54 protein-coding genes (2 of these 54 running past the window's edge) are annotated in these 55,538 nt (G+C 73.2%); 32 read left to right on the top strand and 22 right to left on the bottom strand.

Features of this window, described 5'->3' with window-relative positions:
• The 5 genes from ACX6XY_RS02320 to ACX6XY_RS02300 form a co-directional block, all read left to right on the top strand.
• Positions 1-105: the end of a hypothetical protein gene (locus ACX6XY_RS02320; protein WP_460325706.1), read on the top strand. 1,506 nt of this gene lie to the left of the window's left edge; 105 of the gene's 1,611 nt are visible here — the last part of the coding sequence; the start codon falls outside the window, past its left edge; it ends in the stop codon at positions 103-105.
• A gap of 127 nt (positions 106-232) precedes the next feature.
• Positions 233-400, top strand: coding sequence for a hypothetical protein (locus ACX6XY_RS02315; protein ID WP_460325784.1), 168 nt, complete (start codon positions 233-235; stop codon positions 398-400).
• Between the two features lie 127 nt (positions 401-527).
• Positions 528-2,843, top strand: coding sequence for a molybdopterin cofactor-binding domain-containing protein (locus tag ACX6XY_RS02310; RefSeq protein WP_460325704.1), 2,316 nt, complete (start codon positions 528-530; stop codon positions 2,841-2,843).
• Positions 2,844-2,855: 12 nt separating this feature from the next.
• Positions 2,856-3,332, top strand: coding sequence for a (2Fe-2S)-binding protein (locus ACX6XY_RS02305; protein ID WP_460325702.1), 477 nt, complete (start codon positions 2,856-2,858; stop codon positions 3,330-3,332).
• A 96-nt stretch (positions 3,333-3,428) separates the two neighbouring features.
• Entirely contained in the window at positions 3,429-4,154 is a 726-nt protein-coding gene (locus tag ACX6XY_RS02300; protein WP_460325700.1) for a lysophospholipid acyltransferase family protein, read from the top strand.
• Positions 4,155-4,234: 80 nt separating this feature from the next.
• On the opposite strand, the gene ACX6XY_RS02295 is transcribed toward ACX6XY_RS02300, so the two are convergent.
• The 7 genes from ACX6XY_RS02295 to ACX6XY_RS02265 form a co-directional block, all read right to left on the bottom strand.
• The gene (locus ACX6XY_RS02295; protein ID WP_460325698.1) at positions 4,235-5,029 is read right to left on the bottom strand and encodes an urease accessory protein UreD; all 795 of its coding nucleotides are present in this window, start codon (positions 5,027-5,029) and stop codon (positions 4,235-4,237) included.
• Complete coding sequence (ureG, locus tag ACX6XY_RS02290) at positions 5,026-5,712, bottom strand: urease accessory protein UreG (protein WP_460325696.1); 687 nt, start codon at positions 5,710-5,712, stop codon at positions 5,026-5,028. Before ureG ends, ACX6XY_RS02295 begins: the two co-directional genes overlap by 4 nt.
• Before the next feature lie 118 nt (positions 5,713-5,830).
• Positions 5,831-6,505 (bottom strand): urease accessory protein UreF, encoded by a 675-nt coding sequence (locus ACX6XY_RS02285; RefSeq protein WP_460325694.1) that lies wholly within the window; start codon positions 6,503-6,505, stop codon positions 5,831-5,833.
• Between the two features lie 37 nt (positions 6,506-6,542).
• Positions 6,543-8,264: an urease subunit alpha gene (locus tag ACX6XY_RS02280; RefSeq protein ID WP_460325692.1), complete on the bottom strand. Its 1,722-nt coding sequence runs from the start codon at positions 8,262-8,264 to the stop codon at positions 6,543-6,545.
• Positions 8,257-8,568, bottom strand: coding sequence for an urease subunit beta (locus ACX6XY_RS02275; RefSeq protein ID WP_460325780.1), 312 nt, complete (start codon positions 8,566-8,568; stop codon positions 8,257-8,259). The genes ACX6XY_RS02280 and ACX6XY_RS02275 overlap by 8 nt, the downstream gene beginning before the upstream one ends.
• 111 nt (positions 8,569-8,679) lie before the next feature.
• Complete coding sequence (locus ACX6XY_RS02270) at positions 8,680-8,982, bottom strand: urease subunit gamma (RefSeq protein WP_460325690.1); 303 nt, start codon at positions 8,980-8,982, stop codon at positions 8,680-8,682.
• Between the two features lie 82 nt (positions 8,983-9,064).
• The gene (locus ACX6XY_RS02265) at positions 9,065-9,691 is read right to left on the bottom strand and encodes a TetR/AcrR family transcriptional regulator (RefSeq protein WP_460325688.1); all 627 of its coding nucleotides are present in this window, start codon (positions 9,689-9,691) and stop codon (positions 9,065-9,067) included.
• A gap of 117 nt (positions 9,692-9,808) precedes the next feature.
• On the opposite strand from ACX6XY_RS02265, the gene ACX6XY_RS02260 reads away from it, so the two are divergent.
• Positions 9,809-10,816 (top strand): ABC transporter permease, encoded by a 1,008-nt coding sequence (locus ACX6XY_RS02260; protein WP_460325686.1) that lies wholly within the window; start codon positions 9,809-9,811, stop codon positions 10,814-10,816.
• A 67-nt stretch (positions 10,817-10,883) separates the two neighbouring features.
• On the opposite strand, the gene ACX6XY_RS02255 is transcribed toward ACX6XY_RS02260, so the two are convergent.
• A complete protein-coding gene (locus tag ACX6XY_RS02255) occupies positions 10,884-11,165 on the bottom strand; it encodes a type II toxin-antitoxin system Phd/YefM family antitoxin (protein WP_460325684.1) in 282 nt (93 codons plus the stop codon).
• A gap of 134 nt (positions 11,166-11,299) precedes the next feature.
• Between ACX6XY_RS02255 and ACX6XY_RS02250 the strand changes: the two genes are divergently transcribed.
• From ACX6XY_RS02250 to ACX6XY_RS02240, 3 genes are all read left to right on the top strand, one after another.
• A complete protein-coding gene (locus ACX6XY_RS02250) occupies positions 11,300-11,938 on the top strand; it encodes an ATP-dependent Clp protease proteolytic subunit (RefSeq protein WP_460325682.1) in 639 nt (212 codons plus the stop codon).
• A 7-nt stretch (positions 11,939-11,945) separates the two neighbouring features.
• Positions 11,946-12,272 (top strand): hypothetical protein, encoded by a 327-nt coding sequence (locus ACX6XY_RS02245; RefSeq protein ID WP_460325680.1) that lies wholly within the window; start codon positions 11,946-11,948, stop codon positions 12,270-12,272.
• 356 nt (positions 12,273-12,628) lie between these two features.
• Positions 12,629-13,117 (top strand): C40 family peptidase, encoded by a 489-nt coding sequence (locus ACX6XY_RS02240; RefSeq protein ID WP_460325678.1) that lies wholly within the window; start codon positions 12,629-12,631, stop codon positions 13,115-13,117.
• A 52-nt stretch (positions 13,118-13,169) separates the two neighbouring features.
• Here the strand turns inward: ACX6XY_RS02240 and ACX6XY_RS02235 are convergent, their stop codons facing one another.
• Entirely contained in the window at positions 13,170-13,808 is a 639-nt protein-coding gene (locus ACX6XY_RS02235) for a LysE family translocator (RefSeq protein ID WP_460325676.1), read from the bottom strand.
• A gap of 73 nt (positions 13,809-13,881) precedes the next feature.
• Here ACX6XY_RS02235 and ACX6XY_RS02230 point away from each other — a divergent pair, with 73 nt between their 5' ends.
• Positions 13,882-14,793, top strand: a complete 912-nt coding sequence (locus ACX6XY_RS02230; RefSeq protein WP_460325674.1) for a LysR family transcriptional regulator — start codon at positions 13,882-13,884, stop codon at positions 14,791-14,793.
• An 87-nt stretch (positions 14,794-14,880) separates the two neighbouring features.
• Here ACX6XY_RS02230 and ACX6XY_RS02225 read toward each other — a convergent pair whose 3' ends face one another.
• Together ACX6XY_RS02225 and ACX6XY_RS02220 are read right to left on the bottom strand one after the other, a co-directional pair.
• The gene (locus ACX6XY_RS02225) at positions 14,881-15,312 is read right to left on the bottom strand and encodes an ATP-binding protein (protein ID WP_460325672.1); all 432 of its coding nucleotides are present in this window, start codon (positions 15,310-15,312) and stop codon (positions 14,881-14,883) included.
• A gap of 228 nt (positions 15,313-15,540) precedes the next feature.
• Entirely contained in the window at positions 15,541-16,710 is a 1,170-nt protein-coding gene (locus ACX6XY_RS02220) for an 8-amino-7-oxononanoate synthase (protein ID WP_460325670.1), read from the bottom strand.
• A 166-nt stretch (positions 16,711-16,876) separates the two neighbouring features.
• Here ACX6XY_RS02220 and bioB point away from each other — a divergent pair, with 166 nt between their 5' ends.
• From bioB to bioD, 3 genes are read left to right on the top strand one after another with little or no spacing between them, the layout of a single operon-like run.
• Positions 16,877-18,058 carry a biotin synthase BioB gene (gene bioB / locus ACX6XY_RS02215; protein ID WP_460325668.1) on the top strand — a complete coding sequence of 394 codons (1,182 nt, stop codon included), beginning with the start codon at positions 16,877-16,879 and terminating at the stop codon, positions 18,056-18,058.
• The gene (locus tag ACX6XY_RS02210; protein WP_460325666.1) at positions 18,051-19,328 is read left to right on the top strand and encodes an adenosylmethionine--8-amino-7-oxononanoate transaminase; all 1,278 of its coding nucleotides are present in this window, start codon (positions 18,051-18,053) and stop codon (positions 19,326-19,328) included. The genes bioB and ACX6XY_RS02210 overlap by 8 nt, the downstream gene beginning before the upstream one ends.
• A 51-nt stretch (positions 19,329-19,379) precedes the next feature.
• Positions 19,380-20,105 (top strand): dethiobiotin synthase, encoded by a 726-nt coding sequence (gene bioD, locus ACX6XY_RS02205; protein WP_460325664.1) that lies wholly within the window; start codon positions 19,380-19,382, stop codon positions 20,103-20,105.
• Between the two features lie 75 nt (positions 20,106-20,180).
• Here bioD and ACX6XY_RS02200 read toward each other — a convergent pair whose 3' ends face one another.
• Complete coding sequence (locus ACX6XY_RS02200; protein WP_460325662.1) at positions 20,181-20,624, bottom strand: hypothetical protein; 444 nt, start codon at positions 20,622-20,624, stop codon at positions 20,181-20,183.
• Positions 20,625-20,849: 225 nt separating this feature from the next.
• Here ACX6XY_RS02200 and ACX6XY_RS02195 point away from each other — a divergent pair, with 225 nt between their 5' ends.
• From ACX6XY_RS02195 to ACX6XY_RS02185, 3 genes are all read left to right on the top strand, one after another.
• Complete coding sequence (locus ACX6XY_RS02195) at positions 20,850-21,521, top strand: class I SAM-dependent methyltransferase (RefSeq protein WP_460325660.1); 672 nt, start codon at positions 20,850-20,852, stop codon at positions 21,519-21,521.
• 180 nt (positions 21,522-21,701) lie between these two features.
• Positions 21,702-22,541, top strand: coding sequence for an ABC transporter ATP-binding protein (locus ACX6XY_RS02190; RefSeq protein ID WP_460325658.1), 840 nt, complete (start codon positions 21,702-21,704; stop codon positions 22,539-22,541).
• Between the two features lie 5 nt (positions 22,542-22,546).
• A complete protein-coding gene (locus ACX6XY_RS02185; protein ID WP_460325656.1) occupies positions 22,547-25,111 on the top strand; it encodes an ABC transporter permease in 2,565 nt (854 codons plus the stop codon).
• Positions 25,112-25,171: 60 nt separating this feature from the next.
• On the opposite strand, the gene ACX6XY_RS02180 is transcribed toward ACX6XY_RS02185, so the two are convergent.
• Positions 25,172-25,582 (bottom strand): Fur family transcriptional regulator, encoded by a 411-nt coding sequence (locus tag ACX6XY_RS02180; protein ID WP_460325654.1) that lies wholly within the window; start codon positions 25,580-25,582, stop codon positions 25,172-25,174.
• A 297-nt stretch (positions 25,583-25,879) separates the two neighbouring features.
• On the opposite strand from ACX6XY_RS02180, the gene katG reads away from it, so the two are divergent.
• From katG to ACX6XY_RS02145, 7 genes are all read left to right on the top strand, one after another.
• Positions 25,880-28,111, top strand: coding sequence for a catalase/peroxidase HPI (katG, locus tag ACX6XY_RS02175; protein ID WP_460325652.1), 2,232 nt, complete (start codon positions 25,880-25,882; stop codon positions 28,109-28,111).
• A 109-nt stretch (positions 28,112-28,220) separates the two neighbouring features.
• The gene (locus ACX6XY_RS02170; protein WP_460325650.1) at positions 28,221-28,682 is read left to right on the top strand and encodes a GNAT family N-acetyltransferase; all 462 of its coding nucleotides are present in this window, start codon (positions 28,221-28,223) and stop codon (positions 28,680-28,682) included.
• Positions 28,683-28,874: 192 nt separating this feature from the next.
• Positions 28,875-30,215 (top strand): hemolysin family protein, encoded by a 1,341-nt coding sequence (locus tag ACX6XY_RS02165; RefSeq protein ID WP_460325648.1) that lies wholly within the window; start codon positions 28,875-28,877, stop codon positions 30,213-30,215.
• Positions 30,212-31,225, top strand: coding sequence for a hemolysin family protein (locus ACX6XY_RS02160; RefSeq protein WP_460325646.1), 1,014 nt, complete (start codon positions 30,212-30,214; stop codon positions 31,223-31,225). The genes ACX6XY_RS02165 and ACX6XY_RS02160 overlap by 4 nt, the downstream gene beginning before the upstream one ends.
• A 109-nt stretch (positions 31,226-31,334) precedes the next feature.
• Positions 31,335-32,120, top strand: coding sequence for an SGNH/GDSL hydrolase family protein (locus ACX6XY_RS02155; RefSeq protein WP_460325644.1), 786 nt, complete (start codon positions 31,335-31,337; stop codon positions 32,118-32,120).
• 111 nt (positions 32,121-32,231) lie between these two features.
• The gene (gene purB, locus ACX6XY_RS02150) at positions 32,232-33,674 is read left to right on the top strand and encodes an adenylosuccinate lyase (protein ID WP_460325642.1); all 1,443 of its coding nucleotides are present in this window, start codon (positions 32,232-32,234) and stop codon (positions 33,672-33,674) included.
• A gap of 106 nt (positions 33,675-33,780) precedes the next feature.
• Positions 33,781-34,938 carry an ROK family protein gene (locus tag ACX6XY_RS02145; RefSeq protein ID WP_460325640.1) on the top strand — a complete coding sequence of 386 codons (1,158 nt, stop codon included), beginning with the start codon at positions 33,781-33,783 and terminating at the stop codon, positions 34,936-34,938.
• Between the two features lie 31 nt (positions 34,939-34,969).
• On the opposite strand, the gene ACX6XY_RS02140 is transcribed toward ACX6XY_RS02145, so the two are convergent.
• Together ACX6XY_RS02140 and ACX6XY_RS02135 are read right to left on the bottom strand one after the other, a co-directional pair.
• On the bottom strand, positions 34,970-35,728 hold the full coding sequence (locus ACX6XY_RS02140) for a GntR family transcriptional regulator (RefSeq protein ID WP_460325638.1): 759 nt from the start codon (positions 35,726-35,728) through the stop codon (positions 34,970-34,972).
• Between the two features lie 218 nt (positions 35,729-35,946).
• On the bottom strand, positions 35,947-36,831 hold the full coding sequence (locus tag ACX6XY_RS02135; RefSeq protein WP_460325636.1) for an RNA polymerase sigma-70 factor: 885 nt from the start codon (positions 36,829-36,831) through the stop codon (positions 35,947-35,949).
• An 82-nt stretch (positions 36,832-36,913) separates the two neighbouring features.
• Between ACX6XY_RS02135 and ACX6XY_RS02130 the strand changes: the two genes are divergently transcribed.
• Positions 36,914-37,753, top strand: a complete 840-nt coding sequence (locus tag ACX6XY_RS02130; RefSeq protein WP_460325634.1) for an alpha/beta fold hydrolase — start codon at positions 36,914-36,916, stop codon at positions 37,751-37,753.
• Positions 37,754-37,770: 17 nt separating this feature from the next.
• Here the strand turns inward: ACX6XY_RS02130 and ACX6XY_RS02125 are convergent, their stop codons facing one another.
• Positions 37,771-38,181: a VOC family protein gene (locus tag ACX6XY_RS02125; protein ID WP_460325632.1), complete on the bottom strand. Its 411-nt coding sequence runs from the start codon at positions 38,179-38,181 to the stop codon at positions 37,771-37,773.
• A gap of 352 nt (positions 38,182-38,533) precedes the next feature.
• Here ACX6XY_RS02125 and ACX6XY_RS02120 point away from each other — a divergent pair, with 352 nt between their 5' ends.
• From ACX6XY_RS02120 to ACX6XY_RS02110, 3 genes are all read left to right on the top strand, one after another.
• Entirely contained in the window at positions 38,534-40,171 is a 1,638-nt protein-coding gene (locus tag ACX6XY_RS02120) for an alkaline phosphatase D family protein (RefSeq protein ID WP_460325630.1), read from the top strand.
• A 127-nt stretch (positions 40,172-40,298) separates the two neighbouring features.
• Positions 40,299-41,762: a GNAT family N-acetyltransferase gene (locus ACX6XY_RS02115; RefSeq protein ID WP_460325628.1), complete on the top strand. Its 1,464-nt coding sequence runs from the start codon at positions 40,299-40,301 to the stop codon at positions 41,760-41,762.
• Between the two features lie 32 nt (positions 41,763-41,794).
• Positions 41,795-43,546, top strand: coding sequence for a DUF885 domain-containing protein (locus ACX6XY_RS02110; protein WP_460325626.1), 1,752 nt, complete (start codon positions 41,795-41,797; stop codon positions 43,544-43,546).
• A gap of 72 nt (positions 43,547-43,618) precedes the next feature.
• On the opposite strand, the gene ACX6XY_RS02105 is transcribed toward ACX6XY_RS02110, so the two are convergent.
• Positions 43,619-44,104 (bottom strand): rhodanese-like domain-containing protein, encoded by a 486-nt coding sequence (locus tag ACX6XY_RS02105; RefSeq protein WP_460325624.1) that lies wholly within the window; start codon positions 44,102-44,104, stop codon positions 43,619-43,621.
• 94 nt (positions 44,105-44,198) lie between these two features.
• On the opposite strand from ACX6XY_RS02105, the gene ACX6XY_RS02100 reads away from it, so the two are divergent.
• A complete protein-coding gene (locus ACX6XY_RS02100; RefSeq protein WP_460325622.1) occupies positions 44,199-44,660 on the top strand; it encodes an Lrp/AsnC family transcriptional regulator in 462 nt (153 codons plus the stop codon).
• Between the two features lie 34 nt (positions 44,661-44,694).
• On the opposite strand, the gene ACX6XY_RS02095 is transcribed toward ACX6XY_RS02100, so the two are convergent.
• The 5 genes from ACX6XY_RS02095 to ACX6XY_RS02075 form a co-directional block, all read right to left on the bottom strand.
• Positions 44,695-47,694 (bottom strand): AAA family ATPase, encoded by a 3,000-nt coding sequence (locus ACX6XY_RS02095; RefSeq protein ID WP_460325620.1) that lies wholly within the window; start codon positions 47,692-47,694, stop codon positions 44,695-44,697.
• Positions 47,691-48,866, bottom strand: a complete 1,176-nt coding sequence (locus tag ACX6XY_RS02090) for an exonuclease SbcCD subunit D (protein WP_460325618.1) — start codon at positions 48,864-48,866, stop codon at positions 47,691-47,693. The genes ACX6XY_RS02095 and ACX6XY_RS02090 overlap by 4 nt, the downstream gene beginning before the upstream one ends.
• Positions 48,867-49,046: 180 nt before the next feature.
• Positions 49,047-49,667 (bottom strand): YigZ family protein, encoded by a 621-nt coding sequence (locus ACX6XY_RS02085; RefSeq protein ID WP_460325616.1) that lies wholly within the window; start codon positions 49,665-49,667, stop codon positions 49,047-49,049.
• A gap of 37 nt (positions 49,668-49,704) precedes the next feature.
• Positions 49,705-50,637 carry an SMP-30/gluconolactonase/LRE family protein gene (locus ACX6XY_RS02080; RefSeq protein ID WP_460325614.1) on the bottom strand — a complete coding sequence of 311 codons (933 nt, stop codon included), beginning with the start codon at positions 50,635-50,637 and terminating at the stop codon, positions 49,705-49,707.
• Positions 50,634-51,404: an IclR family transcriptional regulator gene (locus ACX6XY_RS02075; protein ID WP_460325612.1), complete on the bottom strand. Its 771-nt coding sequence runs from the start codon at positions 51,402-51,404 to the stop codon at positions 50,634-50,636. Before ACX6XY_RS02075 ends, ACX6XY_RS02080 begins: the two co-directional genes overlap by 4 nt.
• Before the next feature lie 222 nt (positions 51,405-51,626).
• Here ACX6XY_RS02075 and ACX6XY_RS02070 point away from each other — a divergent pair, with 222 nt between their 5' ends.
• The 4 genes from ACX6XY_RS02070 to chvE all read left to right on the top strand — a co-directional run.
• A complete protein-coding gene (locus ACX6XY_RS02070) occupies positions 51,627-52,781 on the top strand; it encodes a mandelate racemase/muconate lactonizing enzyme family protein (RefSeq protein ID WP_460325610.1) in 1,155 nt (384 codons plus the stop codon).
• A complete protein-coding gene (locus tag ACX6XY_RS02065; protein WP_460325608.1) occupies positions 52,778-53,788 on the top strand; it encodes a zinc-dependent alcohol dehydrogenase in 1,011 nt (336 codons plus the stop codon). Before ACX6XY_RS02070 ends, ACX6XY_RS02065 begins: the two co-directional genes overlap by 4 nt.
• 225 nt (positions 53,789-54,013) lie before the next feature.
• The gene (locus ACX6XY_RS02060; RefSeq protein ID WP_460325606.1) at positions 54,014-55,021 is read left to right on the top strand and encodes a hypothetical protein; all 1,008 of its coding nucleotides are present in this window, start codon (positions 54,014-54,016) and stop codon (positions 55,019-55,021) included.
• Positions 55,018-55,538: the 5' portion of a multiple monosaccharide ABC transporter substrate-binding protein gene (gene chvE, locus ACX6XY_RS02055; RefSeq protein ID WP_460325604.1), read on the top strand. Its footprint extends 607 nt past the window's final position; the window shows 521 of its 1,128 coding nt (coding positions 1-521); its start codon is at positions 55,018-55,020; its stop codon lies off the right edge, out of view. Before ACX6XY_RS02060 ends, chvE begins: the two co-directional genes overlap by 4 nt.

Genomic DNA, 55,538 nt, shown 5'->3' with positions numbered 1-55,538 from the left:
GGCGTACGCAAGATCGCCAACGGCCGTGACATCCGGCCGGGCTACCGGTACACCACCTGCACGGTGATCGTCAGGACCGGTTCACTGGGGTCGCTTGACCTGTAGGGCGACGGAGCGCCCCGCCCAGCTGGGCGCCGGTTCGGTGAGGCCGTCCAGCCGGGCGCGGATCCCGTCCGGGAACGGCGCCGCGCGGCCCGCCTGCTGGTCCACGTGCAGGGACAGCAGTTCGGTCGTGGTCGGGCGCGCCCTGGGTGATGAGACCCGTTCCCTGCGCCAGCTCGCGGCCGACCATGAGACGCCGCGAGGAATCAACGAACGCATCCGCACCACGTGGTTCGGCACGGCCGGCTCCGATGCGCTGAAGGAGGCGCTCGACGCGCTGCTATCCGGCCTCGGGTAGGCGAGAGTGACGCACCAACCGCCCTGAGTGGCAGGCTGATTGTCCCGCGCCGGGGGCGGTGACGGCTCTACACTGTCGTCGCCCTGGCAGGACTCCGACCGGCCACCACAGGAGCTGAGCCGCACGCATGGACACGACGAACAGCTCGCCGGACTTCGACGGACCCGATCCGGGAAGGCGTCGGTTCCTCGGTTACGTACTGGCGGCGCCACTTCTGGTGACCGCCGCCGAACTCGTCCGCGCGCCCCAGGCCAGGGCCCAGGCTCCCGCCGACGGCATCCCCTCCCCCGACATCACGGATCTGGTCGACCTCAACGACGTGATGACCGCGGCGACCCTGCCGACCGCCGGGCTCATCACCGTCCAGGTCAACACCGACGGCACCGTGTCCTTCGCCCTGCCCCGCGCCGAGGTCGGGCAGGGCATCACCACCTCCACGGCCATGCTCATCGCCGAGGAGATGGACGTACCGCTCGACCGGGTGCGCGTCACGCTGGCCGACGCACGCCCCGAGCTGGTGTTCAACCAGCTCACGGGCGGGTCCAACACCACCATCGCGACCTACACGCCGGTACGGGTGGCCGCCGCGATCGCGCGCGGACGGCTGCTCGACGCCGCGGCGGCGGAGCTCGGCGCGGCCGTCGGCGCGCTGAAGGTCGAGGCGGGCGTCGTCACCGCGCCCGGAGGCGCGAGCATCGGCATCGGCGCGCTCGCCGAGAGAGCCGCGGGCGTACGCGACGAGCGGGTCGCCGCGGACCTCAAGCCGTCCGGGGAGTTCACCGTCATCGGCACCCCGCAGCGCCGTATCGACGCGCTCGAAGCGGTCACGGGACGCAAGAAGTTCGCGATGGACCTCGCCATACCGGACGCGGCGCCGACGATGGTGTGCCGCCCGCCGACCCTCAACGGCGAGGTCGGCTCGGTGACCAACGCCGATACGGTACGGGCGATGCCGGGCGTGACCGACGTCGCCGTCGTCTCCACGGGCGTCGCGGTGCGGGCCCGCACCTTCGGGCAGTGCATCGACGCCGTCCGCGCCCTGACGGTGTCGTGGAAGCCGGGCACCGCCGAAGGCAAGTCCGACGCCTCCGTGCTCAGGGAGCTGGCGTCCGCCGAAGTTCCCCTGGGGCTCCCGCCGTTGACGCCAAGCGTGGAGGAACGTTTCACCTTTCATTTCCGCAGCAACAGCGCCCTGGAGCCGAACTCCGCGATAGCCGACGTACGGCCCGACCGCGCCGAGATCTGGTCGAGCCTCAAAGCACCGATCGTCGCGAAGAAGACCATCGCGGCCAAGCTGGGGCTGCCGTCGAGCGCGGTCACGGTACATGTCACCGAAGGCGGCGGCTCGTTCGGCCGCAGACTGTTCCACGACGGGGCGCTGGAAGCCGCCGAGATCTCCCAGAAGATCGGCAAGCCGGTCAAGCTCATGTGGCACCGCGCCGACGACTCGCGTCAGGGACGCACCCACCCCATGGCCACGTCCCGCGTGCGCATCGCCTACCTCGGCGGCACGGTCCTCTCGTACCAGCAGCGGCACACCAGCGTGGCCACCGACCTCGGCCATGGCTTCGGCGAGATGTTCACCGCGATGGCCGCCAAACTGCCGGTGGCCGGTCTGGGGTTCTCGGAGACCTTCTTCCAGCTCTCCCAGAACATGCCGTACGACTTCGGCGTGCACAGCCGGATCCTCAACGAGACCGACGAGAGCTTCAACACCGGCAGCATGCGCAACGTCTACTCCCCCGACGCCACCTGCGCCCGCGAACTGGTCGTCGACAAGCTGGCGGCCGCGATGGGCAAGGACCCCTACCGGCTACGGCGCGACTTCCTCAAGGACGACCGGTCCAAGGCGGTCCTGGACAAGGTCGCGCAGGCCGGGCGATGGGGCCGGGAGATGCCCGCGGGGACGGCGCAGGGCATCGCGTTCCACGGCGAGTACCACTCCGCCAGCGCGGTCCTCGTGGAGATCGACTGCCGCCCCGAGACCGTCAACCGCCCCATCCGCAACGCGGTGTCCGGGCCCCGCGTCACCAAGGTCGTCCTCGCCGTGGACGCCGGACTCACCGTCAACCCCCGCGGCCTCGAAGCGCAGATGACGGGCTGCGTCATGGACGGCATCGCCCTGGCCCTGACCTCCAGCCTGCACCTGCGCGACGGTCACTTCCTGGAGGCCAGCTGGGACGACTACTTCTACACACGGCAGTGGAACACCCCGCCCGAGCTGCGGATCATCGTGATGCCGGACTCCGGCGACACGCCAGGTGGCGCGGGGGAGCTGGGCGTCGCCGCGTCGATGGCCGCGGTCGCCTGCGCCTACGGGCGGGCCACCGGGACCGTCCCCACCGCCTTCCCGATCAACCACGGCACACTCTCCTTCGAGCCCAAACCGACCGTCCCGCCCGTCCCCGAGTCCCCGGCCGACGGCCTCGACCACGCCTACTGACAAGGAGCCCTCGTGCCCCAGCACACCTTCCGCCTCAACGGCGAACAGGTCACGGTCGACGCCGCCGACGACGAACGACTGCTCTGGGTCCTGCGCGACATCCTCGGTGTCACCGGCCCCAAGTACGGCTGCGGCATCAACGTCTGCAAGGCCTGCACCAGTCACGTCAACGGCAAGGCGGTGAACCCCTGCGCGATCCCGGTGGGGAAACTGGGGCCGACCGACGAGGTCACCACGATCGAGGGCCTCCCGGCCACGGCGGGAGCGGACCTGCACCCGATGCAGGAGGCATGGCTCGACCAGGACGTCGCCCAGTGCGGCTACTGCCAGCCGGGCCAGATCATGGCCGCCGTCGCCCTGGTCCGCAAGGTCAGGAAGGAAGGCCGGGACATCACCGACGCCGACCTCGACACCATCCGCAACATCTGCCGCTGCGGCACCTACCCCCGTATCCGTGAGGCGATCAAGGCGGCCGCCGAGAAAATGTGAGCGTGCGGCAGGTTCCGCGCTGCCGTGCCCCTGAGTTGGGCACGCCGGCGCTATGCCGTGCGGCGCCGAGGCCCATCCGGTACAGTGGGGAAACTCATGTTCTATTACGTGCTCAAATACGTGCTGCTGGGGCCGTTGCTGCGGCTGCTGTTCCGGCCTCGGATCGAGGGCCTCGAGCATGTGCCGGAGTCCGGCGCGGCGATCATCGCGGGCAATCACCTGTCATTCTCCGACCACTTCCTGATGCCTGCGGTCATCAAGCGGCGTATCACCTTCCTCGCGAAGGCCGAGTACTTCACGGGCCCCGGCCTCAAGGGACGGCTCGTCGCGGCGTTCTTCCGCAGCGCGGGCCAGATCCCGGTGGACCGCTCCGGCAAGGACGCGGGCCAGGCCGCGATCCGCGAGGGGCTCGGGGTGCTGAGCAAGGGCGAACTGCTCGGGATCTACCCGGAGGGCACCCGCTCGCACGACGGGCGACTCTACAAGGGCAAGGTCGGGGTAGCCGCGATGGCGGTCAAGGCGGGCGTTCCGGTGGTGCCGTGCGCGATGATCGGGACATTCGAGGCGCAGCCGCCAGGGCAGATCGTCCCCACGTTCAAGCGGGTGACGATCCGCTTCGGCCAGCCGCTGGACTTCACCCGGTTCGCCGGCATGGAGAACGAGAAGGCGGCGCTGCGCGCCGTGACCGACGAGATCATGTACGCGATCCTCGGGCTGTCCGGGCAGGAGTACGTGGACCGCTACGCCGCCCAAGTGAAGGCCGAGGAGCAGGCGGAGCAGGCCAAGCAGCCAAAGAAGTTCCCGCGAATGCCGCTGAGTTGACAGCCCTCCCGTGAACCCGCCGCTGGGCCCGGCCCAGGGTGCGGATCAGCGGGGGGACCGCCCGGCAGCCCGGCCTCTCGTCACGTCAGCCTGTGCAGGGCGTCGTCGAGGATTCGGCGTAGCCGCAGGGCGTCGGGCGCTACGGCGGTGACCAGCGCCGCGGGTCCGGTGAGCGGGGTGAGGGACGCGTGCTCTCCCAGGGTGCGCGGCTCGGGCGGCCGAGCGGCGAACTGAGGGTGCACGACGACGAGTTGCCCAGTGGCTCGGTGGCCGCCCAGGACCGCCGGGCCGTCCCAGCCGCCCGGTGCGCCGGGTCCGCAGGCCAGTTCCTGGTCGAGCAGGGTGCGGCCCGCGTAGCACAGCGTCAGCCGGGTCGTCAGCCTTCCCGGAGGCTCCCCCGACCGGCCGAGCACCTGCTCCTCGCGCAGCAGCAGCCGGGCGTCCGGGGCGAGTTCGGCGTGGGTGGTGACCCGCAGGTCGCTGCCGCGGGCCGAGATGAGCTGTTCGGGCAGCCAGTCGAGTGCGGCGCCCGCGCCCACCGTGAGCCGTACGGCGTAGTGGGCGGGCTCCGGCCGCTGCCCCGGCAGGGCGATCGTGGCGGCCGCGGAGCCGACCCGCAGCCGCGCCCCGGCGTGCGCCTCGGCCTCGACGGCGAGGCGGTCGCCTCCCAGCGGGGCGCTCATCGCGCCGACGAGCGTGACACGGGCCTCGCCCCCGGCGGCGCGGGTGCGCCGCACGGCGAGCGGCCCCTCGCCGTCGAGTACGGGCAGCGCGGTGCCGCCCCGCCCGTCCGCCCGCGCGACGATCCGCGCCGTGGCACGGACCCCCGCCGCCGAGGCCGGGGGGCCGGGGGCGTAGGCCGCCGTGGCGGTCATGCGGCGGTCCAGGCGGCGAGGCGTTCGCGCACCCAGGCGGCGACGGCTCCGACGCCGTCGTCGGAGCGCAGGGACTGGAAGACGACGGGGAGTTCGGCGCGCTGCTCCTCGGCGTCGCGGGCCATGCGCGCCAGGTCGGAGCCGACGTACGGGGCGAGGTCGGTCTTGTTGACGACCAGGAGGTCGGCGGTGGTCACACCGGGGCCGCCCTTGCGGGGGATGTCGTCGCCGCCCGCGACGTCGATCACGAAGATCTGGGCGTCGACCAGGCCCCTGGAGAAGGTGGCGGTGAGGTTGTCGCCGCCGGACTCGACGAGGATCAGGTCGAGCGGGCCGACCTCGTCCTCCAGGTCCTCCACGGCTTCGAGGTTGGCCGAGATGTCGTCGCGGATGGCGGTGTGCGGGCAGGCCCCGGTCTCCACCGCGGTGATCCGCTCGGGCGGCAGCACCGCCTCGCGCAGCAGGAAGGCCGCGTCCTCGCGGGTGTAGATGTCGTTGGTGACGACGGCCAGCGAGACCGTGTCACGCAGGGCCCGGCACAGGGCCGCCACGGTCGCGGTCTTGCCGGAGCCGACCGGACCGCCGAGGCCGATCCGCAGCGCGCGCCGGGCGCCGTCGCGGCGCAGGGCGTCGGCGCTGTGGGTGTGCCGTTCGGGGTAGACGGTGGCGTGGTCGAGGTGCATGGTGCGGCTCCAGGGGGCTGCGGGTGGTGCGGGGTCGTGGCGTGGCGTGTTGTGTCGTTGCGTCGGCGGGGTGTCGTCGTGGCGTGGCGTCGTTGTCCGTCGAGGGTCGGTGCGGCGCTCAGGACGCGAAGAGGCGTACGGGCCAGGCGCCGTGCGCCTCCGCGCTGATCTCCAGCAGCGGCGCGGAGGCGGCGGGCAGCGCGTCGACGCCGTCGTCGAGGGCGCGCCGGGCGGCGTCGGTCGCCTGGTCGGCGACGCGGTCGGCCTCGGGCGCGAGCCGGGCCAGTACCGCGGTGGCGTCGAAGGGGTCCAGGCTGAGCAGCCGTACGGTCGCGGTCGCCGGGCCGCTGAGGTTCTCGTACGCGGCGCAGTACGCGGCGTCCACGGGCCCGAGCCCCGCGGCGCGCGCGGCGAGTCCGAGCACCACGGGCTGGTGCGCGCCGCGCGGCCTGGCCTCGGCGAGCGCGTCGAGCGCGGCCGACGGCCAGGTGGCGCGGGCCGCCCGTGTCAGCTGGCGGCCGAGCCTGCGGGACGCGGTGCGCAGCGCGGCCGACGGGGTGCGGGCGTCCGCGGCCTCGTCCAGCTCCAGCGGGTCCACGCCCAGCGCGGCCGCCGCGGCGAGGGCGGCCGCGGTCAGGCCCGCGGTGTGCAGCCGCCCGCGGCAGAACTCCGCGAGGCTCGCGGCGTCGGTGACGCGGCCCGCGGCGACCGCCGCCTCGGCGCCGCCGGAGTGCGCGTGCCCTCCGGCGGGGAAGCGGCCGTCGGCGAGTACCAGCAGTGCGGCTCTGGACATCCCTGGCTCCCTCCCTTCAGCTCTCAGCTCTCAGCTCTCAGAAGAGGAAGTAGCGCTGGGCCATGGGCAGTTCGGCGGCGGGCGCGGGCTCGACGCGTTCGCCGTCGACGGTGACGGCGAAGCTGTCGGGGTCGACCAGGACGCGCGGAGTGGCGGCGTTCTCGCGCATGTCCGCCTTGCTGACGCGGCGCGTGTCTCCGATCGCGGTGAACCGCTTGCCGAGGCCGAGCCGCTCGGGCAGCCCGTCGTCCAGGGCCGCCCCCGTCACGAAGTTGAGCGAGTTGCTGCCCGGCGCCCGGCCCGTCGCGCCGAACATGGGGCGGGGCAGTACCGGCTGCGGTGTGGGGATGGACGCGTTGGCGTCGCCCATCTGCGCGTACGCGATCTGTCCGCCCTTGATGACCAGCTGCGGCTTGACGCCGAAGAAGGCGGGGTCCCACAGCACCAGGTCGGCGAGCTTGCCGGACTCGACGGAGCCGATCTCGGCGTCCATGCCCTGGGCGACGGCGGGATTGATGGTGTACTTGGCGACATAGCGACGGGCGCGGAGGTTGTCCGCGCGGGAGTCGCCCGGCAGCGGGCCGCGCCGCCGCTTCATGACGTGCGCGGTCTGCCAGGTGCGCAGGACGACCTCGCCGATCCGGCCCATCGCCTGGGCGTCCGATGAGATGATCGAGATCGCGCCGAGGTCGTGCAGGACGTCCTCGGCCGCGATGGTGGACGGTCTGATCCGGGACTCGGCGAAGGCCAGGTCTTCGGGGACCGCCGGGTTGAGGTGGTGGCAGACCATCAGCATGTCGAGGTGTTCCTCGATCGTGTTGACGGTGTGCGGCCGGGTCGGGTTGGTGGAGCTGGGCAGGATGTTGGGCTCGGAGACGACGGTGATGATGTCCGGTGCGTGCCCGCCGCCCGCGCCCTCGGTGTGGTAGGCGTGCAGGGTGCGCCCGGCGATCGCCGCCAGGGTGTCGCCGACGAACCCCGCCTCGTTCAGGGTGTCCGTGTGGATGGCGAGCTGGGCGCCGGTCTCGTCGCAGACGCCGAGCGCCGCGTCGATGGCGGCGGGGGTCGCGCCCCAGTCCTCGTGGATCTTCAAGCCGAGTGCGCCGCCGCGCAGTTGGGAGTGCATCGCCTCGCGCGAGACGGTGTTGCCCTTGCCGAGCAGTCCGAGGTTGACCGGGTAGCCGTCCATGGCCTCCAGCATCCGGGCGAGGTGCCAGGGGCCGGGGGTGACGGTGGTGGCCTTGCTGCCTTCGGCGGGTCCGGTGCCGCCGCCGACCAGGGTGGTGATGCCCGAGGCGAGGGCCTCGTCGGCGAGCTGCGGGCAGATGAAGTGCACATGGGCGTCGATGGCGCCCGCGGTGACGATCTTGCCGTTGCCCGCGATGATCTCGGTCTCCGGGCCGATGACCAGGTCCGGGTGTACGCCGTCCATGGTGTCCGGGTTCCCGGCCTTGCCGATGCCGGTGATCCGGCCGTCCCTGATGCCGATATCGGCCTTGACGACGCCCCAGTGGTCGAGGATCACCGCGCCGGTGATCACGGTGTCGGGCGCACCGTCGGCGCGGGTGGCGCGGGACTGGCCCATCGACTCGCGGATGACCTTGCCGCCGCCGAACACCGCCTCGTCCCCAGCGTGTCCGGGGCCGCCCGCGCGGTCCTCCTCGATCTCGACGAGCAGGTCGGTGTCGGCGAGGCGGATACGGTCGCCGGTGGTGGGGCCGAACAGGTCGGCGTAGGCGGCGCGGGTCAGTTCAGCCATCGAGGGCACCTCCGGTCTCACCGCGCAGGCCGGGGACGATACGGGCCCCGGCCAGGGGGACGAGTTCCACGTCGACGGGGATGCCGGGCTCAAACCGGACGGCGGTCCCGGCCGCGATGTGCAGCCGCAGCCCGCGGGCGGCCGCGCGGTCGAAGTCCAGGCCCGGATTGGCCTCGGCGAAGTGGTAGTGGGAGCCGACCTGCACGGGCCGGTCGGCGCGGTTCAGGACGGTGAGCCGGGTGACCGGGCACCCCTCGTTGAGGCGCACGGGCGCGTCGGCGAAGAGAACCTCACCCGGAATCACGGGAGTCGCGGAGGCCGCGGGGGCCGGGGGGCCCGCAGGGCTCGCGGAGGCCTCAGGAGCCGCAGGCATCGGGGTCGGGGGCGGGGTCGGGGAAGTCATCGGCGCTCCCCGTCAGACGATCGGGTCGTGGACGGTGACGAGTTTGGTGCCGTCCGGGAACGTGGCCTCGACCTGGACGTCGTGGAGCATCTCCGCGATGCCCTCCATCACGTCATCGCGGGTGAGCACCTTACGCCCGGACGCCATCAGCTCGGCGACGGTCCGGCCGTCGCGGGCGCCCTCGAGGATGTGCGAGGTGATCAGCGCGACCGCTTCGGGGTGGTTGAGCCGCAGGCCCCGCGCTCGGCGCTTGTCTGCCACATCGGCCGCCACATGGATGAGCAGCCGTTCCTGTTCATGCGGGGTCAGTTGCACGCGTGCCACCTCACAGTCGACGCCCCCGTGACGCACGTCGGGGGAAGATGTCGCACGCTAATGCGGAAGTTTTTCCACCGCGTTAACTGGGCCGGGGTCGCCCCATCGACATCAGTCCGCGCAGCCCCTCCGCCGCCGAGTGCTCCGTCGACTCCCCGAACAGCGCCTGCTGGGCCGCGAACCCCTGCGCCAAGGCGATCATCGTCCGGGCCACGCTGTCGGCGGGGACGTCCGCGCGCATCATTCCCGCGTCCTGGTAGGCCTCGATCACCCGCACCCAGGCCTCCCGTACCTGGGCGTAGCCGTCCCGCAGCACGGCGGACAGCTCGTCGTTGCGGAGAGTCTCCGTCCAGGCCTGGATCATCAGCCGCGGGAAGCCGGACTCGCCGTCGTAGGACATGCCGGTATCCGGCCGGAGCACCTTGGCGAACACCTCCTCCAGGAGGACGTCGGGCCCCGGCGGCGGGCTCTGCCGCAGCGCCGCGTCGAAGGCGCCGCGGATGACGTCGAGCACCTCGCCGACGACCGCTCCGATCAGCTCCTCCTTGCCGCTGAAGTAGCGGTAGACCGCACCCGCCGACAGGTCGACCTCGCGCAGGACGTCCTGCATGGATGTGGCGTGGAAGCCGTTTCGCGCGAAGCAGCGCGCGGCGCCGTCCAGGATCTGGCGGCGGCGGGCGTCTAGGTGTTCCTGAGATACACGGGCCATGCCCACAAAGTAAAACGAACGTTCCTTCTTGACAAGGGTGACTCCCGGCTGGACAGTGAATCCAAGAAAACGAACGATCCTTCTTTTTGATCTCCGACATGCGAATCGAGGGACGCCATGTCCACCGCATCCGCTCTGCCGCGGTCCCGCCGGATGGTCGCGGTCACCGTGCTGGTCCCGCTGCTGGCCGCCCTCGCGCTGTGGGCGTTCACCTGGCCGGCCGCCCGGCTGGCACCCCAGGACCTCCCGCTCGGCGTCGCGGGTCCGACGGCCGCCGCCAGCGCCGTACAGGATCGGCTGGAGGAGAACGGCGGCGCGTTCGACGTCCGCCGTTACGCGGACGAGGCCGCCGCGCGGGCGGCCGTCGAGGACCGCGCCGTATACGGCGCGGTCGTCGTCACCGAGCGCGGCCCGAAGCTGCTGACCGCGTCGGCGGCGAGCCCTGTAGTGGACCGGCTGCTACGGCAGGCGGTGACCGCCCAGTCTCCCGGCGGGACGCCCGTCCGGACCGTCGACGTCGTACCGGCGCCGGACGGCGATCCGCGCGGCATCGCGCTGGGCTCCAGTGTGCTGCCGATGACGCTCGCCGGGGTGGCGGCCGGCGCCCTGGTGGCGATGACCGGGCTGCGGCGGCTGCGTGCGGCCATCGCCCTGGTCGGCGCGGCCGTACTGGTGGGCCTGGTCGCCGCCGCACTCGCACACAGCTGGCTGGGCGTGCTCACCGGCGACTGCTGGACCGAGGCCGGTGCGCTGAGCCTGACGGTGCTGGCGGTGGGCGCCGCCGTCGCCGGACTCGCGGCCCTGATCGGTCCCGCGGGCATCGGCGTCGGCGCCCTGCTGGTCGTCCTGCTCGGCAACCCGTTCTCCGGGGTGACCTCGGCGCCCGAGTTGCTCCCCCAGCCCGTGGGGCTGATCGGCCAGTGGCTGCCGCCGGGCGCGGGCGGGAGCCTGCTACGGTCGGTGTCCTTCTTCGACGGGGCCCAGGCGGGCGGGCCCGCGCTGGTGCTCGGCCTGTGGACGGCGCTGGGCCTGACGGCGGTGCTGCTCGGCGGACGCCGGGCCGCCGGGGGCGGCGTCGCGGCGGGCGAGCCGCAGGCCGTGCCGGAGCCCGCCCCGGCGGACTGACGCCGCCGCCCCACGGACCGGCCGTACGCCCCCGCCGTAGCGGACGGGGGCGTACGGCCACCGGGGTCTACGACGGATTCGGGCCGCGGTGTTCGGCCGCGATGCCGAAGCGCTGGCGTTCCGCCGCGGGCGGCGCCCCCGCGCCGCGCACCGTCGAGACGGCGCTGATCACCTGCTCGTCGGCGTCGTGCCGCGGCTGCTCAAGACGCTCCAGGTCGGCGGCCGACACCAAGGCCACGAGCGGCTTGCCGTGCCGCGTGACCACGACGCGCTCTCCGCCGTACACGACACGGTTGATGAGGTCGGCGAGCTCTGCCCGCGCTTGCGTCACCGGAATCTCGTAGGCCATGCCCCCAGCCTAAGCACCCCGCGCCGACCGCCCCTTCCTCTTCCCGCACTCTCCCCCTGGAATGTGCGTCCTGTACATTTTTTACAGAACCGCACACAGCACCGCACGTATCGATCGACGAGGAGCGCCCTGCCGTGAACCCACCGTCCGCCCGTTACGTCCTGCCCGAGTTCACCGAGCGCACCAGCGCCGGACGCCACCGCACCATGGACCCCTACGCGAAGCTGCTCGAGGAGCGCATCGTCTTCCTCGGGACACCGGTCGACGACACGTCGGCCAGCGACGCGATGGCCCAGTTCATGCATCTCGAGCACGCCGCACCCGACCGGGACATCTCGCTGTACATCAACTCCCCCGGCGGCTCGTTCAGCGCGATGACCGCGCTCTACGACACGATGCGGTACGTCAGTTGCGACGTCGAGACGGTCTGTCTGGGGCAGGCGGCCTCCGCCGCGGCCGTGCTGCTCGCGGCCGGAACGCCCGGCAAGCGGTACACGCTGCCCGGCGCCCGAGTGCTGATCCACCAGCCGTCCGCCGCCGAGCCGCTCCAGGGACAGGCGACCGATCTGGCGATCCAGGCCGACGAACTCATGCGCACCCGCGACCTGCTGGAGGGGATGCTCGTACGCCACACCGGGCAGCGCCCCGAGCGGATCGCGGCGGACATCGAGCGGGACAAGATCCTCACCGCGCGGGAGGCGGTGGACTACGGCCTGGTGGACCAGATCATCCCCAGCCGCAAGGCGCTCCGGGCGACGCCCGGCGCGAGGTGAGCCGCCGATGCCGCCAGCGCAACCGCCCGAGCTCCCCGGACTCCCCGAACTCCCCGCGCTGACCCGTGCCGAGTCGGAGGTCGTCGACCGGTATCTGGAGGTGGTCGACCTGCTGGGCCGGATCAACCCGGCGCGCGGCCGCGACACCTACGGCTCGCTGCGCGCCGCGCAGGCCCTGGTCGCCAAGGCCACCGCGCTGCGGGACGCCCTGACCCTGATGCACCAGCGCGGCGAGGCCGAGGTCCACGCGGCCGTCCTCACCCGAGCGCTGCGCGTGCTGGACGGCGAGCGACGGGCCGGGCGGGTCACGCTGCCGCCCGCTCCCCGGACCTGACGGCGCGCGCCGGGGCGTCCGGGGGGTACGGGGCGGGTCGCCCGGCCGCCCCGTACCCCGAAGGGACCAGTCCGGGTCGCCTGATCGGCGGTGTGGAAATCCGTCTTCATAGCGTCACGAAATCGCCCGTGTTTGGTAACTGATGTCCGGACAGTGCGGTTTCGGTGCTGGTCCGGGGGCCTCGCGAGCCGTCACCCCGGCCGCTGACCTCCGGCCACCCACCCGAACAGCGCATTCGTGATGAGCCTCACATACCGCTGTTTCTCCACGAATCGGCGTGTTTCGTGCGCCAGGATCCCTTGCCACGACAAGCCCCGCCAACACCGGCGGGGTGGTCCGGACCGAAGGGGTTACGCATGACCATCCGTCACCGTGTTCCTTCTCAGCTCACTCGGACTCTGCTCACTCGGGCCGGGACCGCATCGGCCCTCGGCCTCATCGCCGTCGGCGGCACCGTCGTGGCGCCGGGCGCCGCGAACCAGGCCGAAGCCGCGGCTCACTCGGTCAAGGCCGTCAAGGTCGCGGCGTCCAAGAAGGGGGCTCCGTACCAGTGGGGCGCGGCGGGGCCGCGCCGCTTCGACTGTTCGGGGCTGACCCTGTACTCGTTCAAGCGTGTCGGCAAGCGGCTGCCGCGCACCGCGGCGGCCCAGCGCAACAAGACCCGGCGGGTCACGTCGGGCCAGCGCCAGCGCGGCGATCTGGTGTTCTTCCATTCCGGGCGGAGCGTCTACCACGTCGGCATCTACGCCGGTAGCGGCCGCATCTGGCACGCGCCCAAGAGCGGCGACGTGGTGCGCCTGCAGAAGATCTGGACCAGGAGCGTGTCCTACGGGCGGGTGCGCTAGCGCCATCGCCCTGTCCGGCGCGCGGGGCAGGGCGCCCGCCCCCGGTCGGTGGTCAGCCCGCCAGTGGTGTCGCCAGCAAGGTCAGCCCCAGGGCGGCCAGCGCCGTGCCGCTGACGCCCTCGACGGCGCGGGCCGTACGCGGTCGGCGCAGCCAGCGGCCCAGCCGGTCCACCAGCAGGGCGACGGCCTGGAACCAGACCGCGGCGAGCCCGACGATGATCGCCGCGAGCAGCAGCGTGCGCGGCATCGCCGGGCTCGACGCGGGCACGAACTGGGGCAGCACGCTGAGGAAGGTGATCGACGCCTTCGGGTTGAGCGCGTTGGTCAGGAACCCCTGGCGCAGGGCCCTGGCGGGCCGTACGGCCGACGGCCCCTCGGCGTCGGCGGCGGCATCGACGGCCGGGCGCGGCCGGGCCGCGGCGCGCAGCGCGCCGTACCCGAGGTAGAGGACATAGCCGCCGCCCAGCAGTTGCAAGGCGCGGAACAGCGCCGGAACGGCCGCGAGCAGGGCGGCGGCCCCGGCCACGGCGAGCGTGGTGTGCACCAGCAGTCCGGCCGCGATCCCCAGGGCGCAGGCGGCGCCCGCCCGGCGCGAGGCCAGAGCGTTGCGCACCACGACGGTGAAGTCCGCGCCCGGCATGGCGACCATGGCGGCGGCGAACCCGGTGAAGGCGACCAGTTGCGTGTCCATGGCCTTCAGCGTGCCCGCCGTGAGCCTTCAGCAGGTACTTGCAATCTTGAGGGTCTGCCTTAAGAGTTGCTTTATGTACGATCCCACCCGGCTCGCCGCGCTGGTGGCGGTCGCCGAGGCCGGTTCGATCACTCGGGCCGCCGCGCGACTCGGCTATACGGCGCCCGCGTTGTCCCAGCAGCTCGCCAAGCTGGAGCGGGAGGCCGGGGCCGTGCTGCTGGTGCGGCACCACCGGGGGGCGCGGCTGACGGCCGCGGGCGAGCTCCTGGCGGCGCGGGCCCGCAGGGTGCTGGACGAGCTGGATCTGGCCCGGCACGAACTGGCCCGGCTGGCCGGGCTCTCCGGCGGGCGGCTGCGGATCGGGGCCTTCGCCACGGCCGGGCTTCAGCTGCTGCCGCCGGCGCTCAGCGCGTTCCGCAGGGCGCATCCCGACGTCGAGCTGGCGGTGGCGGAGTACGAGCCTCCGGCGGGAGTCGCCGCGGTGGCGGACGGCGCGGTGGATCTCGCGCTGACGCACGCGTACCGGCCGGGCGGGACGGAGCCCTTGCCGTCGGCGGTCGCCGTCGAGGTCCTGCTGTCCGAGGAGTTGGTCCTGGTGACCGCTCCGGGGCACGCGCTGGCGGACGGCGCGGGGCGGCTGCCGCTGGGTGCGCTCGCCGGGCAGCCGCTGATCAGCGCGCCCTGGCCGCCGCGCCGCCGGGAGGTGGAGGCCGTGCTCGCGGCGGCCGGGGCCAGCCCGTCGGTGGTGGTCGAGACGCCCGGCTACGCCCTGGTGTGCGCGCTGGCCAGCGCGGGGCTCGGGGTCGCCGTGGTGCCCGAGATGGTGGCGCGCAACGCTCTGACTCCGGTGAGCGTACGGCTGTTGGACCCGCCGGGGCTGAGCCGTACGATCTCGGTGGCGTACCGGGCGGACGAGGCGAACCCGGCGGCGGACACCCTGCGAGCGCTGCTGCGCGGCGCGTTCGGGCGGCCCGCGGCGCTCTGAGCACGCAGGGCGCTCCGCGGGCGAGCGTGCTCGGGCCGCGCCCCGGCGGCCGGGCTCGGAGGCTCGCTCCGGCGGCCGGGCTCGGGTTCAGTTCTGGACGGGGGCCGTCCAGGGCAGGGTGATCCAGATAGTCTTGCCGCCCTCGTCCGTCGGCCGCACCGCGAGGCGGCCGCCGCACTCGGCCGTCAGCCAGCGGATGATGACCATGCCGCGGCCGTTGTCCTGCTGGACGGCCGCGGGCAGCCGCTTGGGGAAGCGGGGGTGACTGTCGGTGACGCCGATGCTCAGCCGCTCGTCCCGTTCGAGCTCCAGGTCGACCGTGAAGGTCGGCGACTGACCGAACGTGTGCTGGACGGCGTTGGTCGCGAGCTCGGAGACGATGAGCCGGACGGTGTCCTGCACCTCGGCGTCACCGGGGAGGCCCCATTCGGCCAGGGTGCTGCTGACGTACTTCCGCGCCGCGGAGACCGAGGCGGGCTCGCTCGGCAGAGTGACGGATGCTTCCTGATGATCTGCCATGGCGACGCTGTCCCTTTCCCACCGGGACCGAACTCCGTTACGTAGCGGATGTGGCGGGTCGGCCCCGGACTGGTGCTTCGCGCCAGACTGCCACTGGAGGGCCCCGAAGCGTGGCGATCCCGGCAGATATGCATACATCTGTCGCCCGAAGCGGTGAACTCTGCTACGGAAGAACGGATTTGGGTGATACTGGCCCATCGGCGCCGTGCCCGACGCCGTCGGGCACGGTCACGCAGCGCCGTCGGGCGCGGTGGCGACGACGGTCCGCACGGCCTCGTCGACCTGCTGGCGCGTCAGGTCACCGCGCGCCGTCAGCCGGATCCGGGGGACGCCGTCCGGCACGGACGGCGGGCGGAAGCAGCCGACGGCCAGGCCCACGGCCCGGCAGTCGGCCGCCCACCGCACCGCCTCGTCCGGCCCCGGCGCGCACACGGACACCACGGCCGCGTCGGGCCGTACCGCCCGCAGGCCCGCGGCGGTGAGCCCGTCGTGCAGCGCGGCCGCCACCCGGCGGGCCCGCTCGGCGCGCTCCGGTTCGCGGCGCAGCAGCCGCAGCGCCGCCAGCGCCCCGCCCGCGGCCGCGGGGGCGAGCCCGGTGTCGAAGATGAAGGTGCGGGCGGTGTTCACCAGGTGGTCGATCACCTTGGCGGGGCCGAGTACGGCGCCGCCCTGGCTGCCCAGCGACTTGGACAGGGTGACGGTGACGACGACGTCCGGCGCGCCCGCGATCCCGGCCGCGTGCGCGGCGCCCCGGCCGCCCGCGCCGAGCACGCCGAGGCCGTGCGCGTCGTCGACCAGGAGTCCCGCCCCGTACGCCCGGCAGGCTTCGGCGAGGGCGGGCAGCGGGGCCGCGTCGCCGTCGACGGAGAACACCGCGTCGGTGACGGCGAGCGCGGGTCCGGCGTGCGCGTCCAGGGCCTTGCGCACGGCCTGAGGGTCGGCGTGCGCGGCGACCGAGGTGGTGGCGCGGGCCAGGCGGCAGCCGTCGATGAGCGAGGCGTGGTTGGCGGCGTCCGAGACGATCAGGGAGCCGTGCGGGGCGAGCGCGGTGACGGCGGCCAGGTTGGCGGCGTAACCGGAGGACAGGACGAGCGCGGACTCGAAGCCGCAGAACTCCGCGAGTTCCCGCTCCAGGCGGGCGTGCAGCTCGGTGGTCCCGGTGACCAGCCGGGAGCCGGTCGCGCCCGCGCCCCACTGCCTGGCCGCGTCGGCGGCGGCTTCGACGACCTCCGGGTGGCGGGTGAGGCCCAGGTAGTCGTTGCTCGCGAGGTCCAGCAGGCCCCAGGACGCCGGGCGCGGTCGCAGGGCGCGCACCAGACCGGCACGGCGCCGACGCTCGGCCTGGTCCTCGACCCAGCCGAACGGGTCCCGTGCGTCGTCGCTCGCCTGCTGGTACATCGGCCGTCCCTCGCGTCGTCGGGTGTCACAGGGCTTTGTATGCAGTCAACAGACCCTAATGGGCCACGGCCGCGGTCAGAATGTGGCGATACCCACACCCCGATCCACACCTGTTGTTCGGTTCCTACTTGGCCGGGGGCAGTGCTGTAAGCAAGGATCAGATCTCATGGACCTGTTGAACACGCTGGTGGACAAGGGGCTTCGGCGTGAGCTGCCGACCCGCGCAGAGGCGCTCGCCGTGCTGGCGACCTCCGACGACGAACTGCTCGACGTGGTGGCCGCGGCCGGGAAGGTGCGGCGGCAGTGGTTCGGGCGGCGGGTGAAGCTCAACTACCTGGTCAATCTGAAGTCCGGGCTGTGTCCGGAGGACTGCTCGTACTGCTCGCAGCGGCTCGGCTCCAAGGCCGAGATCCTCAAGTACACCTGGCTGAAGCCGGACGAGGCCTCCAAGGCGGCGGCGGCCGGTGTCGCCGGGGGCGCCAAGCGGGTGTGCCTGGTGGCGAGCGGGCGCGGGCCGACGGACCGTGACGTCGACCGGGTCGGGAAGACCATCGAGGCGATCAAGGAGCAGAACGAGGGCGTCGAGGTCTGCGCCTGCCTCGGGCTGCTCTCCGACGGGCAGGCCGAGCGGCTGCGCGAAGCCGGGGCCGACGCGTACAACCACAATCTGAACACCTCCGAGGCGACCTACGGGGACATCACCACCACCCACACCTACGCCGACCGGGTGGAGACCGTGCACCAGGCGCAGGCCGCCGGTCTCTCCGCCTGCTCGGGGCTGATCGCGGGGATGGGCGAGAGCGACGAGGACCTGGTCGACGTGGTGTTCTCGCTGCGTGAGCTGGACCCGGACTCGGTGCCGGTGAACTTCCTGATCCCGTTCGAGGGGACCCCGCTCGCCAAGGAGTGGCACCTCACCCCGCAGCGGGCGCTGCGCATCCTGGCGATGGTGCGGTTCGTGTGCCCGGACGTGGAGGTACGGCTCGCGGGCGGCCGGGAGGTGCATCTGCGCAGCCTGCAGCCGCTGGCCCTGCACCTGGCCAACTCGATCTTCCTGGGCGACTACCTCACCAGTGAGGGCCAGGAGGGGCAGGCCGACCTGGACATGATCAAGGACGCCGGTTTCGAGGTGGAGGGCGCGGACCGGGTGACGCTGCCGGAGCACCGGGTCGCCGCCGACGCCGACGCCGGATGCGGTTCCCACCAGGGCGGCTGCGCGCCGTGCGGCTCGGACTCCGCGGCCGGGGACGCGCCCGCCGCCGCGGAGCCGACGGCGGACGACGCCCGTACGGACCTGGTGGCGGTGCGCCGCCGGGGCGCCGGAACCGACCTGGCGCCCAATGCCTGACCAGGTACGGGACCTGCTCGAGCTGGACCGCAGGCATGTGTGGCATCCGTACGGGCCGATGCCGGGGCGTACGGAGCCGCTGGTCGTTCAGTCCGCGTCCGGGGTGCGGCTGCGGCTCGCCGGCACCGGCGAGGAGCTGGTCGACGGCATGTCGTCCTGGTGGTCGGCGATCCACGGCTACAACCACCCGGTGCTGAACGACGCGGTGCGCGGCCAGCTGGACCGGATGAGCCATGTGATGTTCGGCGGGCTCACGCACGAGCCCGCCGTGCGGCTGGCGAAGCGGCTGGTCGACATCGCGCCGGACGGTCTGGAGCATGTGTTCCTCGCCGACTCCGGTTCGGTGTCGGTGGAGGTCGCGATCAAGATGTGTCTGCAGCACTGGCGGTCGGTCGGCCGCCCCGCCAAGCGGCGGCTGCTGACCTGGCGCGGCGGCTACCACGGCGACACCTGGCAGCCGATGGCGGTCTGCGACCCCGACGGGGGCATGCACGAGCTCTGGTCGGGCGTGCTGCCGGAGCAGGTGTTCGCGGACGCGCCGCCGGTGGAGTACGAGGAGGCGTACGCCGAGCACCTGCGCGAGATGGTCGCCCGGCACGCCGACGAGCTGGCCGCGGTGATCGTGGAGCCGGTGGTGCAGGGCGCGGGCGGGATGCGGTTCCACTCCCCCGCGTATCTGCGGGTGCTGCGCGAGGTGTGCGACGAGCAGGACGTGCTGCTCGTGTTCGACGAGATCGCGACCGGGTTCGGGCGCACCGGGAAGCTGTTCGCCGCCGAGCACGCGGGCGTGACGCCCGATGTGATGTGTGTGGGCAAGGCGCTCACCGGCGGCTATCTGACCATGGCGGCGACGCTGTGCACCGCGCGCGTGGCGGACGGGATCTCGCGGGGCGAGGTGCCGGTGCTCGCGCACGGGCCGACGTTCATGGGCAATCCCCTCGCCGCCGCGGTGTCCCGCGCCTCGATCGATCTGCTGCTCGCGCAGGACTGGCAGACGGAGGTCAAGCGGATCGAGGCGGGCCTGCGCGAAGGGCTCGCGCCCGCGTCGGCTGTGCCGGGCGTGGTGGACGTACGGGTCATGGGCGCGATCGGCGTCGTCCAGCTGGACCGCCAGGTGGACGTGGCGGCGGCCACGGACGCGCTGCGGAGCGAGGGCGTGTGGCTGCGGCCGTTCCGCGATCTGCTCTACACGATGCCGCCGTACATCACGAGCGACGAGGATGTGGCGCGGATCTGCCGGGCGGTGTGCGTGGCGGCGGCCCGAGGCTGAGCGTGCTCGGGTCTTGACGATGTCGGCGAGGAGAGCAAGGAGAGCACGCCGGTGACGATTGTGGTGGTCACGGGGACCGGCACCGAGGTCGGCAAGACCGTGGCGACGGCCGCGGTGGCGGCCGCGGCGCTCGCGGCCGGACGTTCGGTGGCCGTACTGAAGCCCGCGCAGACCGGGGTCGGCTCCGGGGAGCGCGGCGACGCGGACGAGGTGGCGCGGCTCGCCGGGCCGGTCACGACGGTCGAACTGGCCCGCTTTCCCGAACCGTTGGCGCCCGCGACCGCCGCGCGCCGGGCCGGGCGGGCGGCCGTGCGGCCGCGGGACGTCGCCGACGCGGCGCGGAAACTGGCCGTCGAGCACGAACTGGTGCTGGTCGAGGGCGCGGGCGGGCTGCTCGTGCGTTTCGACGACGACGGCGGCACACTGGCCGACGCGGCGCGGCTGATGGACGCGCCGGTGCTGGTCGTCGCGGCGGCCGGGCTCGGCACGCTGAACACGACCGCGCTGACCGCCGAGGCCCTGCGGGCGCGGTCGCTGCGGCCGCTGGGCGTCCTGGTCGGCAGCTGGCCACGGCGGCCGGATCTCGCCGCGCGCTGCAACCTCACCGACCTGCCGACGGTCGCTCAGGCGCCGCTGCTGGGGGCCGTGCCCGAAGGCGCCGGAAGCCTCCCGGAACCGGCCTTCCGGTCCCGCGCGACGGGCTGGCTGGCGCCCGAACTAGGCGGCGCCTGGGACGCGGCCGCGGCGGTGTCGGCCGCCGCGGTGTCGGCCGCGTAGGCGGCCCGGCGCGGCGCACGCGGGGGCGGCGGGGCCTGTGGGGCATGCCCGCCGCCGGTGTGCGCTGTGGCGCGTTCAGCGGAGGGAGGCCGCCGCCGCCCAGGGGGATCTGCGGGGGCCCGCCGTGGGGGTGTGGGTCGCGCGTTGCATGCGGAGTGCGTCGACGGACTCCGCGAGGAACTCGTACTCGGTGGTGTCGTCGGAGGTGGCGAAGCGGATCAGCCGCCCCCGCGACAGGCCGTCGGCGACCGCGTCCTGCACGGCCGGGTCGTCCCGCCAGGCGCGCAGCTCCGCCGACGCGTCCGGGATGTGCGCCGCGACGGGCACCAGCGCCCGTGGCGGCAGGTACCCGCTGTCAGGGACCGGGTCCAGGCGTTCGGCGATCCAGGTCGCCCGCTCGCGCAGCCACCACAGGGCCAGCGCCAGGGAGGGCGCGCGGTAGGTGCCGAGAGGGACCCCGACTCGCCGTCCGCCGCACACTCCGTACGCGGTGACATGGCACAGGAACTCCTCATGCACAGCCGCTCCCTCACGCCGTTCTCGACGGACCTGGCACAGGTTTACCGGTGGTGCGGGGCGGTTCCATTGTCGTCGCGGCGTCCGGGACAGCGGCATATTCTCGACGTGAATGGCCGAGATTCATCCCTTACGCCCCAGGCGTCACCGTCGTCGCCTGGCATGACTGAACCGTGCGCGAGAGGGCACAACCGCGGTAACCGTCGCACTCACCGAGGAGCCTCCGCCATGCCGTCGCGCAGCGCCAACGTGTACCGGGACCCTGTGCACCACCCCGTGTTCGCCCGCTTCTACGCACGGCAGAGCGTGGCGGCGGAGAAGATCATGCACGCCCATCGCGAGGAACTCCTGGCCGGAATCTCCGGCCGGGTCATCGAGATCGGCGCGGGCAATGGCCTGAACTTCGCGTACTACCCCCGGACCGTCTCGGAGGTGGTGGCGCTCGAACCAGAGCGCCTGCTGCGGAAGTTGGCCGCCGAGGCGGCGTTGCGCGCCGGGGTCCCCGTCGATGTGGTGCCGGGCGGCGCGGAGGCGCTGCCGGTCAAGAGCGAGGCGTTCGACGCGGTGGTGTTCTCGCTGGTGCTGTGCAGTGTGCGCAGCGTGGAGCGCAGTCTCGCGGAGGCCCTGCGGGCGCTGCGGCCGGGCGGGGAACTGCGGTTCCTGGAGCATGGCCTGGCGCCGCGGGGACGGGTCATGCCGACGGCGCAGAAGGCGCTGGACCGCACGGTGTGGCCGCTGCTGTTCGGCGGCTGCCATGTGGCGCGCGAGCCGCTCGCCGCGATCGAGGCCGCGGGGTACGAGGTGACGGCGTACCGCCGCCTGCTGATTCCCGCGCGCGGACCGCGCCTGCCCTCGTCGTACTGCGTCCTGGGCACGGCACGACGGCCCGCCGGGGTCTAGGGGGCGTCTCCCCGAGACGCCCCCAGGGCGTGTTGCGGCGGGGGCTTCGGGGCTCGGGATTCGGGGCCGCCTGGGCTTTCGCACGCTAGCGTGGGCGTAGTGGCGCGACACGCGTCGGAGCCGCGCTCCGCGCGCGGGAGCCGGACGCGCGCGGGTACGGCGGAGACTGGGGAGGCGGACTTGTCCACAGCCGGTGCGGCGAACGGAACCGGCCCCGCGCGGGCCGACGGCATCGCGGCGCGGGCCCGCGGTCTGACCAAGGCGTACGGGTCGGGCGAGACCGCCGTGCTCGCCCTGGACGCGGTCGACGTGGACATCAGCCGCGGCCGGTTCACCGCGGTGATGGGGCCTTCGGGTTCGGGGAAGTCCACCCTGATGCACTGCCTCGCCGGACTCGACTCGGTCTCCGGGGGCCAGGTGTGGCTGGGCTCGACCGAGATCACCGGGATGCGGGACAGGGAGCTGACGCGGCTGCGCCGGGACCGGATCGGGTTCATGTTCCAGGCGTTCAATCTGCTGCCGACCCTCACCGCGGCCGAGAACATCACGTTGCCCATGGACATCGCGGGCCGCAAACCGGACCCCGCGTGGCTGGAACGCGTCATCGAGACCCTCGGGCTCCAGGACCGGCTGCGGCACCGGCCGGCCCAGCTCTCCGGCGGGCAGCAGCAGCGGGTGGCCTGTGCCCGGGCGCTGGCGTCCCGGCCCGAACTGATCTTCGCGGACGAGCCCACCGGCAACCTGGACTCGCGCGCGGGCCTGGAGGTGCTGGGCTTCCTTCGGGAGGCCGTCGACGAGCTGGCCCAGACCGTGGTGATGGTCACCCATGATCCGGGGGCCGCCGCCCACTCCGACCTGGTGCTGTTCCTCGCGGACGGCCGCATCGTCGACGAGCTGCCGGACCCCAGCGCCGAGGCCGTGCTGGAGCGTCTGAAGCGGTTCGACACGCTGCTGCCGGAGGCTTCGACGCGCCTGGACGAGACCGGCGACAGAACCGGCGACAGGACCGAGGAGAGCTGAGCGGCGTGCTGAAGGCGACACTGCGGAGCTTCTTCGCACACAAGGGGCGGCTGGCGCTGTCCGCGCTGGCCGTGCTGCTGTCCGTGGCGTTCGTGGCGGGCAGTCTGATCTTCTCGGATACGGTGAACCGCACCTTCGACCGGCTGTTCGCCTCCACCGCGGCCGATGTGTCCATCGAGCCGAAGGAAGGCGTCAACGAGGCGCTCCCCTCAGGGATCACCCCGACCGTTCCGGCCTCGCTGACCGACCGGGTCGCCGCCGTGGACGGCGTCGCCAGGGCCGATGTCGACGTCGACGTGCAGCGCATCACCATCGTCGACGCCGACAACGAGTCGGTGGGCCCGACCAGCGGCGCCCCCACCATCGCGGTCGCCTGGTACGAGAGCGACCGCAGCCCCGTACGGCTGGCCGAAGGCCACCCGCCGCGCGGCGGGGACCAGGCGCTCATCGACGCGGACACCGCGGACCGCAAGAACGTGTCCATCGGCGACACCCTCACCATCCACGCGCGGCCGGGATCGTTCCAGGTGCGGGTGGTCGGCATCGCCGCCTTCACGACCACCAATCCGGGCGCGGCGCTGGTCTTCCTGGACACCGTGACCGCCCAGACCAAGCTCCTGGGCGACCCGGATCTGGCGACCGGCATCGCGGTCGAGGCGGCCCCCGGTGTGCGCGACGCCGAGCTGAAGCGGAACATCGTCGCCGAGCTGGGCACCGCCTACGAGGTGCGGACCGCCGACGAGCAGGCCAAGTCCGCCGCCGAGGAACTGGGCACGTTCCTGGACGTCATCAAGTACGTGATGCTGGGCTTCGCCGGGATCGCGGTCCTGGTCGGCGTGTTCCTGATCGTCAACACCTTCTCGATGCTGATCGCCCAGCGCACCCGTGAGCTGGGGCTGATGCGCGCGCTCGGCGCCGACCGCCGCCAGGTGCGCCGCTCGGTGCTGACCGAGGCGCTGCTGCTCGGCCTGGTCGGTGCGACGCTGGGGCTTGCCTCCGGCATCGGCCTGGCGCTCGGGCTGATCGAGCTGATGGGCCTGTTCGGCATGAACCTCAAGTCCACCGAGATGGTCATCGGCTGGCCGACCCCCGTCGCCGCGTATGTCGTCGGCGTCGGCGTCACTTTCGTCGCGGCGTACCTCCCGGCGCGGCGGGCCGCGCGGGTCTCGCCGATGGCCGCGCTCGCCGACGCGGAGGTCTCCGGCGTCGGGCGGCCGCTGCGGGTCCGTGCCGTGGTGGGCGCCTCGGTCTGGGCGGCCGGTGCGGCGGCGCTGACCGGGTGCGCGGTGAGCGAGGACACCTCGGACGCCGCGTCGCTGCTCGGGCTCGGCATCGTCCTCACGCTGGTCGCGACCGTGATCGCGGGTCCGCTCCTGGTGCGTCCGGTGATCCGGGTGCTGGGCGGCGCGTTCCCCGCGGTGTTCGGCTCGGTCGGGCGGATGAGCCAGCGCAACGCCCTGCGCAATCCACGCCGTACGGGCGCCACGGCCGCGGCGCTGATGGTGGGCCTGGCGCTGGTGGGCGGGCTCGGGGTGGCCAGCGCCTCGATGACGAAGTCCTTCGACGAGCAGATCGACCGGACCCTGGGCGCCGACTTCGTGGTGCAGGGCAGGGACTTCCTGCCGTTCCCCGCGGAGATCACCGAGCGGGTCCGCGCATCGGACGGCGCCGGTCTCGTCGTACGGCAGCGGTACGCGCCGGTGGAGCTCAGTCTGCCGGACGGCGCGAAGGTCACCTCGACGGCGGGGGCCTATGAGGACCGCCTGGACGAGGTCGCCAAGATCGCGTACACGGACGGCGACACCGCGTCCGCGCTCGCCCTGGACCACATCGCCATGGACCGGGAGTTCGCCGACGACCACGGGGTGCGGATCGGCTCCGTGCTGCCCGCGGAGTTCCCCGGCAGGCGCGGCGCGCGCCTGACCGTCGGGGCCCTCACCGACCAGCCGGGGGCGAGCGGGCCCGGTACCCAGGGCAACCTGTTCATCGGCTTCGCCACCGCCGAGAAGTACCTCCCCGGCGGCCAGGACTCGGCCGTGTTCGTGAACGCCGCGTCCGGCACGGGCCCCGGCACCCTCCGGGCGAGCCTGGAGGAGGCCCTGGACGCGTACCCCCAGGTGCAGGTCCGCGACCAGGCCGACTACAAGGAGCTGATCCGCGAGCAGATCGCGGTGCTGCTCTATCTGGTGTACGCGCTGCTCGGCCTGGCGATCGTGATCGCGGTGCTCGGGGTGGTCAACACCCTGGCCCTGTCGGTGGTGGAGCGCACACGGGAGATCGGGCTGCTGCGCGCGATCGGCCTGTCCCGCAGGCAGCTGCGCCGGATGATCCGTCTGGAGTCGGTGGTGATCGCCGTGTTCGGCGCGGTGCTCGGCCTCGCGCTGGGCCTGGTGTGGGGCCTGGCCGCACAGCGGGTCCTGGCGCTCCAGGGCATGACGGCCCTGGACGTCCCCTGGGGGACCATCCTGATCGTGATGGGCGGTTCGGTGGTGGTGGGGCTGGCGGCCGCGCTGCTGCCCGCGCTGCGGGCCTCGCGGATGAACGTCCTGGCGGCGATCGCCCACGAGTAGACCGACGAGGAGCACGAGGAGCACGAGGAGTCAGCTAGTCAGCGCGGGCCGGGCGGGGCCTCAGGCACAGGCCGGGCAGAGGCCTCGGTAGGTGACATCGGCGCCGGACACCGTGAAGCCGAAGCGTTGGTCGGCGGGGAGCTCGGCCAGGCGGTCGCCGGTCGGATGGACGTCACGGATGACGCCGCAGCCGGAGCACACCAGATGCTGGTGCGGCTGGTGCGCGTTGGGGTCGTAGCGCTTGGCGCGGCCCACGGTGGCGACCTCGGTCAGCTCGCCGACGGCCACCAGCTCGCCCAGGGTGTTGTACACGGTCGCGCGGGAGATCTCGGGCAGTCGGCGGGCCGCCAGGGCGTGCACCTCGTCGGCCGTCAGATGGACGTGGTCGCCGTCGAGGACTTCCGCGACGACACGCCGCTGGGCGGTCATCCGCCAGCCGCGCCCGCGCAGTCGCCGCAGCAGGTCGCTCATATCAGGTCCACCTGTTCAGGTACGGAGGGGCACGCGGGCTTCACCCGCGCGTCACCCGTGGGCGTCTGGCTCAATCCGACCGGCCAAGGATCTGACAGCCTTCTTGACTTGGATTTGCTCCATCGTAGGATCGGTTCTGGAGGTAGCCAAGGGGGTAGGAAACCCTCTCGGCGTCCAGGCGCTCGCCTTCCGGGGCGCAGGTCGGACATACCGACTGAACCCCCTCAAGCCGTCTGCCCGGCCGTTCCATCGTTCACCGTTCCTGAACAGCGTGATCCGCCAGCCGGAGGGATTCCCATGTCTGAGAACCACGACGCGATCGTCACAGACGCGAAGACAGCGGACGCGGGAGGCTGCCCGGTCGCGCACGGCCGCGCCCCGCACCCGACCCAGGGCGGTGGAAACCGTCAGTGGTGGCCGGACCGGCTCAATCTGAAGATCCTCGCCAAGAACCCCGCGGTGGCCAACCCGCTCGGTGAGGAGTTCGACTACGCCGCGGCGTTCAAGACCCTCGACCTCCCGGCGGTGAAGCGGGACATCGCCGAGGTGCTGACCACCTCGCAGGACTGGTGGCCCGCCGACTTCGGCGACTACGGCCCGTTCATGATCCGGATGGCCTGGCACAGCGCGGGCACCTACCGGATCAGCGACGGCCGCGGCGGCGCGGGCGCCGGGCAGCAGCGGTTCGCGCCGCTCAACAGCTGGCCGGACAACGGGAACCTCGACAAGGCCCGCCGCCTGCTGTGGCCGGTCAAGAAGAAGTACGGCAAGAACCTGTCGTGGGCCGACCTCATGATCCTCACCGGCAATGTCGCCCTGGAGCAGATGGGCTTCGAGACCTTCGGCTTCGCCGGAGGCCGTCCGGACGTCTGGGAGCCGGACGAGGACGTCTACTGGGGCCCCGAGACCACCTGGCTCGACGACGAGCGCTACACCGGCGACCGGGAGCTGGAGGACCCGCTCGGCGCGGTCCAGATGGGCCTGATCTACGTCAACCCCGAGGGCCCGAACGGCAACCCGGACCCGATCGCCGCGGCCCGCGACATCCGCGAGACGTTCCGCCGGATGGCGATGAACGACGAGGAGACGGTCGCCCTGATCGCGGGCGGTCACACCTTCGGCAAGACCCACGGCGCGGGCCCGGCCGAGAGCGTGGGGCCCGACCCCGAGGCCGCCCCGCTGGAGGAGCAGGGCCTGGGCTGGCGGAACACGTACGGCACCGGCAAGGGCGGTGACGCGATCACCAGCGGTCTGGAGGGAATCTGGACCAACACTCCGACGACCTGGGACAACAGCTTCTTCGACATTCTGTTCGGCTACGAGTGGGAGAAGTTCAAGAGCCCCGCGGGCGCCTGGCAGTACCGGCCGAAGGACGGCGCGGGCGCGGGCACCGTGCCCGACGCGCACGACCCGTCGAAGAGCCACGCTCCGACGATGCTGACGACCGACCTGTCGCTGCGGTTCGACCCGGCCTACGAGCCGATCGCCCGGCGCTTCCACGAGAACCCCGCCGAGTTCGCGGACGCCTTCGCCCGCGCGTGGTACAAGCTGACCCACCGTGACATGGGCCCGATCGCGCGCTACCTCGGCCCCGAGGTGCCGAGCGAGACGCTGCTGTGGCAGGACCCCCTGCCCCCGGTGACGCACGAGCTCGTCGACGCCGCGGACGTGGCGTCCCTGAAGAGCCGGGTGCTCGCGTCGGACCTGACGGTGGCTCAGCTGGTGTCCACCGCGTGGGCGTCGGCCTCGTCCTTCCGCGGCAGCGACAAGCGCGGCGGCGCCAACGGCGCGCGGATCCGCCTCCAGCCGCAGAGCGGATGGGAGGTCAACAACCCCGACGAGCTGGCGATGGTGCTGCGCACGCTGGAGGGCATCCAGGAGGAGTTCAACTCGGCCCAGACGGGCGGCAAGCGGATCTCGCTCGCCGACCTGATCGTGCTCGCGGGCGGCGCGGGCGTCGAGCAGGCCGCCAAGGACGCCGGAGTCGAGGTCCGGGTTCCCTTCTCTCCGGGCCGCGCGGACGCGTCGCAGGAGCAGACCGACGTGGAGGCGTTCGCCGCGCTCGAGCCGCGTGCCGACGGGTTCCGCAACTACCTGGGCAAGGACAACCGGCTGCCGGCCGAGTATCTGCTGATCGACCGGGCGAACCTGCTGACCCTGAGCGCCCCCGAGATGACGGTGCTCGTCGGCGGTCTGCGCGTCCTGGGCGCGAACCACCGGCAGTCGCCGCTCGGCGTCTTCACCGAGACGCCCGGATCGCTGACCAACGACTTCTTCGTCAACCTGCTCGACCTGGGCACGACGTGGCAGCCGACGGCCGACGACGCGAACACGTTCGAGGGCCGGGACGCCGCCACCGGCGCGGTCAAGTGGACCGGCAGCCGCGTCGACCTCGTCTTCGGCTCGAACTCCGAGCTGCGCGCGCTGGCGGAGGTCTACGCGAGCGACGACGCGAAGGAGAAGTTCGTGCACGACTTCGTCGCGGCATGGCACAAGGTGATGGACCTCGACCGGTACGACCTCGCCTGAGCCTCCGGGCGCCCGGACACCGGGTCTGAACACGGCGTCCGGGCGCGCCGCGCTGACCGCATGCTGGAATCCGCGGCAGGGCGGCCCGCCCGGTGCTGGGATATCCGGCATGAACGATGTACCGGCCAGGAACGATGCACGGATAGATGCACGGATAGATGTACGGATACGCGCCGCCGCGCCACGGGACCTCGACCGGGTGCTCGCCTTCTGGAAGACGGCCGCCGAGGGCGGCAGCATCAGCGACGACCGCGACGGCGTCGCGCGGCTGCTCGCCCGCGACCCCGACGCGCTGATCATCGCCGAGCGCGCGGGCGAGCTGACCGGGACGGTGATCGCCGGGTTCGACGGCTGGCGCTGCCATCTGTACCGGCTCGCGGTCCACCCTGACCACCGGCGCCAGGGCATCGGGGCCGCCCTGCTCTCCGCCGCCGAGGACCGGTTCGTGACGCTCGGGGGCCGCCGGGGCGACGCGATGGTGCTGGAGCGCAACGAGCTGGCCCACCACGCCTGGCGTGCGGCCGGATACCACCCCGAGGAGCGGTGGCGGCGCTGGGTGAAGCCGCTGTGAACACCGTGCCGCGCACCGGCTGAGCGCACCGGCTGAGCGCTCCCACCACCGCTCTTTGCCGCTCGTTTACTATGAGGGGAACGTCCGTCCCTCTGATGAAAGGTGTGAGCGTCCGCCCATGGGCGAGCCTCCTAGTATCTCCTGTCGCGCCGTCACCCCCGCACTGTCCGATCATGGGACGGAGGTGACCCGATGACGGAAGTACTCCTGCTCGCCGTGGCCGTGCTGCTCTGCCTCGCCTGCGGCGCTTTCGTCGCGGCCGAGTTCTCGCTGACCACCGTGGAGCGCAGCGAACTGGAGGACGCCGTCGAGCGCGGTGAGCGCGGCGCGGCCAGCGCGCTGAAGGCCGCGCGCGGCCTCACCTTCCAGCTCTCCGGCGCCCAGCTCGGCATCACGGTCACCAATCTGGTCATCGGCATGCTCGCGGAGCCCTCCATCGCCAAGCTGATCTCGGGCCCGCTGGAGAGCGCCGGCGTCCCGACGGCGGCCGCGCCGTCCCTCGCGCTGGTCATCGGCACGGCCCTGTCGACGATCTTCCTGATGGTCGTCGGCGAGCTGGTGCCGAAGAACTGGGCGATCTCCGCGCCGCTGGCCATCGCCAAGCGGGTGGCGACGCCGCAGCGCTGGTTCAGCGCGGCCTTCCGCCCGCTGATCACCCACCTCAACAACACGGCGAACCACACCGTGCGCCGCTTCGGCATGGAGCCCACGGAGGAACTCGCCTCCGCCCGCGGACCCCAGGAGCTGGTGGCCCTGGCCCGCCACTCGGCGAAGGCCGGTGCGCTGGAGGCGGACACCGCCGAGCTGTTCGTCCGCACCCTGAACCTCGCCGACCTGACCGCGGAGAACGTGATGACCCCCCGCGTGCAGGTGATGGCCCTGGACGTGCGGGCGACGGCGGAGGACGTGGCGTCCGCGACGCGGGCCACCGGGCTGTCCCGCTTCCCCGTCTACCAGCACAGCCTGGACACGGTCATCGGTGTGGCGCACATCAAGGACGTGCTCGCCGTGCCCGCGGAGCACCGGGCCCGCTTCCCGGTCGCCGAGCTGCTGCGCGAACCCCTCCTGGTGCCCGAGTCGCTCACCGTCGACCGGCTGCTCGACCGGCTGTCGGGCAAGCGCACGATGGCCGTCGTGATCGACGAGTACGGCGGTACGGCGGGCGTCGCCACCCTGGAGGACATCGTCGAGGAGGTCGTCGGCGAGGTACACGACGAGCACGACCCGCACGAGACCCCCGACCTGGCCCCGGCCGGTGACGACGCCGACGGCCGCACGGTGTACTCGGCCGACGGCGCCGCCCGGACGGACCAGCTGGCGAAGATCGGGCTGCGCGCGCCGGACGGCCCGTACGAGACCCTCGCGGGTCTGGTCGCCACCGAGCTGGGCCGTATCCCGGCCGTCGGTGACACGCTTCAGATCGTCGGCTGGCAGGTGGACGTGGTGGACGCGACCGGACACCGCGCGGCCCGGCTGCTGCTGCACGCGCCATCCGCCGACGCCCCGCAGGGAACCACGGAGGGAACGCGATGATCGTCGTTCAGCTGCTGATCGGCTTCGCGACCCTGGTCGCCAACGCCTTCTTCGTGGGCGCCGAGTTCGCGCTCATCTCGGTACGCCGCAGCCAGGTCGAGCCGCGCGCCGAGCAGGGCGACAAACGCGCCCGCCGGGTGATGTGGGGCCTCCAGCACGTCTCGCATGTGCTGGCCTCCGCCCAACTGGGCATCACGCTGTGCACGCTGGTGCTCGGCGTGGTCGCGGAGCCCGCGATCGCGCATCTGCTGGAGCCGGTGTTCGACGCGGCCGGCGTACCGCACGGCCTGGTCCACCCGATCTCGTTCGTGATCGCCCTCGCCCTGGCCACGTATCTGCACATGCTGCTGGGCGAGATGATCCCGAAGAACATCGCGCTCGCGGAGCCGGTGCGCAGCGCGCTGCTGCTCGGGCCGCCGCTGGTGGCGCTGACCCGTGCGCTGCGCCCGGTGATCTTCGCGATCAACGCCTTCGCCAACGGCCTGCTGCGGCTGCTGCGCGTCGAGCCCAAGAGCGAGGTGGCCGCGACGTTCTCGGACGACGAGCTGGCCCGGATGGTCAAGGACTCCGGCGAGGCGGGGCTGATCGACGACCGGGCCCGTGAGCGGCTGCACGACGCGCTGGAGCTGGGCCGCCGCCCGGTCGCGGACGTGGTGCTGCCGCTGGAGCGGGTGGTGTACGCGCGGGTCGGGGTGACCCCGGAGCAGCTGGAGCGGCTGTCGGCCGAGTCCGGGTTCTCCCGGTTCCCGGTGGTCGACTCGGGTCTGCGGATCGTCGGCTATCTGCACGTCAAAGACGCGCTGGACGCGATGCCGCAGGATCTGCCGTTCCAGGTACGGGACATGCGGCAGATCGCCCGAGTCCGGGAGTCGACCCCGCTGGACGACGTGCTGACCGCGATGCGGCGCAGCCGCACGCATGTGGCGGCGGTGCTCGGCGAGGACGGCCGTCTGTCCGGCATGGTGACCATGGAGGACGTCCTGCAGGAGCTGTTCGGGCAGCCCGCCTGAGCACGGGGCCGTCTGAGGCCGTCTGAGTGGGGGCCGTCTGAGCGCGGGCCCGTCTGAGTGCGGGCCCGTCTGAGCGCGGGGCCCGCCGCCCGGTAGCATCGCTCCCGCCATGGAGATGAATGCCACCTACACCAGTCTTGTCGCGGTTGGCGACTCGTTCACCGAGGGCATGTCCGACCGGCTGCCGGACGGCTCCTACCGCGGCTGGGCCGATGTGCTGGCGGGCCGGATGGCGGCGCGCGAGCCCGGCTTCCGGTACGCGAACCTCGCCGTGCGCGGCAAGCTGATCGCGCAGATCGTCGACGAGCAGGTGGACGCCGCCGCGGCCATGCGGCCCGACGTCGTCACGCTGGTGGGCGGTCTGAACGACACGCTGCGCCCCAAGTGCGACATGGGCCGGGTGAAGGGCCTGCTGGAGGAGGCGGTGGTCCGGCTGGCCCCGGCGTGCGAGCGGCTGGTGCTGATGCGCAGTCCGGGGCGGCGGGGGCCGGTCCTGGAGCGGTTCCGGCCGCGCATGGAGGAGCTGTTCGCGCATGTCGACGCCCTCGCCGCCCGGCACGGCGCGCTGGTGGTCGACCTGTACGGCGCCGAGGTGCTCGGCGACCGGCGCATGTGGGACGTGGACCGGCTGCACCTGACCGGTGAGGGGCACCGCAGGGTCGCCGAGGCGGTCTGGCAGACCCTCGGGTACGCGCCCGAGGACGACTGGCGGGCGCCGCTGCCGTCCGCGGTGCCGCCGGGCTGGCTGACCCGGCGGCGGGCGGACGCGCGGTTCGCCCGCGAGCACCTGGGCCCGTGGATCGGCCGCCGCCTCACGGGCCGCTCGTCCGGCGACGGACTGCCGCCCAAGCGCCCGGAGCTGCTCCCGTGGGACCCGGACCCGGTCGAGCCGTAGGGGCCTGTCCGGCGGGCCGGGCCGGGTCGCGCCGCGCCGCGTCCAGTCGTAGCAACGTACGAACCGGGGCGGGGCGCTGGCCTGCGGAAACCGACAGTAGAATGGCTGACTGTGACTGCTGTGTCTGCGAAGCCTCGCATCCCCAATGTTCTGGCCGGCCGCTATGCCTCGGTGGAGCTGGCCACCCTCTGGTCTCCCGAGGAGAAGGTGAAGCTGGAGCGTCAGCTCTGGCTCGCGGTGCTGCGCGCTCAGCAGGATCTCGGGATCGAGGTGCCGGACGCCGCGCTCGACGCCTACGCGCGCGTGCTCGACACCGTCGACCTGGCGTCGATCGCCGAGCGCGAGAAGGTCACCCGGCACGATGTGAAGGCCCGCATCGAGGAGTTCAACGCGCTGGCCGGGCACGAGCATGTGCACAAGGGCATGACGTCCCGCGACCTCACCGAGAACGTCGAGCAGCTCCAGGTCCGCCGTTCACTTGAGTTGGTGCGCGACCGTGCCGTGGCGGTGCTGGCCCGGCTCGGGAAGCTCGCGGGCGAATACGGCGAACTGGTGATGGCGGGCCGCTCGCACAATGTGGCGGCGCAGGCCACCACGCTCGGCAAGCGGTTCGCGACCGCCGCGGACGAGCTGCTGGTGGCGTACGGACGCCTTGAGGAGCTGATCGAGCGGTATCCGCTGCGCGGCGTCAAGGGCCCGGTGGGCACCGCGCAGGACATGCTCGACCTGCTGGGCGGGGACGCCGGGAAGCTGGCCGAGCTGGAGGAGCGGATCGCCGCGCACCTCGGTTTCTCGCGGGCGTTCACCTCGGTCGGCCAGGTCTATCCGCGCTCGCTGGACTACGACGTCGTGACGGCGCTGGTGCAGCTGGCCGCGGCCCCGTCGTCGCTGGCGAAGACGGTACGGCTGATGGCCGGGCACGAGCTGGTGACCGAGGGCTTCAAGCCCGGCCAGGTCGGTTCGTCGGCCATGCCGCACAAGATGAACACCCGCTCCTGTGAGCGCGTCAACGGCCTCATGGTGATCCTGCGCGGGTACGCGTCGATGACCGGGGAGCTGGCGGGCGACCAGTGGAACGAGGGCGATGTGTCCTGCTCGGTGGTGCGCCGGGTCGCTCTGCCGGACGCGTTCTTCGCGCTGGACGGCCTGCTGGAGACGTTCCTGACGGTGCTGGACGAGTTCGGCGCGTTCCCGGCTGTGGTCGCCCGCGAGCTGGACCGCTATCTGCCGTTCCTGGCCACCACCAAGGTGCTGATGGGCGCGGTGCGCGGCGGTGTGGGCCGCGAGGTGGCGCACGAGGCCATCAAGGAGAACGCGGTGGCTTCCGCCCTGGCGATGCGCGAGCAGGGCGCCGAGCGCAACGAGCTCCTTGACAAGCTGGCGGCGGACGAGCGGATTCCGCTGGACCGGGCCGCGCTGGACGCGCTGATGGCCGACAAGCTGTCCTTCACGGGCGCGGCGGGCGACCAGGTGGCGGCCGTGGTGTCGCGGATCGAGGAGATCGTGAAGCAGCGCCCGGAGGCCGCCGGGTACACACCAGGCGCGATCCTCTGAGTGACTGAGCGGCTGGACGGCTGAGCGGCGGGTTCGCGGCGGGCCCTCGGCGGGCGCTCGGCGTGTACGATCCGCCCAGCGCTCGGATGACCTGGGAGGACGGACGGTGGGGCGGCTGACCGGCAAGGACCCGTCGCTGCTGCGGAGGATCAACTCGGCGGTGGTGCTGCACGCGTTGCGCGGCACGGATTCGGCGAACCTCACCGAGGTCACCGGCGTCACCGGGCTGTCCCGGCCCACGGTCGAGGGCGTCGTGGAGGGGCTGGTCGAGGCCGGGCTCGTCGTGGAGGTCCCGGCCGACGAGGGCGCGGCCCGACGCCAGGGGCGACCGGCCCGCAGGTTCCGCTTCCGGGCCGAGGCGGGTCATCTGCTGGGTCTGGAGATCGGCCCGCACCGGGTCGCCGCGGTCCTGTCCGATCTGGACGGCCGGGTGATCGGCACCGGGCAGAAGACCGTGGCCGAGGCGGCGGAGGCCGACGAGCGGCTCGACCGGCTGCGGGCCACCGTGGCGGATCTGCTGCGGCGCGCCGGGATCGCCCGTGGTTCGCTGCGGGCCGTCGGTGTGGGCACCCCCGGCATCGTGGAGAGCGACGGGACGGTACGGCTGAGCACGGCGCTCCCCGGCTGGACCGGCCTCCCGCTCGGGGAGCGGCTGCGGCGGTCCTTCAGGTGTCCGGTGCTGGTGGAGAACGACGCCAACGCCGCCGCGGTGGCGGAGCACTTCAAGGGCGCGGCGACCGAGTCCGACGACGTGGTGTTCGTGCTGGCCGGGCTCAGTCCCGGAGCGGGGGCGCTGATCGGCGGGCGGCTGCACCGCGGGTACGGCGGCGCGGCGGGCGAGATCGGCGCGCTGCACCTGCTGGGCCGTGAGGTGACTCCTGAATCCCTGCTGTCCACCACGGACGAGCCGCTGCACCCGCTGGACGAGCAGGCGGTCACGGAGGTCTTCGCGCTCGCCCGGCGGGGCGACGGGCGGGCCGCCGCCGCCGTCGAGCGGTTCATCCAGCGGCTGGTGCACGATGTGGCGGCCCTGGCTCTGGCCCTGGACCCGGAGCTGGTCGTGATCGGCGGCTGGGCGGCCGGCCTGGACGGCGTGCTGGAACCGCTGCGCCGCGAGTTGGCGCGCTACTGCCTGCGGCCGCCGCGGGTGGCGCTCTCCGTGCTCGGTGAGGCGGCCGTGGCGACGGGGGCGCTGCGGCTGGCTCTGGACCACGTCGAGGAGGGGCTGTTCGCGGTGGAGCGTACGGTGACGGCCCGCCGCTGAGCGGTGCGGCGGGCCGCCGACCTCATACGTGTCACATCTGGCCGACGCGGGGCTGCTGGACTTCGATGGCGCCGGTGTCGCCGAAGGTGAGGCGGCAGGTGTCGGCGCGGTAGGTGGCGACGGAGACCGCGGCGGTGCGGCCCCCGGCGAAGTACCGGGTGGTGACGACCAGGACGGGAGCGCCGGGCAGCCGGTCGAGCTGCTTGGCGTCGTCCGAGCGCGCCGAGCCCAGTTCGACGGCGCGGTCCTCGCCCTCCAGGCGCAGGCCTTGGAGCTCGCGCAGCACGACGGCCGCGCGAGCGGCGCCGGCGGGCGCGGCCGGGGCGGCCAGGCCGGGCACGGACGCGGCGGGAACGTACAGCAGTTCGGCGGCGACGGGCTGTCCCGCGCTGACCCGCAGTCGGCGCACCACGTGTACGGGCTCGTCCCGGCCGGTGCCCAGGTGGCGGGACACGGCCGCGGGCGGCACCTCGCGCCCGGCGTCGGCGAGTGCCCAGGCGGGGTCGGACACGCCCGGCCAGCTCTGCGCCGTCGAGCCCACGGACACGCCGACTCGGGGCGGGGCGACCGTGGTGCCGACGCCGCGGCGGCGCTGCAGCCGTCCTTCGAGTTCCAGCTGCTCCAGCGCCTGCCGGAGGGTGGCCCTGGCGACGCCGAAGCGGGCCGCGAGGTCACGTTCGTTGGGCAGGATCTCGCCCACGGCGAACTCGGAGTCGAGCGCCTCGCTGAGCACGGTCTTGAGGTGCTGGTACTTAGGCTCCGGCACCGTTTCGAGCTGTGTGGTCCCCACCCTGTTCCTCCACCGTCCCCAGGAACCCCGGACGCTTTTCCCGCCCTTGTTTATTAAAGGTTCCTCACTATCTCTGCGACGATAGGGCCACGCTCACCCTTGGTCAAGACCAATCAGCCGCCCGTCACGGTGTGCGGTCGGCCTGGTACGCGGACGCGCGCGGGGCCCGTCCGCCTGGACGGGCCCCGCGTTCCGGTGACTCGGGTGACTCGGGTGACTCAGCGCGCGGCGAGCGAGGTCAGCTTGTCGGGGTTGCGGATGAGGTAGACGCACTGGATGTGTCCGTCGGCTGTCTCCAGCTGGAACACTGTGTCCGGCCTGCCCCCGGAGAGCACCAGCAGGGCGGGGCGGCCGTTCGCCTCGACGTAGCGGAACGCGACGTCGTCGACCGGCTGGCGCGCGGCCCCGATGAGGAAGCGGGCCACCTTGTCGGCCGTCTCGATGACGCGCAGCGGGGCCTTGGCCTTGCCGTCGCTGTCCCCGACGAGCCGTACGCCCGGCGCGAGGAGGGACAGCAGCCCGTCGAGGTCGCCGCCGGTGGCCGCGGCGAGGAAGCGTTCGGTCAGGTCGCGGCACTCGGCCGCGTCCACCGCGTACCGCGGTGTGCGTGCGTCGACGTGTCTGCGGGCCCGCCCGGCGAGCTGGCGCACAGCGGGCTCGCTGCGCTCCAGCGTCGCGGCGATCTCGGAGAAGGGGAAGCCGAAGGCCTCGCGGAGTACGAACACCGCGCGCTCCAGCGGCGACAGCGACTCCAGGACGACCAGGACGGCGAGTGACACCGAGTCGGCCAGCACGGCCCGTTCCGCGGCGTCGGGCACGGTGGGCCCGAAGTCGGTGAGCAGCGGTTCGGGCAGCCAGGGCCCCACATAGGCCTCGCGCCTGGCGTCGAGCTGGCGCAGCCGGTCGATCGCGAGGCGGGTGGTGATCCGGATCAGATACGCCCGTTCCCGTCTGATCTTCTCGCGGTCCACGGACGCCCAGCGCAGCCAGGCCTCCTGTACGACGTCCTCGGCGTCGCTGACGCGGCCGAGCATGCGGTAGGCGACCCCGGTCAGGACGGATCGGTGCGCTTCAAAGACGTCTGTCGCGGAGTTCGTCGGCACACTTCCATCTAATCAGGGCTACCGAAGGGTAGGCGTTGCTGACAAGCTGTCTACCAGACCCGCATCCACGACGAGGAGCGCCATGTCCGCCACCGTCTCCTTCCGCATCGAGACTCCGAACGGCCCCCGGAGCGTCCGCGTCGCCTACCGCCGCGCGGGCGCGGGCGAGCCGTTGCTCCTGCTGCACGGCATCGGGCATCACTGGCAGGCCTGGGAGCCGGTGCTGGGGATCCTGGCCGCGGAGCGCGAGGTGATCGCCGTGGACCTGCCCGGATTCGGCGCGTCCCCCGCTCTGCCCGACGGAGTCCCGTACGACCTGCCGACCGTGGTGTCCGCGCTCGGGGCGCTGTGCGCGGAACTGGGTGTCAGGCGCCCGCATGTGGCCGGGAACTCGCTGGGCGGGCTGCTGGCCCTGGAGTTGGGCCGCGAGAAGCTCGTACGGTCGGTCACCGCGCTGTCTCCCGCCGGCTTCTGGTCGAAGGGCGAGCAGCGGTACGCGTTCGGGGTGCTCGGGGCGATGCGGCAGGGGGCGCTGCGGCTGCCGCTGCCCGCGATCGAGCGGCTGTCCCGGTCGGCGGCCGGGCGGGCGGCGCTGACCAGCACGATCTACGCCAGGCCCGGCCGCCGTTCGCCCGAGGCCGTCGTCGCGGAGACGCTCGCGCTGCGGGGGGCCACCGGTTTCCATGAGACGCTCGCCGCGGGACGGGACGTGTTCTATGCCGACGACGTGCCCGCGGCGTCCGGCGTCCCGGTCACCGTGGCCTGGGGCACTCGGGACCTGCTGCTGCCGCGCCGTCAGGGCGTGCGGGCCAAGCACACCATGCCGGGCGCCCGGCTGGTGCGGCTGCCGGGGTGCGGTCATGTGCCGATGAACGACGACCCCGCGCGGGTGGCCCGTGTCATCCTCGACACCAGCCGCTGACGGGGTCTAGGGCGTGCTCAGGAGTTGGACCACGCGCGGGTGCAGAGCACCAGGCGGTATCCGTCCGGGTCCTCGACGGTGACGCCCCACGCGTTCCAGTAGGGGTTGGGCGAGACGACCCGCTGGCCGCCGTGCCGCTCCAGGCGGGCGGTCAGTTCGTCGGGGACCGGCTCGTCGAGGTAGACGACCAGGAGGTCCTCGTCGGTGGGGCGCGGCCCGACGGGCGCGTCCGGCGCGTGGACGAGTTCGATGTGCCAGGCGGCGTCCGGCCAGCCCAGCATCAGCAGGTCGTGCTCGCCGGCCGCGTCGCCGCCTTCGGCGCGGTAGAGCACGCTGAGTCCGAGGCCCTGGACGAAGAAGCGCTCGGCCGCGGCCAGGTCGCGGGACGGGCGGGCGATCCGGATGTGGCTCTGACCGTTGGCGGGCACGCGGGCGGCTCCTTCGGTGTTCGGCGGTCGCGGGGCGGCGTGTTCCACCGTAGGCGCGGGGCGGTCGTACGGGATCGGCCGTACGACCCCCCGCCGGTGGGGCCTCCGACGTACGACCGGGGACCCCGTACCCGACGGGAACGTGTGCGCGGCCGGGCTGCCGGGCCGCGCGCCTGGTTCCTCGCCGCCGTGGGCGGCTGTTCACTTGGGATTCGCGCGGGGGCCGCGGGGCCCCGCTAGATGTGGCACCGGACGCGGCGGCGCCCACCTGCCGCGTCCGTGCAGCCGCCCTGTCCGTACCTCGCGTCCGTACACCTTCGCGTCCGTCGCACCCGTCACTGGAGGCGCATCGATGTCATCAGGTCACCCGGCCCCGGCTCCGGGCCGCCGCGCGGTGCTGCGCGGCTCCCTCACCGCCGCGTCCACCGCTCTCGCCCTGCCCGCGCTCGGCGGGGCGGCTCCCGCGTTCGCCCGATCTGGACGGCCGCGGGCCGCCTGGGGAGTACAGGCCGGTGATATGACGGCGCGCTCGGGCCTGGTGTGGGTACGCGCCGACCGCCCCGCGCGGATGATCGTGGAGACCTCGGCCACCGAGTCGTTCCGCGCCCCGGTCCGCTGGCCCGGGCCGCTGCTCGGCCCCGGCACGGACTTCACCGGAACGACCCGGCTGCGCGGGCTGCCGCCGGGCACGCAGGTCCACTACCGGGTGCTGCTCGCCGACCCCGACGACCCGCGGCGCACCGGCGAGCCGGTGGCGGGCGCCTTCCGCACGGCTCCGGTCCGGCGTCGCGGCGGCCACGGCGGCGGTGGCGATGGCGGTGGGGTGCGGTTCGTCTGGTCGGGGGACATCGCCGGGCAGGGCTGGGGCATCAACCCCGACCGCGGCGGCTACCGGGTCTTCGACGAAATGCGCCGCCTGGACCCGGACTTCTTCCTGTGCAGCGGTGACACGATCTACGCGGACGGGCCGATCCCGTCCCGCGTGACCCTGCCGGACGGGCGGGTGTGGCGGAACGTCACCACCGAGGAGAAGTCGAAGGTCGCCGAGACCCTCGCGGAGTTCCGGGGGAACTTCCGGTACAACCTGCTCGACGCGAACCTGCGGGAGTTCAACGCGCAGGTGCCGGTCGTCGTCCAGTGGGACGACCACGAGGTGCTCAACAACTGGTATCCCGGCGAGATCCTGGACGACGCCCGGTACACCGAGAAGCGTGTGGACGTGCTCGCGGCGCGGGCGCGGCGGGCGTTCTCGGAGTACTTCCCGGTCTCCACGCTCGACCCGGCCCGCGGCTCCGGCCCGCACGGCGGCCGTCGGGGCGACGGGCGGGTGTACCGGGTGCTGCGGCACGGGCCGCTGCTGGACGTCTTCGTCCTGGACATGCGCACCTACCGCAACGCCAACTCCCCCGGCCTGGCCGAGCACGACCCGGCCGGCGTGCTCGGCGAGCGGCAGGCGACCTGGCTGAAGCGGGAGTTGTCGCGCTCACGCGCCGTGTGGAAGGTGATCGCGTCGGATATGCCGCTCGGTCTGGTCGTCGCCGACGGACCGCGGGACTTCGAGGCGGTCGCGCAGGGCGATCCGGGCCGTCCGCTCGGCCGCGAGCTCCAGATCGCCGACGTACTCCGGCACATCAAGCACCGGCGGATCACCGGCACAGTCTGGCTGACCGCGGATGTGCACCACACGTCGGCGCAGCACTACGACCCGTCGCGGGCGGCGTTCGGGGACTTCGCGCCGTTCTGGGAGTTCGTGACCGGGCCGCTGGCCGCGGGCGGCTTCCCCGCCGCGCGCCTGGACGGCACCTTCGGCCCCGAGCGCCGCTTCCTGAAGGCGCCGACGCGGGCGAACGTCTCGCCCGCCGAGGCCCCGCAGTTGTTCGGCGAGGTCGAGATCGACGCGGGCAGCGGCGAGTTGACGGTGCGGCTGCGCGAGGAGGGCGACGCGGTGCTGTTCACGAAGGTCCTCCAGCCGGGGCGGGTCGGGCAGTAGCGTCCCCGGCGTGGCCGACGGGTCGTCGCGGGATCAACGAAGTCGGCAAATAGGGCAGATGCCGACTTAACCGTGCAGTCACAAGGCGTTCGTGATCACGCAACACCGGTCCGGCAGGGTGCGGTGCATGGCTGACAAGACTGACCCGACCACAGCGAAGCGGGCCCGCCGCCGACAGCACCACTGGCGGCGGGACACCGTCGAACTGGCCGCCCTGTTCACCGCCGTCGTGGTGGCGGACACCCTCGCCAAGACCGTCGTCAGCGGACCCGACGGGCCGGTGCTGCTGGTGGCGTCGGCCGTGGCGCTGGTCGCCACGGCCGCGTTCCACGTCTGGTGGGCGCGGCGGCACGGCCATGCCCCGCCGGCCGCGGATACCGATACCGGCGCCCCGCCCACCGCGGGGACCGCGCCGGGCGAGCAGGGACCCGCCGCCTCGCCCACCGGCACCATCGCCACCGCCACCGGCACCGCTGCCACCGGCGTCGTCGCCCCGTCCGCCACCACGCTGTGGCGGATGCGCACCACGGTGCGCGACCAGCCGGGATCGCTGGCCGCCCTGTGCGCCGCGCTGGCCCGCGTCGGCGTGGACATCCTGAGCCTGCAGACCCACCCGCTGGCCCAGGGGACGGTCGACGAGTTCCTGCTGCGCGCACCCGATGAGCGCGCGGCCGCGGAGCTGACCCGTGTCGTGGCGGGCGCGGGCGGCGCGGACACCTGGATCGAGCGGGCTGACGCCCACGACCTGGTCGACGCGCCCACGCGCATACTCGCCCTCGCCGCCCGCACGGCCCTGGACACGGCCGAACTCCCGCTGGCGCTGCGCCAGCTGCTCGGCCGCTGCACCATCAGGTCGCTGCCCGCCAGCTCGCCGACCGGGGCGCGCGCCACCGTCGGGCTGACCCCCGTCGAGGGGGCGCACGAAGGGACCCTGATGCGGCTGCGCGACCCCGCGGGCGGGTCGATCACCGTGGAGCGGCCGCACCTCGCCTTCACCCCCACCGAGTTCGCCCGCGCCCGTGCGCTGGTCGAGCTGGACGCCCGGCTCGGTCCGCGGGTCCCGCGCGGCCAGGACGTGCTCACCCTCCCGGCGGGCAACGACATCACCGTACGCCGTGCCGACACCACGGACCTCACGGCCGCCAAGGCGATGCACGAGCGCTGCTCCACATCCACCCTGACCATGCGCTACCACGGGCCATCGGGTGACGCCGACCGCTATCTGAACCACCTGCTCAGCCCCCGCTTCGGCCGCACCCTCGCCGCCTGGACCGCGTCCGGGCGGCTGGTCGCCCTGGGGCATCTGCTGTGGGACGGCGACGAGACCGAGGTCGCGCTGCTCGTCGAGGACGCCTGGCAGCGCCGTGGCATCGGCGCCGAACTGCTCGGCCGTCTGGCGGCTCTGGGCGCGGAGGGGGGCTGCGACAGCGTGTACGCGGTCACCAAGGCGTCCAACACCGGGATGGTCGCCGCGATGCGCGGGCTCGGGCTCCCGCTCGACTACCAGGTCGAGGAGGGCACCCTGGTCATCACCGCCCGGCTGGACGGCGCCCGCAGCGAACCCGATCAGCGCACCGCGCAAAACGTGTGACGTGACCGGTGCCGACGTACGAGGATGTCCGCATGCCTGCTGACACGACGATGAGTCCGCTGCCCCGCCAGATCGCCGACGCCTACGTTGACGACCTGATCGCCCTCGACCCGATCATCGGCACCTATCTCGGTGTGCCGGAGAGCTCCTCGCGACTGCCCGACCTCTCCCCCGCCGGTTACGAGGTCCGGGCGGAGCTGGCCCGTACGACACTGGAGCGGCTGGCCGTCGCCGAGCGCGCGCCCGGCGGGGACGGGGACCACGAGCGGCGGTGCGCCCGGCTGCTGCGGGAGCGGCTGACCGCGGAGCTCGGGCTGTACGAGGCGGACGAGCATCTCAGCGTCGTCAGCAACCTCATGTCCCGTGTGCACGAGGTGCGGGAGGTCTTCACGCTCACGCCGACCGAGACCGACGCGGACTGGGCGGCCGTCGCCGAGCGGCTGCGCGCGGTGCCCGGCGCGCTGGAGCAGCACCGCGAGACCCTCGCGCTGGGGCTTGAGCGCAAGCGGCACGGCGGCCCTCGGGCGACGGCCACGTTCATCGAACAGCTCACCGAGTGGGCGGGCGGCTCGGGTACGGACGGGTCGGGTACGGACAGCTCGGGTACGGACGGCGAGGGCGGCGCGGACGCGGGGCGCGGCTGGTTCGACGCGTTCGCCGCGGACGGGCCCGAGGCGCTGCGCGCGGAGCTCTCGGCCGCGGCGGCCGGAGCCACCCGTGCCGTGGCGGCGCTGCGGGACTGGATGCGCGAGGTGTACGCGCCCGCCGTCGCGGACTCCCCCGACACGGTGGGCCGGGACCGCTACCGCGTCTGGTCGCGGTACTTCAACGGCACCGACCTCGACCTGGACGAGGCGTACGCGTACGGCTGGTCCGAGTACCACCGCGTCCTCGGCGAGATGCGGACCGAGGCCGAGAAGGTGCTGCCCGGCGCGGCCACGCCGTGGGAGGCCCTGGCCCATCTCGACGAGCACGGCACCCATATCGAGGGCGAGGACGAGGTGCGGGCCTGGCTCCAGGGCCTGATGGACGAGGCGATCGAGGCCCTGGACGGCACCCACTTCGAGCTCGCCGAGCGGGTACGGCGGGTGGAGTCCCACATCGCCCCGCCGGGCGGTGCGGCGGCCCCGTACTACACCGCGCCGTCGGAGGACTTCTCCCGTCCGGGCCGCACCTGGCTGCCGACGATGGGCGAGACCCGCTTCCCGGTGTACGACCTGGTGTCCACCTGGTACCACGAGGGCGTGCCCGGCCACCATCTCCAGCTGGCGCAGTGGGCGCACGTCGCCGAGAACCTGTCCCGCTACCAGGCCTCGGTCGGCATGGTCAGCGCCAACGCCGAGGGCTGGGCGCTGTACGCGGAACGGCTGATGGACGAGCTGGGCTTCCTCACCGACGCGGAGCGCAGGCTCGGCTATCTGGACGCGCAGATGATGCGCGCGACGCGGGTGATCGTGGACATCGGCACGCACCTGGAGCTGGAGATCCCGGCCGACTCGCCCTTCCATCCGGGCGAGCGGTGGACTCCCGAACTGGCCCAGGAGTTCTTCGGGACGCACAGCGGGCGGCCCGCGGGTTTCGTGGAGAGCGAGCTGACCCGCTATCTGTCGGTGCCCGGCCAGGCCATCGGCTACAAGCTGGGCGAACGGGCCTGGCTCCTGGGGCGCGAGAACGCGCGCCGGGCGCACGGGGACGGCTTCGACCTCAAGGCGTGGCACATGGCGGCGCTGTCGCAGGGGTCGCTGGGGCTGGACGATCTGGTGGCCGAGCTGTCCGCGCTCTGACGCCCGTCGGGGGCCCGCTGTGCGCGCGGAGTGCGCGCACAGCGGGTGTGTGCGCGCACTCCGCCGACGGCTTCAGCAGCCGCAGTCGTCCCCGGTGACCGGTGCGGTCAGGGGGTCCGCGGTGGGCTGGGTCCGGCCCTGCCAGGTCTCGTACGCGAATCCCTCCCGCACCCAGTACTCGAACCCGCCGAGCATCTCCTTGACCTGGTAGCCGAGTTGGGCGAGGGCGAGCGCCGCGCGGGTCGCGCCGTTGCAGCCGGGGCCCCAGCAGTAGGTGACGACGGGGACGGACTTGTCGAGCAGCGCCTCGGCCTGCTCCGGGATCAGGGCCGTGGGCAGGTGGACGGCGCCGGGGATGTGGCCCTGGTCCCAGCACTCGGTGGAGCGGGAGTCCAGGACGACGAAGCCGGGGTCGGCGTCGGCCGCGAGTGCCGAGGCGACGTCGGAGACGTCGGCGTGGAAGGCCAGGGAGGCGGCGAAGTAGGCGGCGGCCGCTTCGGGCGCGGCCGGGGCGACGCGGAGCACGGAGTTCACGGGGGCGCTGAGCTGCATGTTCATGGCTAAGAATCTATGGCCGATGCGGCGTGAGGTGAACGGCTCATCCCCGGTCTTCCTCTTGATTCGCCGGGGAAACCCCTGTTAGCTCTCGGGAATGACCGAGTATTCACCGGACGCCACGGACTGGCGCATCCTTGACGCTCTCCAGCGCGACGGGCGGGCCAGCTTCACGGAGCTCGCCCGTGCCGTGTCGATGTCGCCGAGCGCCGTGACCGAGCGGGTGCGCCGCCTGGAGGACGCCGGAGTCATCGAGGGGTACACCGCGGTGGTCGCCCCGGAGCGGCTGGGGCTGCCGATCCTCGCGTTCGTGCGGCTCCGGTACCCGAACGGGAACTACAAGCCGTTCCACGAACTCGTGGACGCGACGCCGGAGATTCTGGAGGCGCACCATGTGACCGGTGACGACTGTTTCGTCATCAAGGTCGCGGTGCGCTCGATGCGGCATCTGGAGGAGGTGTCCGGGAAGATCGGCACCCTGGGGTCGGTCACGACCAGCGTCGTCTACTCCTCGCCTCTGTCCCGGCGCGCCTTCCGGGAGGCGGCCGTCGGCGGTTAGCGTCGGCGGTCGGCGGTCGGCGGTTCAGCGAAGGCTAGGGGCTAAAGGCGCGTTGGCGCACGGTGGAGCCCGCGCGGTCCTTGAGGACCTCCAGTTGGGCGTGGATCCGGCGGCGCAGGTCGGGTACGTGGCTGACGATGCCGACGCTGCGGTCGCGTTCGCGCAGGGAGTCCAGGACGTCGAGTACCTCGTCCAGGGTCTGGTCGTCGAGGCTGCCGAAGCCCTCGTCGATGAAGAGGGTGTCCAGGCGTACGCCGCCCGCCTCGTCGGTGACGACGTCGGCGAGGCCCAAGGCGAGCGCGAGCGAGGCGAAGAAGGTCTCGCCGCCGGAGAGGGTGGCGGTGTCCCGCTCGCGGCCGGTCCAGGCGTCGACGACGTGCAGCCCCAGGCCTGAACGGCCCCGGCCGGTGCGGTCGTCGGAGTGGACGAGGGTGTAGCGGCCCGCCGACATGCGGGCCAGTCGTACGGTGGCCGCCGCGGCGACCTGCTCCAGGCGGGCGGCGAGTACGTAGGACTCCAGGCGCATCTTGCGGGCGTTGTCCGCGGAGGTGCCCGCGGCGAGGGCGGCCAGGCGGGCGACCCGGTCGTACGCGGCGCGCAGCGGGGCGAGGTCACGGGCCTCGGCGGCGGCCCGGTCCGAGAGGCGGTCGAGTTCGGCGCAGCGGGTGTCGGCCGTCTCGCACGCCAAGTCGGCTTGGCGCAGCCGGTGTTCGGCGGCGTCGGCGGCGCGGCGGGCCGCGTCGGGGTCGGCCGCGGGGAGCCGCGCGGCGGCGGCCGTGTCCGGATCGGCGAGTGCGGCGCGTACTGCGGCCTCCTCCTGCCGGCGGGCGTCGAGACGGTGTTGGAGCTCGCGGTGCTGGGCGTCGTCGAGCGCGGCGGCGGCCGCTTCGTCGGGGGTGCTGAACCCGGCGCGGAAGGCGGCGTCGGCGAGCCGGGCGTCGGCTTCCTTGAGGCGCTGGGCGGTGTCGGCGGCGGTGCGTACGGCGTCGGCGGCGGCGGTGAGCTGGGCGGCCCGCCGTTCGAGGTCGGCGGCGCGGGCGGCGACGCTGGGCGCGGTGCCGCGGGCCTGCCGCAACTCCGCTTCGAGCGTGGCCTGTTCCCGGTCCAGGGCGTCGCGCTGCGCGCCGCGTGACGCGGTGCGGGTGACCGCCCGCTGCTGGGCGGTGCGTCGGCGGTCGTGTTCGGCCTCGGCGCGGGCGAGTGCCTCGCGGGCCGCGTGCAGCCCGGCCGCGTGCTCGCGGGCCGCGGTGTATTCCTGCCGCAGCTCCTGGACGGACGCGGCCAGTCGCGGGGTCGGCGTGTCGCCTGCCGCCGCCGTGGCCGCGGCCAGGGATTCGCGTACGTCGCCCAGGGCCCGCTCGGCGGCGGCGCGCTGGTCGTCGGCGTGCTGGTACGCGGTGAGTGCGGCCTCTTCGGCCGGGCGGTCGACGTGGTCGGCGATCTTGCGGGCGGGGGCGGGGTGTTCGGCGGCGCCGCACACCGGGCAGGGCGCGCCGTCGGCGAGGCCTTCGGCGAGTTCGGCGGCGATGCCGCGCAGCCGCCGCTCCTTGAGGGTGAGCCAGTGTTCGTGTGCGGTGGCGGCGTGTTCTCGGGCGGCCAGGGCACGGCCTTGGGCCGCCGTCGTCTGTTCGGCCAGGCTGTCGCGGCGGCGGGCGGCTTCCCAGCGGGCCTGGGCGGGCTCCAGCTGGCCCGCGAGGTGTTCGGCTCGGGTCGCGGCTTCCTGCGCCGACTCGACGTGTCCGCGCAGGGTGTGGCGGGTGGCGTCCCAGCCGTCGAGCCAGTCCGCCGCCTCCTGGAGCGCCTCGTCGTCGGCGTGCTGCTGGCGCTCGATGTCCGCGCGTTCCGCGGTGAGTTCGCCGAGGCGGTGTTCGGCGCGGCGGGCGGAGTCCAGGCCGCCGAGCTCTTCGAGCAGGCGGCGGGCGGCCGCGGCGAGTCCCGGCGCCCCGGCGCCGGCGAGAGGTTCGGGCAGGGCGGCGCGGGCGGAGTCTTCGGCGGCGGTCGCGCGGCGGTGTTCCGTCTCGGCGCCGGCGCGCAGGGCGAGCGCGGGGGTGACGGATTCGGCGTGGCGCGCGCGGTCGAGGCGCCGCTGCCACTGGCGTTGCTCGTCGGCGCGCGCGGCGAGGCGGTCCGCGGCCGCGCGGGCCTCGGCGAACCGGCGCTGGAGCCGGTGGGTCTCGATGGTGCCGTCGAGCGCGCGGCGGGCCGCCGCGTGGGCGGACCTGGCGGCGGCCACCGCCGCGCGGGCGATGTCCTGGCGCTCCCGTGCGCCGCTTCGGGCCACCGCCGCCCAGGTGAGGAGGGCGCCGGTGAGGCCCGGTTCGCCGGGCGTCACATCGGGCAGCGGCAGGTCAGCGACGTCGCCCGCGGCCTGCTGCATGCGGTGCGCGATGGCCAGCAGCCGGTCGTCTCCGGCGCGTACCTCGGCGTCCGTGCCGCGTCTGCGTTCGGCGAGGCGGTCTTCTACGGCGGCGAAGCGGCGGGTGTCGAAGAGTCTGCCGAGCAGCTTGCCGCGGGCCTCCGCGTCGGCGCGCAGAAAGCGCGCGAAGTCGCCTTGCGGGAGCAGGACGACCTGGCAGAACTGGTCCTTGCTCATGCCGAGCAGCTGGTTGATCTCCTCGCCGATCTCCTGGTGGGAGCGGCTGAGGGCCCGCCAGGCGCCGGTCTCGGCGTCGTACTCGCGCAGCCAGGACTGGGCCTTGTCGGTGGTGGTGCCGGTGCCGCGTTTCTTGGGGCGCTCCCACGGCGGCTGCCGGGTGATCTCCAGGCGGCGTCCGGCGACGGTCAGCTCAAGACATACCTCGGTGCGGGTCGCGGGTGCGGCGTGGTCGCTGCGCAAGGTGGCGGACTGGTGCTGCCGGGAGCCGGGCAGCGAGCCGTACAGGGCGTAGCAGACGGCGTCCAGGACGGAGGTCTTGCCCGCGCCGGTCGGGCCGTGCAGCAGGAAGATCCCGGCCTGGGACAGGGCGTCGAAGTCGACCCGCTGGCTGCCGCCGAAGGGGCCGAAGGCGGTGATGTGCAGCCGGTGCAGTCTCATCGGGCCGCCTCGCGCTGGGTGTCCAGGGCCTGGGCGGCGTCGAACGCGTCCCGCAGCACGGCGCGTTCGTCCGCGTCGGGTCCGCTGCCGCCGCGTACATGGGCCACGAAGTCCTCGGCGATCTGCTGTTCGGAGCGCCCCTTGAGGCGCTGGGCGTACGAGGCGGCCGGGTCGGCGCCGTAGGTCTCGGGCTCGTCGGGTGCGAAGACGAGGCTCAGCACGTGCGGGAAGCGTTCGGCGAGCCGGGCCATGGGCTCGGCGGGGCGCACCGGGTCGGTGAGCGTCGCCTCCACCCAGGCGTGGGTCGCGCTGTGCCACTTCGGCTCGGTGAGGAGGTCGTCCAGGGTGCCGGAGATCCGGGCCAGCGGGCGGGGCACCGGGCAGTCGACGCGTTCGGCGCGGACCTCGCCGCCGGGTCCGAGGTCGATCAGCCACATGCTCTTGCGGTGGCGTTCCTCGGAGAAGGAGTACGCGAGCGGGGACCCGGAGTAGCGGACCCGCTCGGAGACGGTCTGGCTGCCGTGCAGATGCCCGAGCGCCGCGTAGTCGACGCCGCCGAAGACCGCGGCGGGTACGGAGTCGACGCCGCCGACGGTGATGTCCCGCTCGCTGTCGCTGGGCGCGCCGCCGGTCACGAAGGCGTGCGCGAGCACCACCGATCTGGTGCCGCGCGGCCGCCGCGCGAGATCGGCGCGTACCCGGTCCATCGCGGCGCCGAGCACGGCCTGGTGGCCGCCCTCGTCCAGCTGGAAGGCGCCCTTGACCAGGGTGGGCTCCAGGTACGGCAGCCCGTAGAAGGCCACCTCGCCGTGCTGGTCGGCGAGCAGCACGGGGTCGGCGCAGCGGGCGGGGTCGGTGCGCAGGTGGATGCCCGCCTGGCCGATCAGTCCGGCGCCGACTCCGAGCCGTCGGGCCGAGTCGTGGTTCCCGGAGATCATCACCGTGGGTACGCCGAGGTCGGCGAGCCGGTGCAGGGCCTGGTCGAAGAGCTCCACCGCGGCCAGCGGCGGCACGGCCCGGTCGTAGACGTCCCCGGCGACGACGACCGCGTCGACGTGTTCCTCGCGTGCGGTCGTCACGAGGCGGTCGATGAAGGCGGCCTGCGCGTCGAGCAGGCTCACGCGGTGCAGGGACCGGCCCAGATGCCAGTCGGATGTGTGCAGAATCCTCACGACGCCACCCCGACCCGCATGTGTTCCCCTCCTGTGGGCTCGGCCCCGGACCCGGCCAGGACCGAGCCTCACCGTCAGCACCCACCACGCTAGCGCCTGTGGGCCCCTGCTCTCTCACAGACCTCCGCTCCGGGCGCCGCGCCAGGGGGCGCGGGCCCGCGCGGAGATCGGGGAGACGCCCTAGCCGTACGCCTCCGCGCCCAGCTCCAGGGTCGCGGTGCCCGCGGTGGCGTCGGCGAGCCAGGTGCGGAGGGTGTCGACGTCGGCGTCGGGGAGGCCGATCTCGATCGTCACCGCCTCGCCGTAGCGGACGTCGCGTACCTCGCGGCCCGCCGTCCGCAGGTCGTTCTGCAGCTTGCCCGCGCGCTGGTGGTCGACGGTGATCGCGGCCAGCCGGAAGCGGCGTCGGGTGAGGGTGCCGAGGGCGTCCAGGGCTTCGCCGACCGCGCCGCCGTACGCTCGGATGAGGCCGCCCGCGCCGAGCTTGACCCCGCCGAAGTAGCGGGTGACGACGGCGACGACGTACCGCATGTCGCGGCGGAGCAGCATCTGCAGCATCGGCGCGCCCGCGGTGCCGCCCGGTTCGCCGTCGTCGCTGGCCTTCTGCACGGAGGCGTCGGCACCGATCACATACGCCCAGCAGTGGTGGCTGGCGGTGGGGTGCTCCTTGCGGACGCGCGCGAGGAAGTCCTGTGCTTCCCGCTCGGTGGCGACGGGCGCGAGCGCGCACAGGAAGCGTGAGCGGCTCGCCTCGGTCTCGTGCACGCCCTCACGGGCTACGGTGCGGTACTCGTCCTGCATCGGGCCAGGGTATGCGCAGCGGCGGGCGGGCTGGCGGTCAGCCCTCGAAGGGTGGGCCGGGCAGGCCCTGGCCCGTGTCCGGGAGTACGAGGAGGGAGCCGGACAGGGGGTGGGGGCGGGTGAGGCCGGTGCGGGCCGTGGTGACGTAGAGGTCGCGGAGGCCGGGGCCGCCGAAGGCGCAGGCCGTGGGGCGGCGCACCGGGAGGACGACCGTGCGGTCGAGGTCGCCGCGCGGGGTGTAGCGGCGGAGCTGGGCGCCGTCCCAGAGGGCGACCCAGACACAGCCGTCGGCGTCGACGGTCAGGCCGTCGGGGAAGCCCTGGCCCGGCTCGATGGTCACCCAGGCGCGCCGGTCGGCCGGGAGGCCGTCTTCGACGCGGCAGACGTCGACGCGTCGGGTGGGGCTGTCGATGTAGTACATCAGCGCGCCGTCCGGGCTCCAGCCGATGCCGTTGCTGACGGCCACGGAGGGGAACACCTCGGCGGCGGCTCCGCCGGGGGCGATACGGGTCAGGCTGCCGCCGCCGGGTGCCTCGTCGTAACGCATGGTGCCCGCCCACAGGGCCCCGTCCGGGGCGACGGCCGCGTCGTTGCCGCGGCGGCCCGGCGCGGGGTCGTGGCGCAGCCAGGAGAACGCGCCGTCCGGGTCGTACGCGCCGACGCCGTCCCGGAGATTGACGACCAGGCCGCCGCCCGCGCGCGGTTTCGCCGCGCCGACGTGCTGCTCGGTGGTCATGATGGTGCGGCGGCCGCTCGCGGGGGTGTAGGTGTGGACACGGGAGCCGAGGATGTCCACCCAGATGAGTCGCTCCGTGGCCGCGTCCCAGGTGGGTCCCTCGCCGAGCGCGGCCCGCTCCCGTACGGCGACCTCGACCGGCTCGGCGGCCTTGAGCGGCTCGGCGGCCTTGAGCGGCTCGGCGGCCTTGAGCGGCGCAGCGGCCTTCAGCGGCTCGGCGGCTCCGGTCGTCACCTGGCGCCTCGGTGGCCGAGCCGTACGGACAGGTCGGACGCGCCCTTGGCGGCCAGTTCGGCGAGTTCGCTCTCGCGGTCGTCGGTCCACCGGATCATCGGTACGGAGATGGACAGCGCGGCGACGACCCGGCCCGCGCTGTCGCGTACGGGGGCGGCGACACAGCTCACGTCGGGGTTGGACTCCTGGTGCTCGACGGCGATCCCGCGCGCGCGGACGTCGGCCAGCGCGATGCGCAGCGCGTCGGGGTCGGTGACGCTGCCCGGCGTCATCGCGACCAGTTCGCGGCCTCGGAGACGGGCGTCCAGTTCCTCCGTGGGCAGCGAGGCGAGCAGCATCTTGCCGACGGATGTGCAGTGCGCGGGGAGTCTGCGGCCCGCGGCCGAGACCATCCGGACCGCGTGCGTGGAGTCCACCTTGGCGATGTAGATGACGTCGGCGTCCTCCAGGATCGCGACGTGCACGGTCTCGTCGCAGGTCTCGGCGACCTCGCGGGCCACCCGCTGCCCCTCGGCGGCGAGGTCGAGCTGTTCCGCGTACCGGCTGCCCAACTGGTAGGCGCGGACGCCGAGGCGGTAGCGGCCGGGCTGTTCGGGTACGGGCACCGCATAGGAGCGGGCGGCCAGGGTGGTGAGCAGCTCGTGCACGGTGGTGCGCGGGAGTTGGAGTTTGCGGGTGACCTCCGGCGCGGAGAGGGTTCCGTCGCCGTCGAGGAACAGTTCGAGTATGTCCAGCGCCCTGGTCACCGCGGGGACAAGACGTCCCATACCCGCCACACCCTTTCGTTCGAGACTTCGGGCAGCACCCGGAATGACGAACATAGGCTAGCCATCGGCCCGTTCACCGGGCAATGGGTCGCGCGGACCGGCCGTCGCACACTCTGTCGCGCGACCCATTGACACTCCAGGGAGGCGCTGATTACGGTCACGCCAACATATCGAACGTGTGACGAAATCTCGAACGACTCACGGACTCTAGGGGCAACTGCCGTGCGCATCACGGGAATCAGCACTCATGTCGTCGGGACCCCCTGGCGCAATCTGACCTATGTGCTCGTCCACACCGACGAGGGGCTCACCGGCGTCGGCGAGACCCGCATGCTCGGCCACACCGACGCGCTGGTCGGCTATCTCCGCGAGGCGGAGGCGAACCACATCGCCGGGTCCGACCCGTTCGCCGTCGAGGACCTGGTGCGCCGGATGAAGTACGGCGACTACGGGCGGGCCGGTGAGATCGTCATGTCGGGGATCGCGGTGGTCGAGACGGCCTGCTGGGACATCAAGGGCAAGGCGCTCGGGGTGCCGGTGTGGCAGTTGCTCGGCGGCAAGGTGACCGACCGGGTCCCGGCGTACGCCAACGGCTGGTACACCACCGAGCGCACCCCGGAGGCGTACCACGAGGCGGCCCAGGAGGTGATGGCGCGCGGCTACCGGGCGCTGAAGATCGACCCGTTCGGTACCGGGCACCTCGAACTCGACGCCCAGGCCACCCGGTACGCGGTCTCGCTGATCGAGGCCGTACGGGACGCGATCGGGCCGGACGCCGAGCTGATGCTGGAGATGCACGGCCGGTTCAGCCCGTCCACGGCGGTGCGCCTCGCCCGCGAGCTGGCGCCGTTCCGCCCGGCCTGGCTGGAGGAGCCGGTGCCGCCGGAGAACCTCAAGGCCCTGGCCAAGGTCGCGGAGCGGGTCGAGACGCCCATCGCCACCGGCGAGCGCATCCACGACCGGATCGAGTTCCGGGAGCTCTTCGAGTCCCAGGCCGCCGACGTCATCCAGCCCGACGTGGGGCACATCGGCGGCATCCTGGAGGCCCGCAAGCTCGCGGCGACCGCCGAGACGCACTACACGCTGGTCGCCCCGCACAACGTCGGCGGCTCGGTGCTCACCGCGGCCTCGCTGCAACTCGCCGCCTGTACCCCGAACTTCAAGGTCCTGGAGCACTTCAACGACTTCGCGGACGCGGAGATCAAGAAGGTGGTCTCCGGCGCCCCGGAGGTCGACCCCGCCACGGGCTGCTTCGAGGTGTCGCACGCACCCGGCCTGGGCGTCGGGTTCGACGTGGACGCCGCGGCCGAATTCCCGCAGCAGAAGGCCCGGTTCGACCTGTGGGCCGACGGCTGGGAGCGGAGGTCGCCCGCATGAGCCGGTCCCTGGTCGTCGACCGGCCGGGCGTCCACCGCCTGGTGACGCGCGAGGCACCTGAACCCGCGCCCGGCGAGGTGCTGGTCGAGGTCGCGGCGGCCGGCGTCTGCAGGAGCGACCGCGAGGTCTACGACGGCCACCGCGACCCCGGCTATGTGCGCTACCCCGTCACACCGGGCCATGAGTGGTCCGGGACGGTACGCGCGGTGGGCGAAGGCGTCGACCCCGCGCTCGTCGGCCGCAAGACCGTCGCCGAGGGCTTCCGCGCCTGCGGCGTCTGCGAGCGGTGCCGCTGCGGCGAGACCAGTCTGTGCACCGGTGGCTACGCCGAGACCGGGTTCACCGAGCCGGGCGCCTTCGCCGACCATGTCACGGTGCCCGCACGGCTGTTGCACCCGCTGGCCGACGACGCGGACCTGAGGGCCGCCGCCCTGCTGGAACCGGCCGCCGTGATCGCCGCGGCGGTACGGGCCGGCCGGCCCCGGCCCGGCGAGCGGGTCGCGGTGGTCGGCGCGGGCACCCTCGGGCTGCTCGCGGTGCAACTGCTCGCGGCGGTCTCGCCCGCCGAGCTGAGCGCGATCGACCCACGGGCCGCGCGCGGCGAACAGGCCCTGCGGCACGGGGCGGACGAAAGCCTGCTCCCCGAGGACGCCAAGGCGGCGCACGGCCGTTTCGACCTGGTGGTGGAGACCGCCGGGGCGCCGTCGACGGCGGCCGCGTCCTGTCTGCTGGCCCGCCGGGGCGGCCGGGTGGTGCTCACCGGGATGTTCACGCCCGGCGCCCAGGGCATCGATCCGGTGCATCTCTCGCTCAGCCAGCTGGAGATCCGCAGCGTCTTCGGCGCCTCCTCGTCGGCCTGGTCGGACGCGGTAAGGGCCTTCGGGCTCGGGCTGCTCGACCCGGCGCCGCTGATCACCCACGAGTTCCCGCTGGAGCGGTTCGCCGAGGCTGTGGCGCTGGTCGGCGGCGGCGACCCCGAGACCGGAAAGGTGCTGCTGCGCCCTTAGACCGCTAGACCCGTCAGACCGCTAGACCCGTGTCGCGTCCCAAGGGCTCCTTGGCCGCACACGACGGCCCCCTGACCGCACGGCGGCGCGGGGCGACCTGACGCGTTCCGTGCCGCCGCGCACCCACCGACTCGTACCGCGCCGCCGTGCACCCCATGACTCGTACCGCGCCGCCGCACGTCCCATGACTCGTACGGCGTCCGATATCTCGAACATTGGAGTTCCGTGACCGCCCCGTCAGTACCTCGCCGCCCCGGCGTCGACGCCCTCACCCGTCTGGGCCACGCCGTGCCCGCACACGACGCGGCCGACGCCTCGCCGCACTCCTTCCCCGACGGCGGCGTCTGGCGCACCGAGATCCCCTCGGTGGAGGGCCCCGAGGCGGTGTCCGTCGTCCTCAAGGAGAGCGCGCGCCTCGATGTGCCCGTCCACCGGATCAGCCAGGGCAGCGGCGTGTGGATGCTGTCCGACGCCGAGATCACCGAGATGGCCGAGTCGACCGCCGAACGGGACATCGAGCTGTGCCTGTTCACCGGGCCGCGCGGCACCTGGGACACCGGCGCGTCGGTGCGCGCCGACGCGGGCGGCGCCGGACCGCGCGCCCGCGGCCACGACGCGCTCGCCGGGTGCGTCGAGGACGCGGTGCGCGCCACGGAGCTGGGCGTCAGATGCCTGCTCGTCGCCGATGAGGGCGTGCTGTGGCTGCTGCACCGCGCCCGTGTCCAGGGGATCATTCCCGGCGACACGACGCTGAAGCTGTCCGCGCTCGTCGGCCCGGTCAACCCGGCCTCGTACGCGGTCTACGAGCAGCTCGGCGCGGACTCGCTGAACGTCCCCTCCGATCTCACGCTCGCCCATCTCACCGAGATCCGGCGGATCTCGGCCGCCCCGATGGACATGTACGTGGAGGCCCCGGACGACCTCGGCGGCTATGTGCGGATGTACGAGATCGCCGAGCTGATCCGGCGCGGGGCCCCGCTGTACCTGAAGTTCGGCCTCGCCAGGGCGGCCGGAATCTACCCGTACGGGGCGCACCTGCGTGATCTCACGCTCGACACCGCCCGCGAGCGCGTACGGCGTGGCCGTCTCGCCCTCGACCTGCTGGCCCGGCACGGCGCCGACGGCGGCATGTCGCCGCTCGGCTCCCGTGCCCCCGGCGCGCTGAACCGGTTCGGCCCGCCGCCCGTGCTCACCGAAGAGCTGCTCACCGTCACGACCGAGAGGGACTCATGATCACGCGCATCCGCACTCGTGTCCGTACCCGCGCCGCGGCCACGGCCGCCGCCGGTCTCGCCCTCAGCCTCTCCCTCGCGGCCTGCGGCCAGGACAGCGAAGGCGGCAGCAGGGAGAAGAAGGACGCCGAGGACGCCACGGTGGGGATCGCGATGCCCACCAAGTCCTCCGAGCGGTGGATCGCGGACGGCGACAACGTCGTCAGGGACCTCAAGGCGGCCGGGTACCGGACCAAGCTGGTCTACGGCGAGGACGACCCGGACCAGCAGGTCTCGCAGATCGAGAACCTGATCACGCAGGGCGTGGACGCCCTGGTCGTGGCGGCCATCGACAACAAGTCGCTGGGCAATGTGCTCCAGCAGGCGGCCGACGCCGACATCCCCGTCATCTCGTATGACCGCCTGATCCTCAACACGGAGAACGTCGACTACTACGCGTCCTTCGACAACGAGAAGGTCGGCGAGCTCCAGGGCGACTACATCGTCGAGAAGCTCGGCCTGAAGGGCGGCGGCGAGAA

The organism is Streptomyces sp. O3 (assembly GCF_054788135.1).
This window is presented reverse-complemented; position numbering and strand designations above follow the sequence as displayed.

Bases quoted from the DNA above. Each gene is read 5' to 3' on its own strand.
- ACX6XY_RS02310 (WP_460325704.1), top strand. From the start codon at position 528: ATGGACACGACGAACAGCTCGCCGGACTTCGACGGACCCGATCCGGGA.
- ACX6XY_RS02300 (WP_460325700.1), top strand. From the start codon at position 3,429: ATGTTCTATTACGTGCTCAAATACGTGCTGCTGGGGCCGTTGCTGCGG.
- ACX6XY_RS02295 (WP_460325698.1), bottom strand. From the start codon at position 5,029: ATGACCGCCACGGCGGCCTACGCCCCCGGCCCCCCGGCCTCGGCGGCG.
- ureG (WP_460325696.1), bottom strand. From the start codon at position 5,712: ATGCACCTCGACCACGCCACCGTCTACCCCGAACGGCACACCCACAGC.
- ACX6XY_RS02285 (WP_460325694.1), bottom strand. From the start codon at position 6,505: ATGTCCAGAGCCGCACTGCTGGTACTCGCCGACGGCCGCTTCCCCGCC.
- ACX6XY_RS02280 (WP_460325692.1), bottom strand. From the start codon at position 8,264: ATGGCTGAACTGACCCGCGCCGCCTACGCCGACCTGTTCGGCCCCACC.
- ACX6XY_RS02265 (WP_460325688.1), bottom strand. From the start codon at position 9,691: ATGGCCCGTGTATCTCAGGAACACCTAGACGCCCGCCGCCGCCAGATC.
- ACX6XY_RS02260 (WP_460325686.1), top strand. From the start codon at position 9,809: ATGTCCACCGCATCCGCTCTGCCGCGGTCCCGCCGGATGGTCGCGGTC.
- ACX6XY_RS02255 (WP_460325684.1), bottom strand. From the start codon at position 11,165: ATGGCCTACGAGATTCCGGTGACGCAAGCGCGGGCAGAGCTCGCCGAC.
- ACX6XY_RS02245 (WP_460325680.1), top strand. From the start codon at position 11,946: ATGCCGCCAGCGCAACCGCCCGAGCTCCCCGGACTCCCCGAACTCCCC.
- ACX6XY_RS02240 (WP_460325678.1), top strand. From the start codon at position 12,629: ATGACCATCCGTCACCGTGTTCCTTCTCAGCTCACTCGGACTCTGCTC.
- ACX6XY_RS02235 (WP_460325676.1), bottom strand. From the start codon at position 13,808: ATGGACACGCAACTGGTCGCCTTCACCGGGTTCGCCGCCGCCATGGTC.
- ACX6XY_RS02230 (WP_460325674.1), top strand. From the start codon at position 13,882: ATGTACGATCCCACCCGGCTCGCCGCGCTGGTGGCGGTCGCCGAGGCC.
- ACX6XY_RS02225 (WP_460325672.1), bottom strand. From the start codon at position 15,312: ATGGCAGATCATCAGGAAGCATCCGTCACTCTGCCGAGCGAGCCCGCC.
- ACX6XY_RS02220 (WP_460325670.1), bottom strand. From the start codon at position 16,710: ATGTACCAGCAGGCGAGCGACGACGCACGGGACCCGTTCGGCTGGGTC.
- bioB (WP_460325668.1), top strand. From the start codon at position 16,877: ATGGACCTGTTGAACACGCTGGTGGACAAGGGGCTTCGGCGTGAGCTG.
- ACX6XY_RS02210 (WP_460325666.1), top strand. From the start codon at position 18,051: ATGCCTGACCAGGTACGGGACCTGCTCGAGCTGGACCGCAGGCATGTG.
- ACX6XY_RS02195 (WP_460325660.1), top strand. From the start codon at position 20,850: ATGCCGTCGCGCAGCGCCAACGTGTACCGGGACCCTGTGCACCACCCC.
- ACX6XY_RS02180 (WP_460325654.1), bottom strand. From the start codon at position 25,582: ATGAGCGACCTGCTGCGGCGACTGCGCGGGCGCGGCTGGCGGATGACC.
- katG (WP_460325652.1), top strand. From the start codon at position 25,880: ATGTCTGAGAACCACGACGCGATCGTCACAGACGCGAAGACAGCGGAC.
- ACX6XY_RS02170 (WP_460325650.1), top strand. From the start codon at position 28,221: ATGAACGATGTACCGGCCAGGAACGATGCACGGATAGATGCACGGATA.
- ACX6XY_RS02165 (WP_460325648.1), top strand. From the start codon at position 28,875: ATGACGGAAGTACTCCTGCTCGCCGTGGCCGTGCTGCTCTGCCTCGCC.
- ACX6XY_RS02160 (WP_460325646.1), top strand. From the start codon at position 30,212: ATGATCGTCGTTCAGCTGCTGATCGGCTTCGCGACCCTGGTCGCCAAC.
- ACX6XY_RS02155 (WP_460325644.1), top strand. From the start codon at position 31,335: ATGGAGATGAATGCCACCTACACCAGTCTTGTCGCGGTTGGCGACTCG.
- ACX6XY_RS02130 (WP_460325634.1), top strand. From the start codon at position 36,914: ATGTCCGCCACCGTCTCCTTCCGCATCGAGACTCCGAACGGCCCCCGG.
- ACX6XY_RS02120 (WP_460325630.1), top strand. From the start codon at position 38,534: ATGTCATCAGGTCACCCGGCCCCGGCTCCGGGCCGCCGCGCGGTGCTG.
- ACX6XY_RS02115 (WP_460325628.1), top strand. From the start codon at position 40,299: ATGGCTGACAAGACTGACCCGACCACAGCGAAGCGGGCCCGCCGCCGA.
- ACX6XY_RS02110 (WP_460325626.1), top strand. From the start codon at position 41,795: ATGCCTGCTGACACGACGATGAGTCCGCTGCCCCGCCAGATCGCCGAC.
- ACX6XY_RS02105 (WP_460325624.1), bottom strand. From the start codon at position 44,104: ATGAACATGCAGCTCAGCGCCCCCGTGAACTCCGTGCTCCGCGTCGCC.
- ACX6XY_RS02100 (WP_460325622.1), top strand. From the start codon at position 44,199: ATGACCGAGTATTCACCGGACGCCACGGACTGGCGCATCCTTGACGCT.
- ACX6XY_RS02095 (WP_460325620.1), bottom strand. From the start codon at position 47,694: ATGAGACTGCACCGGCTGCACATCACCGCCTTCGGCCCCTTCGGCGGC.
- ACX6XY_RS02085 (WP_460325616.1), bottom strand. From the start codon at position 49,667: ATGCAGGACGAGTACCGCACCGTAGCCCGTGAGGGCGTGCACGAGACC.
- ACX6XY_RS02075 (WP_460325612.1), bottom strand. From the start codon at position 51,404: ATGGGACGTCTTGTCCCCGCGGTGACCAGGGCGCTGGACATACTCGAA.
- ACX6XY_RS02065 (WP_460325608.1), top strand. From the start codon at position 52,778: ATGAGCCGGTCCCTGGTCGTCGACCGGCCGGGCGTCCACCGCCTGGTG.